The following is a 54,565-nucleotide window of genomic DNA, read 5'->3' as shown; positions in this document are numbered from 1 at the left end:
ACGCCCGCTGCCTGCAGCTGCGGCAATGGCATCGTCAGCTTGCCAATCGGAATCGTTGACGCCACGCTCATCTGCTGTTCGGCCATGCCGGCGATAATCTCATCCAGCGCCTTACCTTCCAGCGTGGCGAGCGCGAAACCGTGGCTCAGCGTCACTTTGCCTTTCAGCTGTGGATTACGGGCGATGGTGGCGATCATGTACTGAATGGCTGCCACGCCGGCGGCGCTGGTCTCATGCAGATGAATGTCCACGCCGCGATCGTAATCGAGCGCGATGCGGAACATCGCATCAAGTGAAGCCTGCATGGCACCATCCACGTTAGTGGGATCCAGCCCACCGACATACTGCACGCCGAGCTGCATCGCCTCGCGCATCAGACCATCGACCTGAGAATGCAGCAAACCATGCTGCGGAAAGGCGACGATCTCACAGCGAAACGCCGGATGGTTGGCCAGCGCCAGCTGCAGATGTTCGAGACTTTTCAGGCCACTGACTGGATCGATGTTGCAGTGGCTGCGCGCTTCGGTGCTGCCTTTACTTTGCAGCAGGCCAATCAGCGCTTCGGCGCGCGCCTGCGAGGTTGGCAGCAGCTGGGGAATCAGCACCTGCTCGCGCGCAATCATATCCATGATGGTCTTGCCCTGCCGCGGGCGCGGTGCCTGCCACGGTCCGCCGTAGAAGGTTTTATCCAGATGGATGTGCATGTCCCGCGTGCGCGGTAACAGCAGCGCACCGCCGGCATCCCACTGCGGCAGGGCAGGCTGGCGCGCCTGGCCGGCGGCGCTAATGGCGCTGAACTTGCCTTCTTTAATGGTGATGTCGTACAGCGCAGTGCGGGTGGCGACTATCTCCGCGCCGTCGCGCTCAAATCCCTCTTCGAGGCGCACATTCAGCAGCTGATAGTGCGCCACGGCAGGCGGCGGGGTGGACGAGACCGGTGGTGTGTCGGGACGGGCGGCGCTGCTCATGCCAGCCATCATCAGGCTGCCTGCGGCAGTAAGGCGCACGCCGTGGCTGAGGAAATCACGGCGGCTGGAAGCGGTCAGAGGCATCGGAAACTCCAGGCAAAAGGAAAAAACCTAATCTGGCAAAACCGACGCCGCCGCGCTGCGATATTTCCCACTGCCAGGCAGTGGAAAAATCACTGCCACTGTAGCTGGCAGAATTGCACCAGCGCAGCGGCCAGCGCCTGTTGCAGCGCATCCTGCGGCTTACGGCAGAACAGCGCCAGCTCAAAATGGCTGATCACCGGTAAACCCTCAGCGCTGCCCAGCACGCGGTGACCGGGCAGGCGGCAGCTGGCGGGCAGCAGCGTCAGGCCGAGACCAGCGGCGCTGGCGCTGGCGAGGGCCACGAGACTGGCGCTGCTGTAGCTGATGCGCCAGCTGCGGCCGAGCGCATCCAGTGTCTGACACATATCTTCGCGATACAGCCCCTGCTGCGGAAACACCACCAGCGGCAGCGGCGTCTGGTCAAAGCAGGGATGTTCAGCACTGTCCAGCCACAGCAGCGGCTCGGGCCGGGCGGCCAGCGGGCGATCGCCGCCCGGCTGCTTGATCAGCATCAGATCCAGCTCTTCGCGCTGCCATGCGCGATGCAGATCGACGTACATGCCGCTCATCACGTCAAGACGCAGCTGTGGATGCTGTCGGCTGAATCCGGCCAGCAGGCTGGCGGTCGGGGCGGCAAAATCCTCCGGCACGCCAATGCGCACAATGCCGTCGCGCCACTTATCGCTCAGCACATCGTGCGCTTCGCCGTTAAGGGCGATGATGCGCCGCGCGTAGCCGAGCAATTTTTCTCCCTCTTCGGTCAGCGCCACCTGATGTGAGGTGCGCTGTAACAGCGCTTTACCCACCATCTCTTCCAGCCGCCGCACCTGCTGACTGACCGTCGACTGCGACAGGTGCACACGCTCGGCAGCGCGGGTAAAGCTGGCGGTCTCGCACACCGCCACAAAGCTTAATAGCTGCTGCGGCGTAAACATTGGCTGACGATTCATTTATCCACTGCCCATCATGGTGTTATTTCATTTCCAAATAGTACTGTCTGCTGCGATGCTGACAACCTTTTCACAGCAGGATGGGTTATGAACCGACATGCCAATACGTTAACGCTGGCTGCGCTGGTGCTGGCCGGGCTGAACATGCGCCCGCTGCTGACCTCGGTCAGTCCGCTGCTGGGCCAGCTGCGCCACAGCCTGCATCTGTCAGGGCTGGCCGCCTCGCTGCTGCCGGCGGTGCCGATGGTGATGATGGGCGCGGTGGCGCTGTTCAGCGCCAGGCTGATGCAGCGCGTGGCCTTAAAGCCCTTACTGCTGGCCGGGTTGACGCTATTGCTGCTGGCACTGGCGGCGCGCGGCGTGATCGACAGCGGCAGCGGGCTGGTGCTCAGCGCGCTGTTTGCCGGCATCGGCGTCGGCGTGGTGCAGATGGCGATGCCGGGACTGATTCGACAGCGTTTTAGCCGGCGCAGCGCGGCGGTCACCGGGCTGTGGGCGGGCGCGCTGATGGGCGGCGGTGGACTGGGCGCGGCGCTGTCGCCGTGGCTCAGCGCGCAGCTTGGCGTACCGCTGGCGCTCAGCGGCTGGGTGCTGCCAGTGCTGCTGGCTATCCTGCTGTGGCTACGGGTGCGCGTGCCTGCCGCGCCGGATGCCGCGCAGGTAACGCTGCCGCCGCTGTGGCGTAAGCCGCGCGCCTGGTCGCTGGCGCTGAGCTTTGGCCTGGTCAACGGCGGCTATGCCACCTGTGTTGCCTGGCTGCCGGATGCGTATCACCGGCTGGGCTGGTCGGCGCAGGCCGGCGGCTCGCTGCTGGGCGTGATGATTCTGAGCCAGGTTGCCGGCGCGCTGCTGATGCCGCTGCTGGCGCGCGGTGCCGATCGCCGTCCGCAGCTGATTGTCAGTCTGCTGTGTCAGCTGGCCGGAATGAGCGGGTTTCTTTTTGCGCCGCTGCTGGCGCCGTGGCTGTGGGCCGCTATCGCCGGCTTCGGTCTCGGTGCCGCGTTCCCGCTGGCGATGGTGCTGGCGCTCGATCATCTGCCGCAGCCGCAGGCAGGCGCGCGGCTGGTGGCCTTCATGCAGGGCGCAGGATTCATCATCGCCGGCTGCATGCCGTTTATTGCCGGTCAGTTGCAGGTGCTCACCCACAGCTTTGCCAGCGTCTGGCTGATGCAGGGCATCGTGACGCTGGGGTTGATCGGACTCAATCTGCGTTTTCATCCGCGCAGCTATGCGCGCGCCTTTGGTGCGGCAGCGCGCTGATTGGTCCTACCAATGTTATATAAATGTAGCCACATGGTCACATAACACGAAAAATCACGCCTGCCGCGTTGCTTTGGGTTAACAATGCATTAACTATCTGGAGCCAGAAAGCCCGTCAGCCGCAATGTGGTCCTACCAATTGTGGTGCGGAACCGGGCAACAATCTGCGGCGCACGCCTGCTTTTGCCGATGCGCCGCATCCCTCTGGTGACCTCTGGAGAAACGGCATGCAGGTGTGGCAACAAAACTACGATCCGCTCAACAATTTGTGGCTATCCAGCCTGGTGGCGGTGATCCCGATTGTTTTTTTCTTCTTCGCGCTGATTAAGCTCAAGCTGAAGGGCTATCAGGCCGGTACGATCACCGTGGTGCTGGCGCTGCTGGTGGCGCTGCTGCTGTACGGCATGCCGGTGCCCCAGGCGCTGGCGTCGGTGGCGTATGGTTTTTTATACGGCCTGTGGCCGATTGCCTGCATCATCGTGGCGGCGGTGTTTGTCTACAAGATCTCGGTGAAAACCGGCCAGTTCGATATCATTCGCGCCTCGATTCTCTCCATCACGCCAGACCAGCGTTTGCAGATGCTGATCGTCGGCTTCTCGTTTGGCGCGTTTTTAGAGGGCGCGGCAGGCTTTGGGGCACCGGTGGCGATCACCGCCGCACTGCTGGTCGGGCTGGGCTTTAATCCGCTCTATGCCGCCGGCCTGTGCCTGATCGTCAATACCGCGCCGGTGGCATTCGGCGCGATGGGGATTCCGATCATCGTCGCCGGTCAGGTCACCGGGCTGGACAGCTTCCAGATTGGCCAGATGGCGGGACGCCAGCTGCCGTTTCTCACCCTCATCGTGCTGTTCTGGATCATGGCGATCATGGATGGCTGGCGCGGCATCAAAGAGACCTGGCCGGCGGTGATGGTGGCCGGCGGCTCGTTTGCCATCGCCCAGTACCTCAGCTCTAACTTCCTTGGCCCGGAGCTGCCGGACATCATTTCGTCGCTGGCTTCGCTGATCTGCCTGACGCTGTTTCTGCGCCGCTGGCAGCCGGTGCGCATCTTCCGCTTTAAAGAGCCCGCGCCAGAGGCTGCGCCCTCAGGGACGCAACGCTACACGCTGGGGCAGATTGTGCGTGCCTGGATGCCGTTCCTGTTCCTTACCGCGACCGTAACGCTGTGGAGTATTCCGCCGTTTAAAGCGCTGTTCGCTAAAGGCGGCGCGCTGTATGACTGGGTGTTTAGCGTGCCAGTGCCGCTGCTGCACGAGCTGGTGGCACGCATGCCGCCGGTAGTGAGCGCAGCAACGCCGTATGCGGCGCTGTTCAAATTTGACGTGGTCTCCGCCACCGGCACTGCGATTCTGCTGGCGGCGGTGATTTCGGTGATTTTCCTGCGTATGAAGCCGGCGGCGGCGCTGCGCACCTTTGGCGAAACCCTGAAGGAACTGGCGCTGCCGATCTATTCCATCGGCATGGTGCTGGCCTTTGCGTTCATCTCAAACTACTCCGGGCTGTCGGCCACGCTGGCCCTGGCGCTGGCGCACACCGGCCAGGCCTTCACCTTCTTCTCGCCGTTCCTCGGCTGGCTGGGCGTCTTTCTGACCGGCTCCGATACCTCTTCCAACGCGCTGTTCGCCGCGCTGCAGGCGACCACCGCACAGCAGATTGGAGTGTCGGATGTGCTGCTGGTGGCCGCCAATACCACCGGTGGCGTCACCGGTAAAATGATTTCGCCGCAGTCGATCGCCATCGCCTGCGCCGCCGTGGGGCTGGTGGGGCGCGAGTCCGATCTGTTCCGGTTTACCGTTAAACACAGCCTGATTTTTACCTGTATGGTCGGCGTGATCACCACGCTGCAGGCGTATGTCTTTACCTGGATGATTCCATGACTGAACCCACACCGCGGCTGGCGGATACGCTGCGCGCGCGTCTTGGCGCCTGGATTGAAGAGCATCAGCTGAAACCCGGCATGCGTTTACCCTCGGAGCGTGCGCTGGCCGCCCGCTTCGGCGCGTCGCGCTCGTCGGTGCGTGAGGCCATCCAGCAGCTGATCAGCAGCGGTGTGCTGATCAGTAAACGCGGCGGCGGCACCTGGCTGTGCGAGCCGCAGGAGCCGTGGTCAGAACAGCGCATCGTCGAGCCGATTCGTCAGTTGCTGGCCGCCGATCCTGACTACCGCTGGGATATTCTTGAGGCGCGCCACGCGATTGAGGCCAGCACCGCCTGGCACGCCGCGCAGCGCGCCACCGAGGCGGATAAAGAGCGGCTGCGCTATGCCTTTGACGCGCTGATACAAATGAACGACTGCGACGATCCCGAACTGGCCGCGCAGGCGGATCTGCGCTTCCACCTCGCCATTGCCGAAGCCTCGCATAATCTGGTGCTGCTGCAGACCATGCGCGGATTTTTCGATCTGCTGCAATCCTCCGTGCTGCACAGCCGCCAGCGTATGTACACCCAGCCGGTGATTTTCAACCAGCTCAACGCCCAGCATCAGGCTATGTTCGACGCGGTGATGGCGGGCGACGCCGACGCGGCGCGCCAGGCGGCGATGGATCACCTCGGCTTTGTTCACACCACCATGAAAACGCTGCATGAAGACGAAGCGCGCCAGGCCCGCATCACGCGGCTACCGGGCGCCACGCAGGCTACCCGTAAGGAAGACAATTGATGATTATTTCTGCTGCCAGTGACTATCGCGCCGCGGCGCAACGTATCCTGCCGCCATTCCTGTTTCACTATCTGGACGGCGGGGCCTACGCAGAACATACCCTGAAGCGCAACGTGGCCGATCTCTCTGACGTGGCGCTGCGTCAGCGCGTGCTGAAAAACATGGCTGAGCTGAGCCTGGAAACGCGGCTGTTCAATGAAACGCTGTCGATGCCGGTGGCGCTGGCGCCGGTCGGCCTGTGCGGCATGTACGCGCGACGCGGTGAAGTGCAGGCGGCGCGCGCAGCAGCGAATCGCGGTATTCCATTTACCCTGTCGACGGTGTCGCTGTGCCCGATAGAAGAGGTGGCACCGGCGATTAACCGTCCGATGTGGTTTCAGCTGTATGTGCTGCGCGATCGCGGCTTTATGCGCAACGCGCTGGAGCGGGCCAAAGCGGCAGGCTGCTCGACGCTGGTGTTCACCGTCGATATGCCGACGCCGGGCGCGCGCTACCGCGATGCGCACTCCGGCATGAGCGGCCCGCATGCCTCGCTGCGCCGTTACTGGCAGGCGGTCACCCATCCGCAGTGGGCATGGGACGTCGGGCTGCACGGGCGTCCGCACGATCTCGGCAATATCTCAACGTACCTCGGTAATCCTACCGGACTGGAAGATTATATCGGCTGGCTGGCCAACAATTTCGACCCGTCGATCTCGTGGCAGGATCTGGAGTGGATTCGCGAATTCTGGGAAGGGCCGATGGTGATCAAAGGCATTCTCGACCCGGAAGATGCGCGCGATGCGGTGCGATTTGGCGCCGATGGCATCGTAGTCTCCAACCACGGCGGACGTCAGCTGGATGGCGTGCTGTCGTCGGCGCGCGCGCTGCCGGCCATCGCCGACGCGGTAAAGGGCGACATCACCATTCTGGCCGACAGCGGTATTCGTAACGGGCTGGATGTGGTGCGCATGATCGCGCTGGGGGCTGACAGCGTGCTGCTGGGACGCGCGTTCATCTATGCGCTGGCGACGCACGGCCAGCGCGGCGTGGAGAATCTGCTGAGTCTGGTTGAGAAAGAGATGAGGGTGGCGATGACGCTGACCGGCGCGAAAACCATTGCGGACATCACCCAGGATTCGCTGGTGCAGGCGAATGCGCTGCTGAGCGAAGCCGGACTCAGCCCGGCGCGCCCGCACGCGGTGCGCTAAGCCAGGCAAAGCGCCGGCTCTTGTCTATACTGAATAGCTGTCTGACTAACAGGAGGAATGACATGACCATTCATAAGAAAGGATCGGCCCATTGGGAAGGCGACATCAAAGGCAAAGGTACGGTTAGCACTGAAAGCGGCGTGCTCAGCAACCAGCCATACGGTTTTAATACCCGTTTTGAAGGCGAGAAGGGCACCAATCCGGAAGAGCTGATTGGCGCGGCACACGCCGCCTGCTTCTCCATGGCGCTGTCGCTGATGCTGGGCCAGGCCGGTCATCCACCGAAAAGCATCGACACCACCGCCGATGTTTCACTGGACAAAAAGGGCGACGGCTTCGCCATCACCAAAATTGCCCTCAACAGCACCATTGCGCTGCCGGGCATCGATGATGCCAAATTTGATGAAATCATTCAGAAAGCCAAAGCCGGCTGCCCGGTGTCTCAGGTGCTGAATGCCGAAATCACCCTCGACTATACGCTGAATAATTAATCGCCCTCACGGGTGACCAGCGGTAGACTATGCGATGCGCCTGCGGGCGCATCGTTGCTTTCTGCTGTCTGGAGGAAACGTGGCAAAAAAACTGGCTGCGACAAAACACTGGAAGATGATTGTGGTGTTGCTGTGCATCTGCGGCGCGCTGATGCTGATTCGCTGGGCGGCGATGATATGGGGCTAAAGGATTGGGTATGCCGCCACAAGCTCGGGGTGCTGGTGATGATTATTCTGGTGCTGGAACTGGTGCACTACCTGCTGACAGCCTCGTGGCTGCCGTGGCAGTTCTGACGCCTCAGGCATATTCGCCGTCATGCTCATGCTGGCGCAGATTGCGCACGCTGCTGCGCGCAATGCGGTAGGCCTTGCGCGGATCGCCCGCGACAAATTCAAAGGTGGGCGAATAGTAAAACGGCAGCCAGCCGCCGAAGCCGCTCTCCCACTCCCAGCGCACCGGACAGGGCCAGAGAATGCCGTCATACAAAATGTAATAAACCCAGCGTCCGTTGGGACGACGGGGGCGAGTTTTTTTCATGGGATTCACAACTGTAATAGTGTAAAGCAGCTTATATTTTGAACGCTGCGGGCCCAGGTTGCAATGCCGTCTGGCTGTTTTTTATGCAATTGATGACGCACTGGCACCGAATTAACGGTGCACTTCCCCACAAAGCAGCACCACGTTCGGCCGGACTTTATGGATGCGATCGGCCATCTGTTCGCAGGCCACTTTCGTGGGGTAAATCCGCTCCGACACCGGCAGGGCATCACAGGCATCGTGGCCGCAGGCGCTCACTAACAAGACAAAACCAATCAACATAACCGCCTCCTTCTGCACCATTCCCGTGGTACGGAATGCGTGGCTGTGTGTTCCTTTTTTTGATCCAGTATAGCTAAACGCCTCAGGCGTCAATGAACAGCCTGAGCGGCTTTTTTGTCCGAACAGAATGATGATAACCAGCGCCGCGCCCATTAGCAGCACAATCTGGGCTAAACTGTGCGGCACTGACAACAATAAGGAGTGATATCTGATGTCTCATGAAATTGCCCATCCGGCCAGCAGCCCAAAACAGGCCGCCCTGCAACTGGTCATCGAACTGGTGCGCGCCGGTAAACTGAGCCCGCTGCACGGCGATGCCTCCAATATGATCTCCATCTACGAACAGTTCAAGGCACACTTCGAAGCCGACAAGCAAAAAGATTCCGCCATCTCCTGACGTTCTGCCCCGGTGGCGCGCTGTGTCTGGCCGCGCCACCGTTCCCCGACTTTCACATAATCTCTTCCGTTTATTATTGCATCCCGATTAAATTTGCAGCGCGCTTTTTGATATTTCTCACAGATCCGTAACGCAAATCTGAAACCGGTTGCAGAAAATCTTTAGCGCGGGTATTCGTTAATTAAACCCCACACTGAGGATTGAATGATGCCAAAGATTCTACTCTGCTGCGCCGCCGGGATGTCCACCAGCATGGTGGTGCAGAAAATGGAGAAGGCCGCCAAAGAGAAGGGCGTCGAGGTTGAGATAAAAGCCGTTGGCATTGAAGAGTTTAACGATCAGATCGCGAACTTTGACTGTTGCCTGCTCGGGCCGCAGATTAAATACAAACTGGCGGACTTCCAGCCGCTGGCGCAGCAGCTAAATAAGCCTATCACTGTGATTAATAGCATGGATTACGGCATGATGAATGGCGCGAAAATATTAGATGATTCGCTAAAGCTGATTCACGCCTGACGATTGTTCCGAAAATAAAATAATTGTTTACGCCTGTGCGCCAATGCACAGGCTTATTCTGTTGTTGCCTGATGCAAGGAGCTCGCCGATGAGCAGCATAAGCGAATCGTTATTTGGTGTGATTGAAAACCGCATCAGCCCGCTGGCCGGACGCCTCTCCAGCCAGCGCCATGTGATCGCCATCCGCGATGGATTTATCGCCTCGATGCCGTTTCTGATTGTGGGCTCATTTATGCTGCTGTTTGCCCATCCGCCGTTCTCAGCTGACAGCTCATGGGCGTTTGCCCAGTGGTGGCTCGGTATGGTGCGCGCGCATGAAGCGCAAATCATGATGCCGTATAACATGACCATGGGCATCATGGCGCTGTATATCGCCAGCGCCATCGCCTATAACCTGGCGAACAGCTACAAAATGAACGGCTTTATGGCGGCCAGCCTGGCGCTGATGGCGTTTCTGGTGGTGGCCGCCCCCCAGAGCAACGGCACGCTGCCGGTTGGCTCACTCGGCGGCGAGGGCATTTTCACCGCGATTCTGGTGGCGCTGTTCGCCACTGAGCTGATGCACTTCCTGCAAAAGCACAACATCGGCTTTAAGCTGCCGGAGCAGGTGCCGCCCAAAATTCGTCAGTCGTTCGATCTGCTGATCCCGATCATCGCCATCTTCATCACGCTGTTTCCGCTCAGCCTGTGGGTGCAGGCGCAGTTTGGCCTGCTGCTGCCGCAGGCGATCATGGCGCTGTTCGCACCGATTATCTCCGCCTCGGATTCGTTACCGGCGGTGCTGGTGGCGGTGCTGCTGTGCCACATGCTGTGGTTCGCTGGCATTCACGGTGCGGTGATTGTCGGCGGCATTCTGCAGGCGTTCTGGCTGACTAACCTTGGCCTCAACCAGCAGGCGCTCAACGCCGGTGAGCCGATCACGCACGTGTTTATCGAGCCGTTCTGGCAGTTTTTCATCGTTATTGGCGGCTCCGGTTCCACCATGGGACTGGTGCTGCTCTACCTGCGCAGCCGCTCGGCGCATCTGCGCTCGATTGGCAAGCTGAGCATTGTGCCCAGCATGTTCAACATCAACGAGCCGGTCATCTTCGGTTCGCCGGTGGTGATGAATCCGATTCTGTTCATTCCGTTTATCTGCGCGCCGTTAGTCAACGCCACGCTCGCCTGGACAGCCACCAAAACCCACCTGATTAACCACGTGGTGTCGCTGGCCCCCTGGACCACGCCGGCACCGATCGGGGCGGCCTGGTCGACCGGCTGGGACTGGCGCGTCATCGTGCTGATTGCCGTGCTGGTAACCATCGCCACGCTGATTTACTACCCGTTTTTCAAAATTTATGAGCGGCAATTGCTGCAGCAGGAGCTTGAGCAGGCCGCCGCAGCGCAACCGGTTAAGGAGGCATGATGGAAATTGATGAGAGCACGGTCATGGAACTGATTATTCAGGCGGGAGAAGCGCGCTCCTGCTCGATGGAGGCGCTGCGCGCTGCGCGGCGCAAAGAGTGGCCACGCGCCGATGCGTTGCTGAGCGAAGCCAGCGAGGCGGCCAGAGCCGCGCACCGTATCCAGACCGAATTGATCGGTGCCGACGAAGGCTGCGGCAAAATTCCGGTCAATCTGATCATGGTGCATGCGCAGGATCATCTGATGAACGCCATGCTGTGCCGTGAACTGGCGGAAGAGATCATCCAGCTGCGGCGCGAGCTGGCTGCGGACTAACAAGGAGGCAGTATGCAACATCCTAACCCCGGTGCGTTTCCGCACGGCTTTCTGTGGGGCGCTTCAACCTCGGCGTATCAGGTTGAGGGCGCCTGGAACGAAGACGGCAAAGGGCCGTCGGTGATCGATAAAGGCCATTTTCCTGAGGGGATGACGGATTTCACCGTCACCAGCGATCACTATCATCGCTTCCGGGAAGATATCGCGCTGCTGGCGGAGCTTGGCCTGAAAACCTATCGCTTCTCCATCGCCTGGAGCCGCATCTATCCGCAGGGTGACGGCGAGCTGAATCCGGCGGGCGTTGCGTTTTATCAGCAGCTGATTGATGAAATTTGCCGCCACGGCATTGAGCCGCTGGTCACGCTCTATCACTTTGACCTGCCATGGGCGCTGCAGCAGGATGGCGGCTGGTCAAACCGGCGCACCGTGGCCGCTTTTGAGCGCTTCGCCATCACCTGTTTCGAGCACTATGGCGACCGGGTGAAATACTGGCTGACCATCAATGAACAGAACATGATGATCCTCAAAGGTGAGGTGATTGGCACGCTGCCGGCCGGCACGGTGGATGCGCAGAAGACGCTGTATCAGCAGAACCACCATATGATGCTGGCGCAGGCCAAAGCGATGATTGCCTGTCACCAGCGCTTGCCGCAGGCCAAAATTGGCCCGGCACCGAACATCTCCTGTATCTATGCCGCCAGCGCCAGACCGGAAGATGTGCTGGCCGCCGATAACTTTTCAGCGATCCGCAACTGGCTCTACCTCGACCTGGCGGTGCACGGCCATTACAACAACGTGGTGTGGGCGTTTCTGCAGCAGCGCGGCTGGCTGCCGCACATTGAGGCGGAGGATATGGCGACCATCGCCGCCGGCCAGCCGGACTTTATCGCCTTCAACTATTATGCATCGGCCACCGTCAGTGCTGACATACCTGAGGTCGCGCGCGGTGAGCTGAACAGCAAGCAGCAGGCCGACCAGCAGATGGCCGGCATCGACAAATCGGTGTACGTCGGCTGCAACAATCCGCATCTGCAGCAGAATCAGTTTGGCTGGTATATCGATCCGGTCGGTTTCCGCATTACCGCGCGCGAGATCTACGCACGCTATCGCCTGCCGCTGATTGTGACAGAAAACGGTCTCGGTGCGTTCGACACGCTGGAGGCGGGCAACAAAGTGTATGACGACTATCGCATCGCCTATCTGCGTGAGCATATCGCCCAGCTGCGGCTGGCAATTGCCGATGGCGTCGAGCTGTTTGGCTACTGTCCGTGGTCGGCCATCGATCTGGTCAGCACCCATCAGGGCATCAGCAAACGTTACGGCTTTATCTACGTTAACCGCGATGAACACGATCTGCGCGATCTGGCGCGCTATCGCAAGAAGAGCTTTTTCTGGTATCAGCAGTTGATCCGCAATAACGGCGCACAGCCTGATGCGGAGGTGGAATACTAACGCGCGGTGCGGCGGCATCCCGGCTGGGTCGCCGCCGCTCCAGCCGCGTGATTAGCGGTGTTGTCCCGCCATCAGCACATATTTTACCTGCACATACTCTTCAATACCGTAATGGCCGCCCTCGCGGCCGTAGCCGGAGTGCTTGATACCGCCAAACGGCACTGACGCCGTACCGACCGAGCCGGAATTGAGGATCACCATGCCGGCTTCCAGTTTTTTCGACAGGCGAAAAGCGCGGCCAACGTCACGCGTCCACGCATAGGCCACCAGACCATATTCGGTGTCGTTAGCGCAGCGAATCACCTGCTCTTCATCACTGAAACGGTACAGGGCAAATACCGGTCCGAAAATCTCGGTGTTGTGCACGGCAAACGAGGCGTCCAGATCGCACAGGATGGTGGGCTCATAGAACAGCCCGCCTTTCGCGTGTGGCTTACCGCCGAGGCGCAGCGTCGCCCCCTGTGCTACCGCATCATCCACCAGCGCGGTGACTTTATCGAGCGCCATGCGGTTAATCAGCGGACCAACCACAAATTCCTGCTGCATACCCTGATCGACGCGGATCTCACTGACTGTTTTCACCAGTTGCTGCACAAAGGCATCGTAAATCGCGTCATGCACAAAGATGCGGTTAGGCGAAATACACACCTGGCCGGAGTTGCGCAGTTTGGCGCTGACCAGCCCGGCCACGCTCTCTTCCAGCGGGCTGTCGGCGAACACGATAAACGGCGCGTTGCCGCCCAGCTCCATGGTCATCTTTTTCAGCGTGGCCCCGCACTGCTGCGCCAGCAGTTTGCCGACGCGGGTTGATCCGGTGAAGGAGATTTTGTGGATGCGCGTATCGCTGGTAAAAGCTTCACCGATGGCTTGCGGATCGCCGGTCACCATCTCAAACACGCCAGCGGGAATACCGGCCTGACGTGCATACTCCAGCAGTTTATACGCAGTAAGCGGCGTTTCTTCTGCCGGTTTGATGATCATGGTGCAGCCCGCGGCCAGCGCGGTAGCAATTTTGCGGGTGATCATCATAAACGGGAAGTTCCACGGCGTGATGGCCGCGGTCGGGCCGACCGGCTCTTTTACCACCAGCACGGAGGCGTTAGCATCGTGCGACGGCAGGGTATCACCGTTGACGCGTTTGGCCTCTTCCGCATACCACTCAATGAAGCCGAGACCGTACTCGATTTCGCCCAGCGCTTCGCTCAGGCATTTGCCGTTCTCCCTGACCATCAGTTCAGCAAACAGGTGCTTATCGGCGCGTACCAGATCGTACCAGCCACGCAGCAGGTCGCTGCGCTGTTTCGCGCTTTTTGCCGCCCATGCCGGAAACGCGGCACAGGTGCGATCGATAGCGGCCGCGACCTCGTCGTGGCGCATGAACGGTGCTTCGCCGACGAGGCTGCCGTCGGCAGGATTGGTGACTTTAATCATTCCAGTGTGCTCCAGTGTCAGAATCAATGTGACAACCTGGCAGTCAGCATTATCGGGCTGGCTGCCGCTGTGCAGAAATGATGCGCGTCTGGCCTTTTCGCCACAATCGATTAAAATTGCTCCATCATTGAGAAAAACTGAACGGTTAACTGATGCGTGATTTGCCACCCCTGAATGCCTTGCTGGCGTTTGAATATGTCGCCCGTAGCGGCAGTGTGCGGGCAGCGGCTGATGGCCTGTCGGTGACGCCAGGCGCGGTGAGTCGTCAGATTCGTCTGCTGGAAGAGTACTTTGGCACGGCGCTGTTTCAGCGTCAGGGGCGCGGGCTGGTACTGACGCTGCCCGGCAATGCCTATTTTCTGCAAATCAGCCAGCACCTCGACGGTATTCGCCAGGCGAGCGCCACGCTGCAGCGCAATGCCGGCCGCACGGTCATCCGGCTGCACTCCTTCACCACGTTCGCCACCCGCTGGCTGATTCCGCGGCTGGCACAGTTTCAGCTGGCGCATCCGGCGATTGACGTGCGCCTGACGACCGCGTCGGAATGGGACGATACGGTGGATTGCGACGCGGCGATTCGGCTTGGTGACGGTACATGGCTGCAGCAGCACGCCACGCCGCTGGTGAAAAACGTGCTGGTGCCGGTGTGCCGTCCGACGGCTGACCGGCGCGCCAGCATGCATCTGGCCGGGCTGGCGCAGCATACCCTGCTGCTGGTGCGCGGACGTCCTGATGACTGGCAGCGCTGGTGCGAAGCATTTGGCGTGGAAATGGACGCGCTGCCGCACCGGCGGCAGATGGAAAGTTCGGCGCTGGCCTATCAGGCCGCCATTGAAGGGCAGGGGATTGCGCTGGCGCAGCGCGTGCTGGTGGAAGCGGAGCTGAAGGCGGGCACGCTGATCGCCATGGAGGATTACCAGCTGGACTGTGGCCGGCACACCTATTACCTGGTGCGCCCGCAGGAGAGTGTTAAGGCTGCTACGCTACAGCAGCTGGAGCAGTGGCTGGTCACGCAGGATGACGGCGATCAGGCGTTATGAGCGGCGAAATGGTCCATCTGCCACGGAGGCGCGCTCAATCAGCCGTCCGCTGAACGGCGGCAGGGGCGCAATCGCTTCGCCCTCGAGCATCGCCACCAGCTGTGCCAGCGTGTGCTGAATCATCTCCGCCACCGGCACGTGAACCGTCGTGAGAGGCGGCAGGAAAAATTCGGCCATGCGAATATCATCAAAGCCCATCAGCGATACATCCTGCGGCAGCCGTTTGCCCGCCGCATTCAGCGCCAGCGCGGCACCAATCGCCATATCGTCATTGCTGGCCATCAGCGCACTGAAGGGTACGCCGGCACTCAGTAGCTGGCGTGCCGCCGCCTGACCACTCTCCGGTGTCCACGCGCCCGGCAGTACGCGCGCCGCTTCATACGGCAACTGATGATCGGCCAGCGCCTGCTGATAGCCAGCCAGACGCGCGTCGGCGGTGGGCGATCCCGCCAGTCCGGTGATAAACGCGATGTCATGGTGACCGCGCGCAATCAGGTAATTCACCGCATCACGGGTATTTTGCTGGTGCGAAGCCCACACGCAGTTCGCCGCGTGCTGCGTCAGACGGCGGTTAACCACCATGATCGGGATATCGTGCTGGTCGATGATCGCTTCCAGCGCGGCGGTGTCGAGAAAACGCGGGTAGATAATGATGGCGTCGCAGCGCAGATCGAGCAGAAACTCAATTGCCGCGCGCTCATCGTCAGCGCTGGTTTTGCCATCGGCGAGGATCAGCTGGCGGCCATAGTTATTGGTCAGCGTGGCCGTCTGGTACAGCAGCTCGCTGAAATAGGGGCCGTTAAACAGCGAATGGGTGACGATCAGGCCGATATTCTGCGATTTTTGCGTCGCCAGACTGCGCGCCAGCAGATTCGGGCGGTAGCCGGTTTCTTCAATCGCCTGAAACACTTTCTGCTGCGTGGATTTGCTGACATAGCGGTTGCCCGCCAGCACGCGCGACACGGTGGCTTTAGAAACGCCCGCTTTGCGGGCCACATCCAGCATAGTAATCATCAGCGCTTCGACCATCATTCCTGCAGGCTAAAAAGCGATAGTACCTGAAAATGCAGGGAAATTAATGGCATCGTTAGCAAACAGTGAGGGGGATCAGGCGTAGAACCAGGCGGGCAGGATGGCGATCAGGTTATTCAGGGTATGCAGAAAAATCGGCAGCGCCAGGCTGTTGCTGCGCAGACGCGCGTAGCACAGCAGCAGCGAGAACAGCGTCAGCGCAACGATGGTTTCCCAGTGCACGTACTGCGTGTGCAACGCGGCGAACAGCAGCGATGTGAGCAACATGCAGGCAAAACGGCTTTTGGGCGCCCACAGCAAAAACGCCTGCAGCAGGAAGCCGCGGAACAGCACCTCTTCAAACACCGGCGCCAGCAGCACGGCGGTGAGCAGCAGAATCAGCATTGAGCTGCGTCCCTGCTGGCTCTGTTCAATCAGCCAGCCTTCCGGCTGCAGGAACTGCGTCTGCGCCACCATCAGCACAAACAGCGCGCCGATGAACAGCAGTGCCTGGCCGGGACGCAGAAAGCCCAGAGGAATGTCGCTGCGGCGCTGGCAGTAAAAACGGTACAGGGGATAGATCACGGCAAATTCAAACAGGCACAGCACTGGCACCAGCAAGCCGTTATTGCGCAGCGTCCCGTAATTGGGAAACAGCGTAATCAGCATGGTCACGAGGTAATAAACCACAAAGCTACCGACGTAAAACAGGGTCAACGTAACTTTGTCGGATTGGGTGTCCATAGGCGACTCAGCGGGCAGAGGAAGACGCATAGTAGCAATGGCGATCGGTGCTGTCGAGGTGCGTTTGCGGAGATTTTCGCCGGTTCAGATACGCCACAATCGCGGCGCTAACCGACCGCCTCATCACAGGCGATACGCGGCATGACGGCTTGCGCTTTCATCACTGAGCAGCAGGCGGAGAAGGAATCGAATGACCTGTCTGGCGCGGAGGATGCCGCTGGCACCGTCTGGTGCACAACGGCAGAGAGAAAATTAACGAGGCTTAACGCACCCGGACGGCCACGAAGGTCATCACGATGGCGAAGCCGATAAAAATAGCCAGTTCCATCATTATCTCCTCAGAAAAGTCTTAGATAATTGTAGCGTCTGCCCGGGTGATTTTTAGACACAGCGTGCGATTAATCCGAAAATGTGAGCAGAAAATCGCGCCTTTTGTCACGCAATGCGACCAGTCTGCTGGAAAAATTTTCGCATCGGCGGCACGCTTTGTTACTCTCAGGAACCCGCTTGTTCATTATCCAGGAGGAGAAAATTGTGAACCATTATGGAAAAGCGCTGCTGCTGACGGCGATGCTCGCCTTAACGGCCTGTCAGTCAGCCAGTAAAACTGACAGCAGTCACGCCGTCAGCCACGATCCGGAAACCGACCAGTGCGGTGCCTCGCAGTATCAGAATTACCTCGGTCAGCCGCTGAGCGCGCTTGATACCCAGCGCTTTGCCGTACCGGTGCGCGCGATTCCGTGGAACGGTGCCGCCACCATGGACTTCAATCTGCGCCGCCTGAATTTCCTCGGCGATCAGAACGGGAAAATTTCCCGGGTTTACTGCGGGTAACACCAAACGGACACGGCATTGTCATCGGGCTGTCACGGCGGCGGGCGAGGATAGCTGCGCATTACGGAGATTTCCTCGTCACTCTCGAATATGCAATGCTCGTCTTGTTTCTTCCCGCTACGGCGGGAATTTTTTTCGCTATAACCTGCCTGCTGCGCCATATTGCCTCCGCCATAGCGCGCGATGAATCGCGGCTCTGCGGCGCCTGGCGTACAGGCAGCAATAACAGACTGACCTTACAGGAGTGACGATGAAATACCTGACCCGAACGCTGTGTTTGACGCTGCTGCTCAGCCCGCTGGCGCAGGCCTCAAGCGAGGCGGCATGGCAGCAACACGATAAAAACCTGCAGCAGGCGTGTGTGCAGGCCAGCGGTCTGAAAGCGGTGAAAGTGGTGGGTAAGCCGATCATGTACGACGACAGCGTTGGCTACGATGCGCTGTTGCTCGAAGGCCGCTATCCGCAAAAGCACATGAAAAATCAGCTGGGGCGGGAACTGTGCCTGTATCAGCGTCAGAGCGGTAAAGCAGTGGTCAGCGAAGCCGACCAGCTGCGGGTGGTGAAATAATCTCCGGGCCGCTATTTTTGCGGCCCTGCTTCTAACAGCTGCGCCAGCAGATTGCGGTAACTCTGCAGGCGCTGTTCATCGCCTTCCACTTCCAGCCGGGTAATCACGCGGGCAATCACCGCTTTATTGGTGGCGGGCTGGCCATCATCCATCAGCTCGCGCATGATGGCGGCCAGCAAATCGCTCTCGTGCGGCGCGTGCCAGGCGGGGCTGTTGAAATAGTCGGTAATCGCCCGACTGGCGCTGTCATGGTGCGTTCTCATAGCCGACCTCCGCAGAGACAACGAAGCCTGCCACCCACGACGGGCAGCAACTGAAAACCTGAATTAAGCATGCGGACTGTCCAGGACGGGCAGCGCCTCGCCAGTGATGACTGGTGATTTTTTAAACATAGATGCGGTGTGGAATATTGTCAGTAACGAATCGTCATATTTTTTCACGTTTGCCGTCTCTCGCGATGCGCTTATCGGGCCTTATGCCAGGTAACCGCACATAAAGACACTACAAAAGTGAGGCATTGCCCTATTTGCTGTGAGCAGAATCACGCCCGGCAGCGAAAAACTGCGTTTTCATCCTCATGCCATGTTTTGCCGTCCGGCAATGTTACGAGGTTGTTAGACTGAACCCTCGTTTCATTTTTTCCGACATCTGCGCTCATGTTACGCTCCATCGAATCCTGGAAGATCAATCTGATATCCGTCTGGTTTGGCTGCTTTTTTACCGGCCTGGCCATCAGTCAGATCATTCCTTTCCTGCCGCTTTACGTGGAAGAGCTGGGTATCCGTGGCGGCAACGCGCTCAGTATCTGGTCAGGCCTGACCTTCAGTGTCACCTTTATTGTTTCTGCCGCCGTGGCGCCGCTATGGGGCAGCCTTGCCGATCGCAAAGGGCGCAAACTGATGCTGCTGCGCGCTTCGTTTGGCATGGGCGCGGTGATTCTGCTGCAGGCGTTTGTCACTCAGGCGTGGCAGCTGTTGCTGCTGCGCGCGCTGATGGGACTGACGTCCGGTTATATTCCCAACGCCATGGCGCTGGTGGCCGCGCAGGTGCCGCGTGAGCGCAGCGGCTGGGCGCTGAGCTGCGTGTCGACCGGACAAATTGGCGGCGTGATCCTCGGCCCGATGATAGGCGGTCTGCTGGCCGACTGGCTGGGCCTGCGCATGGTATTTATCGTTACCGCGGTGCTGCTGATGGTCAGCTTTCTGGTGACGCTGTTTCTGATTAAGGAGACCGGCTACACGCCGGTGAGCAAGCAGGACAAACTGAGCGGGCGTGAGGTGATGCGCAGCCTCGATAATCCACGCCTGATGTTCTGCCTGTTCGTCACCACCATGGTGATTCAGATGTGTAACGGCTCGGTGAATCCTATCCTGACGCTGTTCGTGCGTGAGCTGGCGCCGGATGCGCAGAATATCGCGTTTCTCAGTGGTGTGATTGCCGCGCTGCCCGGCGTGTCGGCACTCATCGCCGCACCGCGTCTCGGCAAACTCGGGGATCGCATCGGTACCCAGCGTATTTTGCTGGCGACCATGATCGCCTCGCTGCTGCTGCTGATTGCCATGTCGTTTGTCACCAGCGCCACGCAGCTGGGCGTCCTGCGCTTTCTGCTCGGCTTTGCCGATGGCGCGATGATGCCGGCAGTGCAAACCCTGCTGGTGCGTCACTCACGCGATAACGTCACTGGCCGTATTTTTGGTTATAACCAGTCGTTCATGTACCTCGGTAACGTCGCCGGACCGCTGCTGGGTGCAGCGGTCTCAGCCGCCACCGGTTACCGCTGGGTATTCTTCGCTACCGCGGTCGTCGTCCTGCTCAACGTGCTGTTGCTGCAGCGCTTCTATCGCCGGCCAAAAACCGAGCTGAAACCCCTTAGCCCGGCGGCCGCCGCTAAACCGGCTGACGCAGCGTCAGCGCATAGTGCCAGCGCCGCTGAGAAAGCAAAAACTCCGGGCTGACGCTCGGGCTCCACGAATCGTCGCCGCCGACGCCCATATGGAAGCCGTCGAGATGCAGCCAGCAGCCGGGTTCGTCCTGCAGCAAATGGCGGTGCGAGGTGGCGCGCAGCTGCTCAAGGCTATGGCGGCTAAGCGAGAAGGCAAAGTCGCCGCTGATCTGCCAGCTGCCGCTATCCAGCTGGCGCGTGCCGCAGCGCAAGCCATTCTCACCCGGAAAGACGTAGCCGGTGCTGAGCGCCGCCAGCGGCAGCTGCCAGCGTGAAAACTGCGCCGCCAGCTGGCGATCCGGATAGTTTTCATGAGGCCCCAGTCCCAGCCAGCTCACCTGGTGCGGGACCTGAGCCAGCTGGCAGCGCAGGCCGATGCGCGCGGGCGGCGGCAGACCAGCGGCCTGTTGTACATCGACGCTGATAGTCAGTTCGCCATCGCCGCTGATGCCATAACGCTTATGGCTGGTAAACAGGTGCTGACCCTCACCCAGTACGCGATGCCAGGTTTCAATCTGCACGCCGTGCTGCAGGCTGTCGACCTGCATCGCCAGCAGCTCTGTTTGCAGCCGATCATAGCCCGCGCGTTTCCAGCGCTCGACCCAGGCGTTAGGGTCGATATTGGCAGCTTCGCTGGTGCCGATATCATTATCGATCGGTGCGCGAATAAAGCACTCCTCCAGCGGTGTCAGCATGGTTTCACGATCGTTCACCCACCACTGCAGCAGCGCGCCGCTGCGGCGACAGAAGTGCCAGCGCTGCGTGGGCAGCACCACCGCCACCAGATTGTGATTGGTTTCCAGCTGGGGCGCGCAGGCGCTGAGCGGCGGCAACGTAACCGGCAGCGCGGCCGGCAGCGCCCACTGATCCCAGGCCACGCGATGATCCGCCTCAGACCAGGGCGTGGCGGCGATCTGATGCACCGCGAGGTTGAGCCACGCTTCACCCTGCAGCGCTTCAGGCGCGGGCACGGTAAAGGTGTGGCTGCCTTCAGCATCGAGATCCAGCACCCATTCACCGCGCGCGAGGGTTACACCGTCCTGCTCAATCCACCAGCGCAGCCGTTCGTTGTCGCTGCGGCGGAATAAATATTCGCTGGTGACGGTTACGCGATACGCATCGCCGGGATCGCGCGTAAACTGGAAAAACTGCTGGGCGCGCTGTGCTTCAAACAGCGCCGGATGCGGCGTGCGATCGGCAAACACCAGCCCGTTCATGCAGAACTGGCGATCGTTGGGCGTGTCACCGAAATCGCCGCCGTACGCCTGCCACGGCTGGCCATGTTCGTCATAGCGCGTCAGGCTTTGATCGACCCAGTCCCAGACGAAGCCACCCTGCAGCCGCGGAAACTGGCGAAATGCCTGCCAGTATTTGGCAAAGCCACCAAAGCTGTTTCCCATCGCATGGGCGTATTCACACAGGATCAGCGGACGCGCTTCATCCGGCAGGCTGATCCATTTTTTCAGTGACCACTTCGGCACCGCCGGGAAGGGCTGGTCCTGATCGACGCGCGCATACATCGGGCACAGAATATCGGTGGCCGCCGTGTTGGCACCGCCGCCCTCATACTGTACCGGGCGCGTGCTATCGCTGCTTTTCACCCAGCGGTACAGCGCATCGTGCGTGCCGCCGTGGCCGGACTCATTGCCCAGCGACCAGATGATGATGCAGGCATGATTACGATCGCGCTGCACCATGCGCGTTACGCGTTCGCTATAGGCGGCAAACCAGCGCGGGTCGTCGGAGAGGCGGTTCATCGGCTGCATGCCGTGCGTTTCGATATTGGCTTCGTCAACCACGTACAGGCCGTACTCATCGCACAGCCGATACCACAGCGGATGATTAGGATAGTGAGCGCAGCGCACCGCGTTAAAGTTGTGGCGCTTCATCAGTTCAATGTCCTGACGCATGCTGGCTTCATCCACTACCTGACCGCGCTCGGGATGGTGCTCATGACGATTAACGCCGCGTATCAGCAGCGGCTTGCCGTTGAGGCACAGCTGGCCGTGCTCAATGCTGATGCGACGGAAACCCACATCATAAGCTTCGGCTTCAATCACCTCGCCGGCATCATCAAGCAGCGTGACGACCGCGCGGTAGAGATGAGGCGTTTCGGCGCTCCACAACAGCGGTTGCAGCACCGGCAACACCAGCAGGGTGCGTTCCGGATAGTGGCCACGTTCATCAATGATGGCGCTGCCCGGCGGCTGTTCGTGCTGCGCAATACAGTCGCCGTTGCGCCATAGCGTGACGCGTACCCGACACTGACTGAGCGGGCGCGTGCCGGCATGGATTTTGACACTCACCCGTAAATCGCCGCGCAGATATTCCGGGCTGAGCGCGGTTTCGATCTGCACATCGCTCAGGCGGGTGTCCGGTTTGTGCAGCAGCGTCACGTCGCGGAAAATGCCGCTCATGCGCCACATATCCTGATCTTCCAGATAGCTGCCGTCGCTCCAGCGCAGCACCATGACCGCCAGACGGTTGTTTCCCGGCTGCAGCGCGTGGCTGAGATCAAATTCGGCGGGTAAGCGGCTATCCTGCGAATAGCCCATCCACTGTCCGTTGCACCACAAATAAAAGGCCGAGCTGACACCATCGAAGATGATGCGCCTCTGCCCCTGGCTTAACCAGCCGTCATCAACTTTAAATGTGAGCGAGTAACAACCGGTGGGGTTCTCGCGTGGCACCAAAGGGGGATTGACCGGAATGGGATACTGCACGTTGGTATAAATGGGCGCGTCGTAGCCGTGCAACTGCCAGTTGGCAGGCACCAGCAGCGTTGCGGCGTCCGGTAAGTCCTGTAGCAGCCAGTTGTGCGGCACCGCTTCCGGCGCGGTAAAATAGCTGAAGGCCCACTGACCACTCAGCCGCTGCTGCGCAGGTGAGGGATGGCCATCGCGCGCGCTGACTTCATCGCGCCAGCTGGCAAACGGTGGATGCGCGTCCAGGCGATGCAGGCTGGTGATAACCGGGTTTTCCCAGTCACGGCGCGCCAGCACTTCACTCAGAGAAACAGCCGCTAAGGTCATAGTGAGATCTCATTAATTGTATTGCGCTCACATTGCGTGAAATAGCGATAGCTGTAAAGACGCAGCGCGCAATTTTGTTACTGCGCGCACAGCGAGCAGCACTGACGTTTGCGGCACAGCGTTCGCTGTAACTTAAGCTGGCGTATTGAGCGGTCTGTGAGGCTTTTTTAGCGGTTTCTTGCCACTAAAACGTTAAGCGTGGTGAGCAGGCATGAATAGCGCCGGGTTGCGGAGCATTCTGTATTGTCGTGTTAACCGCCGCTTTATACACTCAGCGCAATTTCAGCAACCTGAGGTCAATATGATCCGTATCGTTAAGCTCGCTGCCGTTGTGGCGCTGGTGTCCGCGTTAAGCGGTTGTCTTTTTCCGCCGCCGGGCGGCGGCGGAGGTTGGGGTGGTCCTGGCGGTGGCGGTCCCGGCCATGGATATCAGGGACCGCGTTAATTTAGCGCCAGTGCATAATTAATGCAGCGATGCGAAACGTTTTATCTGCGGCGTATTTTGTCAGTGAAACGTTTCGCCGTTATATATTGAATTTCAGCCACTTTTTTTACGCTTCGGCTAACCATTATTTTTCCTCTGGCCGGCAAAAATTCTTGTTGTTTTAATCCTGCCAATGCTAATTTTTGTTTTCCCATTCTGACTGAGTCCATCGCATGAAAAACCTGATTGCGGAACTCCTGCTCAAGCTGGCAGAAAAAGAAGAAGAGTCTAAAGAATTAGTGGTCCAGGTTGAGGCGCTGGAAATCGTGCTCACCGCCATGCTGCGCAGACTGGATGCCGCCCAGGTTAGCGACATCGCGGCGGGTATTGATCGCGCGATGCCGCCCGCCGCTTCCGTGCAGGAAAATCCGGACGCGCTGATGCTGCGCAATTACGTCGAAAAGTTGCTCAACCACCCGCGCGAATAATCCCGCCGTACGCGCATAGATTTTTTTCCGCTTTGCTTATTCCGTGCCATGCTTAACAGGCAATAATCACACGGAGAAACCGGCAATGAAATCGTGTCTTGTGGCAATAATGGCAGCAGGCCTGCTGCTGGCTGGCGGTGCGGGCGCGGCGGAGAAAACCGCGCAGCAGGAAAAAATGACGCTGTGTAATCAGCATGCTGGCGCGCAAAATCTGAAAGGCGATGCGCGTAAAAGCTTTATGAGCGAATGCCTGAAGAAAGACAGCAAAATGGGCAATATGACGCCGCAGCAGATGAAAATGAAAAGCTGTAATAGCGAAGCAGGAGAGAAAAAACTCAGCGGCGATGCGCGTAAAACCTTTATGAGCAGCTGTCTGAAGAAGAGTGCTTAAACCTCTGGCGGCCTGCGGGCCGCTTTTTTGTGTCCGCACTCGCAGGGTTGATGCGCGACGTATTTTTTCTGTCATAAACGGCACGCGTTGCCAAAACTTTACAAAATCCTTACATAAAATTCCATTTCTCCCCATCCAGTCTCTCTGACGCTTAACCGTGGCCAGAGCGGCTTTACGTGCAACATAAGGAACCTGTTGTATGGTCGCTGCGATCATTATTGGTGTATTTATTATTAGTGTGCTTTACGCCCACTCACGCGGCGTGGAAAAGCAAAAGTTTTCCCGTCAGTTATTTGATCACTCCACTTTTATGGCGCCGATCAATATGTTTATGACCGGGCTGTCGCGACTGCCGGCTAAACAGCCCTATTTTCCGGTTGAGGATTTTCCTGAGCTGCGTCAGCTGACCGATAACTGGCAGGTGATTCGCGATGAAGCTATTCGCCTGCAGGATCACATTAAAGCGGCGCAGACGCATAACGATGCCGGATTTAATACCTTCTTCAAGCGTGGCTGGAAGCGTTTCTATTTAAAATGGTATAGCGATGCACATCCGTCAGCGCGCGAACTCTGTCCGGTAACCACCGAACTGGTGAGCAACATTCCCGGCGTTAAAGCGGCCATGTTTGCTGAACTGCCGCCGGGCAGCCATCTGGGCAAACACCGCGATCCTTATGCCGGTTCGGTGCGCTATCACCTCGGGCTGCAAACGCCCAACGACGATCGCTGCTTTATTGAAGTGGATCGTCAGCGCCACAGCTGGCGCGACGGTCAGGCGGTGATCTTCGACGAAACTTACGTGCACTGGGCGCAGAATGAAAGCGAGCAGACGCGTATCATCCTGTTTTGCGATATCGAGCGGCCAATGAAATGGCGCTGGGCGCAGGCGGTCAATCACTGGGTGGGCTCGACGTTAATGTCAGCAGCGGCGTCGCCCAACGACGAAAACGATCGTACCGGCTTCCTCAACCGCATCTTCAAATACGTTTATGCGCTGCGCGATGCCGGTCAGAACCTGAAGAAACGTAATCGCCGGTTGTATTACTGGGTCAAACATGGACTGATTGTGGCGATTTTCGCGCTGATCATCGTGCCCAGCGTGTTCTTCTGATCCTTTCGTGTCGCTTAAAACGGCGGTTTAACAGTCAGTTAACCGCCGTTTCGCTTTGTTTCTCCTGCTAAATCCTCACGCTTTGCCACACTTACTCTTTGTAAGGAATTGTCGTATCAGACGAATAACCCCGAAGGAGGCGAACCGTGAGCTATCAATCTGTCGTGGAACTCAAGGCGCTGGCGCAGCGTAAACCCACTAAAGTGACCGTCGGTGAAACGGATATGGTGCTGATTCGCGACGGCGACCGCGTGCAGGCGCTGCAGGCAAAATGTCCGCACGCGGGCGCCCCGCTGGAGCAGGGCGCAGTGTGCGGCGACAAACTGGTGTGTCCGTGGCATAAGGCGGTGTTTGAGCTGCGCGATGGCAAAATGTGCGAGCCGCTGGCGCTGGCCAATCTCAAACGTTATCCGGTGCGCATTGAACAGGGGCAGGTGCTGATCAATCCGCAGGCGATGTCGCCGGCCAGTGCGCCGGTAGCTCAGGGTGAAGCGCCGGTGTGCGTGATTCTCGGCTCTGGCGCGGCGGGCAGTGCTGCGATCTGGACGCTGCGCGATGAAGGCTTTAGCGGTCGTATTGTGCGTATCGAGCGTGAAAGCGACGCACCTTACGATCGCACCACGCTGAGTAAATTTGTCCCCTCCGGCAAGATGGCCATCGACGAGGTACCAAAGCTGCTGAAACAGGATGTGCTGGGCCCGGTGGTGTGGCTGCAGGGGGAGGTGGTGCAGCTGAAGGCGCAGGAGCAGACGCTGGTGCTGAAAGACGGGCAGCAGGTGAAGTTTGACCAGTTGCTGATCGCGACCGGCGGCGTGCCGCAGCCGCTTGATATCCCGGGCAAGGATCTGGATGGCGTGCACCTGCTGCGTTCACTGCGCCAGGCCGACACGCTGATTTCGCAGGTGGATGAGGCGCAGCAGCTGGTGATTATCGGCAACAGTTTTATCGGTATGGAAGTGGCCGGTGCGCTGCGTAACCGCGACATAGATGTCACGGTGGTGGCGCGTCATCCGCTGCCATTTGCCAGCCAGTTCGGCGAAGAGATTGGCCGTCATTTTTATGAGCTGCACCGCAGCAACGGCGTGAAGTTTGTCGAGGGTGAACCGGAAGCGCTGACCGGTGAAGGTGCAGTGAGTGGCGTGCGGCTCAAAGGTGGCAAAACCGTGCCAGCCAGCCAGGTGCTGTTTGCCACCGGCATTGTGCCGGCCACCCATTTTATTCACGACCTGCCTTTACAGAAGGATGGCAGCCTGCTGGCCGACAGTCAGCTGCGGGTCAGTGAAAACATCTGGGTCGCGGGGGATATTGCCAGCTATCTCACGCCGCGCGGCGTGCAGCGTATTGAGCACTATCGCGTGGCGCATCAGCAGGGGCGCATTGCCGCGCTGAATATGCTGGGCAAACGCATCATGTACGATCGCGTGCCGTTCTTCTGGACTGCGCATTACGGCACCCGCTATGAGTATCTGGGACATGCAGAGGAGTGGGACGATTATCGCCTGCTGGGATCGCTGCAGGACAAACGCTTTATCGCTTTTTACTGCCAGCAGGGCATGATTGCGGCAGTGTGTTCAGCCGGCATGTATACGCTCACCGCCGCGCTGGTGCATGAGATGCAGCAGCCAATGACGCTGGAACAAGGCCTGGCGCTGTTTGAAGCGTATCAGGGTTAAGGTTCAATTCCGCAACCAACAGTTCCCTCTCCCGCAAGCGGGAGAGGGTTAGGGTGAGGGGAAACCCGCACCATCACTGCTTACTCAGCGCCTCGGACTTCGCCATGCACTGCTGCATCGCGCCCATCACCGCAGCGCGGAAGCCTTTCTCTTCCAGCACCTTCACCGCTTCAATGGTGGTGCCGCCCGGTGAGCACACCATATCTTTCAGTTCGCCAGGATGTTTGCCGGTCTCCAGCACCATCTGGGCGGAACCTTTTACCGCCTGCGCCGCAAACTGATAAGCCTGTGCCCGCGGCATGCCGCCCAGCACGGCGGCATCAGCCATCGCCTCGATAAACATAAACACGTAAGCCGGTGCCGAGCCGCTGACGCCCACCACGGCATGAATCAGATACTCGTTCACCACCGCCGCTTTGCCGAAACTCTCAAAAATGGTCACCACCTCGTCCACTTCCTGCGGTTCCACCAGCACGTTCGGCGTAATAGAGGTCATGCCTTCGTTGACCAGCGACGGCGTATTCGGCATCACGCGGATGATTTTACGGTCATGACCGAGTACCGCCGCCAGCGAATCCAGCGTCACACCTGCAGCAATCGACACCACCAGCGCATCTTTCTTCAGCTGGCCGGCCAGATCCTTGAGCACTTTGAGAATCACGTTGGGTTTCACCGCGCCAAACAGAATGTCCACTTCACGTGCCAGACTCTCGACGCTTTCCGCCGCCGTCACGCCATACTGCTGCGCCATCGCCTGGTTGGTGTCGGGTTTTCGATCGTGCACCCAGATATTGGCCGGGGCGATCTGCCCGCTGTTCACCAGGCCGCTGATGATGGCTTTCGCCATATTGCCGCAGCCGACAAACCCGATTTTCTTCTCCAGCATCGCTTTATCCTTTACGTGGTTCGGTTTTCTCAGTGGGTTAGCTTACGTCAGCGGCGGTGAATAACAAGTCGCGCACAAATAACATTTGCCATTCGCGGCCAGCGCGGCAAGATCGCAGGCATTGCCCGTTAATAAGGATTAAACATGTCGATTTGGGTGGATGCCGATGCGTGTCCCAATGTCATCAAAGAGGTGCTGTATCGCGCCGCTGAGCGCACCAAAGTCACCGTGACCTTCGTCGCTAACCAGCCGCTGCGCGTACCGCCGTCGCCGTTTCTGAAAACGCTGCAGGTGGCTGCCGGCTTTGACGTGGCCGATAACGAGATTGTGAAACGCGTGCAGCCGGGCGAGCTGGTGATTACCGGCGATATCCCGCTGGCAGCAGAAGTGCTGGAGAAAGGGGCGGCAGCGCTGAATCCGCGCGGGGAGCGCTACAGCAGCGATACCATTCGTCAGCGCCTGACCATGCGCGATTTTATGGAAACGATGCGCGCCAGCGGCATTCAGAGCGGCGGCCCGTCGGCATTAAGCCCACGTGACCGCCAGCAGTTTGCCAACGAACTGGATAAATGGTTACGTCAGCGTTAATCAGACGAAGCTGTCGTCGTCGTCAAAATCACCGCCGCTGCCGAAATCGTTGAAATCATTGTTATCGGCAAAGCTGTTGTTGTCCCAGCCTGAATTGTCATTCAGGAAGGCATTGTTGCTGTCATTGCCGTTGAAGGTGTCCAGATTATCATCCACCTGCGGCAGCGCCGGTTCGTTGATGATATTGACGATCTCTTCCGGCTGCGAATGGTGGAACAGGCTGGTGAGCATGTCCGCCATCACCACACCGCCGGCCACGCCGACAGCCGTTTGCAGTGCGCCACCCAGGAAACCGGTACCGCGCGCCGGTGCAGCATACTGCTGCTGAGGCGGTGCGGCATATTGTGGCTGTTGCGGTGCGCTGTTCCATGCCGGCTGTTGCGGCTGCGCCGGGCGTGAACCGCCGCCAAACAGGCTCGACAGGAAACCGCCGCTGCTTTGCTGCGGGGCCTGCTGCTGCGCCTGCGCCAGACGACTCTCCAGCTCCGATACCTGCGCGTTGAGCTTTTTCATCGCCGCTTCCTGAATCAGGATCGCCTGCGCCATGTAGTAGGGCGCACCGGGCTGGCTCTGTAAATGCTGATTGATTAACTGTTCGGCACCGGCATCACGCGGGCCGCTCTGGCTTTCTGCCTGTTTCAGACGGCTGAACAGGCTTTCAATAAGTTGTTGTTCCTGGCTCTGCATGGTGAACCTCCGGTTAGGCATAGCGTGTTGTTCTTCAGGCGACCAACAGGACGTCCGTTGCCTGAACTATAAAGCGTATATGCGGGCTGCGTGACAGAAAGTAAATCAGCGGCCTGGTAAGCAAATGTTGCCCCGCGCTTACAAATCGCCTGATGCACGAAATGCGCATCGTTTTCCCTTTAAAAATCAAAATAATGGCATTAGCTATCGCTGAAATACGCGTAATTCGTGCTTCGCGGCTGGCTGATAAAATAAAATCCAGGTATCATGCGACGCATTATTGACCTGATGACGTTGCCCGCGCGGCAGACTACGGCGGAGGATGAGCCCGGATGTCATTACCCATCTATCTGATCGGCGCACGCGGTTGCGGTAAAACCACCATTGGCCAGGCGCTGTCGCAAGCGCTGGGCTATGCCTTTCGTGACACCGACCACCACCTGCAGCTCACCACACAGCGCAGCGTGGCAGAGATTGTGGCGACGGAAGGCTGGGACAGCTTTCGCGCGCGTGAAAGTGAATCGCTGCGAGCGGTTACCGCACCTGCCAGCGTAATCGCCACCGGCGGCGGCATGGTGCTGGCTGATGTCAATCGCCACTTCATGCGCGAGCATGGTCAGGTCATCTGGCTCAACGCGCCCTCTGGCGTGCTGGCCGATCGGCTGGAGCGTCAGCCAGAAGCGGCACAGCGTCCGACCCTGACCGGCCGGCCCATCGCGGAAGAGATGGAAGATATCCTGCGCGAACGCGCGCAGCTCTATCGTCAGGCCGCGCACCATGAAGTCAACGCGATGCAGGCACCGGAGCAGGTGGTGGAACATATTCTGCAATCGCTGTCTCTCGCCCGCGCCAGCTAACTGCCTAAGAATTCTCCCTCTTTTTTACAGCGATCCTCGATTGTCTATACTCAATAGCAGGCAGAGGATCACCGCTGTCTGTGTGGAAACCTGACATAAGAGGGAAAACGATGCCAACCAGACCACCCTATCCGCGAGAAGCGCGCATTGTTGCCGTTGAAAAAGGGCAGGCGGGCAATACCGTCACCTGGTATGAATTACGGGCCGATCATCCACGTCCGGATACCTTAATTAGCGAACATAAATCGGAAGCGGAAGCGCAGGATGCCAAAGACCGCTATGAAGATGTGGAAAAAGAATAATCCCGGCGGGCAGGGATGCCCGCTTTAGCGTAATTACGTCCGGTCGCTAAATAGATTTTTTATTTTCCCTGATGCGCTAATTACGGCGATAAAAGCTGCCGTCTTTTCTGTTTAATCGCTCTCCTGCCTGATAACGTCTTTTTATTTTGCCTTTAGCCCTTATTTTCTGCTGCCTTAAATAGCCTGCGTTTTGTCCGGTGCAAAATTTGCGCTTGACCGATAAACCGTCGCGTTTTACTTTCGGGTTATCGATACAGGAACTCAGTTCCATATAGTGAAACCAGCGCCATGACCACACTCGAAAATGCCGCCGCCGTGCTTAAGCTGTTTCAGCGCTTTGGCGTGGCGCAGGGCCATCCCGGCCTGACCTTTACCGAGGTGGTGGAGGCGCTGGGGCTGCCGAAAAGTACCGTGTCGCGCCTGCTGGCGACCATGGAAAGCGAAGGTTTACTGGAGCGCGATCCCGACAGCCGCTGTTTTCAGATTGGCCGCGTGCTGTTGTCCGTTGCCGGGCACTATCTTTCGACACCGCTGATTGACAGCGCATCGGCGCCGATGGCGCGCCTGGCGGCCAGCAGCGGCTGCATGGGCTATATCTCGGTGCTGGACGGGGACGATGTGCTGGTGATGCGCATGTACCACGGTCGCTTCTTTACCCAGCTGGTGACGCCGCCTGGTACACGGGTATCGGTTACCGGCACGTCGACCGGCCGCGTGCTGTTAGCGCAGCTGAGCGATGACGAGGTGCGCGCGCGCTTCAGCGATAACTGGCAAACCGCGTCGATCAATTCACCGCTGAACATCGATGCACTGTGCAAAGAGCTGGCATTGATTCGTCAGCAGGGCTGGGCACTGGCCCGCAATGAAACGCTGCCTGGCATTAGTTCGCTTGCCGTAGCGGTAACCAATAAACACCGCGGTGAAAGTGCCGCACTTTGTCTCTCATTTCTTTCGCAGGAAGCGGCCCCGGGTTATCCGGAAGCGCTGCTCAGCGAATTGCGCGCAACGGCTGCACTGATGGCCGAAAAATACGGCGCAGCGTCCTGAATAAAACAGGACAACCCTAATTTGATTTCAAGGCGTAATACTTCGCGCCACACCGGGGAAATAGCAGGTCTTCGGACCTGCTTATTTCAATAATCAGGGAACGATGAATAAAACGTTGAGGTTCCGCGTGTCGGGCACAATGTCATTGCGCGTTTTCTACAGGGTGAAAATACGGGGATAATATGCGTCTGGATAATCCAATAAAAAATATTGGCGTGGGCCTGATGCTGGTTCTGCTGTCAGTTGCAGGGGCCATCATTGGGGTACAGCTGATCACAACTATTGGGGTAACGCCCAATACTTCTATTATCGGCGCGCTATTTGCCATGCTGCTGGCGCGCATTCCACTGCAGTGGTTTCGCCGCTACCGTTCGGTTGAAGTGCAAAACCTTGCACAGACCGCCATCTCTTCCGCCACCTTCGGCGCTGCCAACAGCCTGCTGATGCCGATTGCCGTGCCGTGGGCGCTGGGTGAGCCGCAGCTGGTGCTGCCGCTGTTTGTCGGCGTCAGCGCGGCAATGCTGCTGGATGCGTGGCTGCTGTATCGTCTGTTCGACACGCGCGTGTTTCCGGCCAGCAATGCATGGCCACCGGGCGTGGCAGCGGCAGAAGCGATCAAAGCCGGTGATAAGGGCGGTCGCCAGGCGTGGCTGCTGGTGGCTGGAATCGTGGGTGGCGTCGCGGGCTCAATGCTGAAAATCCCGATGTCCGCTTTTGGTACGGCATTCATTGGCAATATCTGGGCGCTGACCATGCTCGGCATCGGCTTCCTGCTGCGTGCCTATGCGCAACCGGTTGCCGGTATCGATATTAACGCGCTGTACATTCCGCACGGCGTAATGGTCGGAGCCGGTCTGGTGGCGCTGATTCAGGTGGTGCAGGTGATTCGCAGCCGCCGTCACGACAACCTCAACGTTAGCCGCAGCGACAGCGAAGTCAAACGCGCGCTCGGCCTGGGGACTGTCGGCTATATCGTGATCTCGGCACTGCTGGCGCTGGGCGGCGGCCTGTGGAGCGAAATGGGCCTGCCGATGCTGCTGCTGTTTATTATCTACGCGGCCTTTGCCGCCTTTGTGCATGAGCTGATTGTCGGCATCGCCGCCATGCACTCGGGCTGGTTCCCGGCCTTCGCGGTAGCGCTGATCACCCTGATCCTCGGCATTCTGCTCGGCTTCCCGCCGCTGGCGTTGTGCCTGCTGTGCGGCTTCACCGCGGCCACCGGTCCGGCCTTCGCTGATATGGGCTATGACCTGAAGGCCGGCTTTATTCTGCGCGGCAACGGGGCCGATGTGCAGCAGGAGCTGTGGGGCCGCCGCATCCAGCTGATCGCCGCGATGATCGCTTTCGTCATCGCAATTCCGGTGGTGTGGTATGCGCATAACCTGTTCTTTGTCGACAATCTGCTGCCGCCGGTGGCGCGCGTTTACGCCAAAACCATTCAGGCCGGCGCGGAGCCGGGCATTGCCGGTAGCCTGCTGATGTGGGCGATTCCGGGGGCGATTATTCAGCTGATCGGCGGGCCTAAGCGCCAGCTCGGCGTGCTGTTAGCCACCGGTCTGTTAATCAACAACGCCGCCGCAGGCTGGGCGGTGCTGGTCGGGATTGCGTTACGTGTCCTGATCCTGCGCGTGTGGGGCGAGCGTGGACGTTCACCGATGGAGGTGATGGCCGCTGGATTCATTGCGGGCGACGCGCTGTACAGCTTCTTCCACTCACTTTTTGCCAGTAGCAGTAAGAAATAATCCAGGGATTTAGCGATGAGTTTACAGCAGACACTACAGGTTTTTGAGTTACTCGACAGCGCCTACGTGGATGGCCAGCAGGTGGTCGATCTGTTCGCCGCCTATCCTGGCGTGCAAGCCAGCTTTAAGCGCGTCAGTGGGCCAAAAGGGCGCACCGATTTTGTGCGCATCGACATTCCTGGCGCCCAGGGCAAAAGCCGGGGCGGCAGCGCGCCGACGCTGGGGATCATTGGCCGTCTCGGCGGCATCGGTGCGCGCCCGACGCGCATCGGCATGGTGTCCGACGCCGACGGTGCGGTTGCTGCGGTGAGCAGCGCGCTGAAGCTGGCACAGATGCAGACCAAAGGCGACGTGCTGGCCGGCGACGTGATCGTAACCACGCATATCTGTCCGGATGCGCCGACCCGGCCGCACGAGCCGGTGGACTTCATGGATTCGCCCTGCGACGACATCACCATGAATGACAACGAAGTGGTTGCGGGCGTCGACGCGATTCTCTCTATCGATACCACTAAAGGAAACCGCATCCTCAACCATAAGGGCTATGCGCTGTCTCCCACAGTGAAAGAGGGCTACATCCTGCGCGTGTCGGAAGATCTGCTACGCATCATGGAGATGACCAGCGGTCAGCCTGCGGTGACGTTCCCGATCACTACGCAGGACATCACCCCTTACGGCAACGGCGTGTATCACCTTAACAGCATTCTGCAACCGTCCACCGCCACCGATGTGCCGGTGGTGGGCGTCGCGATTTGTGCGCAATCCGTGGTGCCTGGCTGCGGCACCGGCGCCAGCCATGAAGTGGACATCGCGGCGACCGTGCGCTTTGCGGTGGAAGTGGCCAAAGAGTTTGGCCGTGAGACCTGCCAGTTTTATGACCCGCAGGAGTACGCGCTGCTGCTATCTTTGTATGGTAGCCTCAGCCACCTGCGCAGCCGGAAAGCCTGATGATGAAACCGTCGCTAGTAACCTTAACCATTGGCCAGTCACCGCGTAGCGATATTTTGCCGCTGCTGCAGGAGCATTTGCCCGCCGACGCCGTCGCGCATGCCGGTCTGCTGGATGGCCTGACGCTGGCCGAAGTGGAGCAGTTATACGCTCCCGCGCCGGGCGATAAAGTGCTGGTTTCGCGCATGAGCAGCGGCGAACAGGTACGGCTGGCGGCGGCCACCGTCGAACAGGGACTGCAGCGTAAAATTACCGCGCTGGAGCAGCAGGGTTACGACACCATTCTGCTGCTGTGTACCGGTGAGTTCGGCACGCTAAAAACCACGTCGGCGCTGCTGCTGGAGCCGGATCGCATCATTCCGCCGCTGGTCAGCGCCATCGTACAGGCGCACAAAATCGGCATCGTGGTGCCGGTTGAGGAGCAGATCGCTGAGCAGGCCAGCAAATGGCGTAACCTGCAAAGCACGCCCTGTTTTGCCGTCGCCAGCCCATACCTGGCGCAGCAGAGCGAACTGATGGAAGCCGGACTGACTCTGCAGGAGCAGGGCGCTGATGTGGTGGTGCTCGACTGTATCGGTTATCACCAGAAACACCGCGATTTCCTGCAGAACATGCTGGGCATTCCGGTGCTGCTGTCGAATGTGCTGGTGGCGAAACTGGCGGCTGAACTGATCGTCTGATCGAGGCCGATCACAACTTGCGACGGGCGGCGCTAATTCGCGTGACAGATCAGCGAGTTCCCTTGTAATCTGCCGGTAACCCTAATGTGCTGTGAGGAAGTAACATGCTCAACGTAAGTGAGTATTTCGACGGAAAAGTGAAATCCATTGGTTTCGACAGCGTGACCATTGGCCGGGCCAGCGTTGGCGTGATGGCGGAAGGCGAATACACCTTTGGTACCGGCCAGCCGGAAGAGATGACGGTAGTGAGCGGCGCGCTGAAAGTGCTGCTGCCGGGCGAAGCCGAGTGGAAATGGTACGAAGCCGGATCGGTATTTAACGTGCCGGGCCACAGCGAATTCCACCTGCAGGTGGCAGAGCCAACTTCTTACCTGTGCCGCTATCTTTAAGCGTTAAAGCAGCCTCCATTATCAACCGGTAAAGCCTGTGCGGCGTTACCGGTTTTTTTATGCGCCAGCATGGGGTGTGGCCTGCGGTCAGCATAAATGCTGACCCTACAGGTATGAATCAGCATATTTGCCGGGGCGCCATTCATGGCGACCGTTAAACACACCCGTACTATCCTTCCAGCCGGCGATGCCCGCTTAACGCTGCGCTTCGCCGCCTAACGCTTCCACCAGATTGCTGATCAATGCCGCCAGCTCGCTGGTCATCAGAATGAAATCGGCATCAAAACGCTGGGCGAAATCATCGCGATCGATATCGTCATTCTGCTCGCGCAGCGTGTCGCTAAACTTCAGACGCTTCACCGACGCATCATCGGCGATCACCAGCTGAATACGCTCCTGCCAGTCGAGCGCCAGTTTGGTGACCACTTTACCGGCTTCGATGTGGGTGGCGATCTCGTCGGAAACCAGATCCTGCTTTTTACAGCGGATCACGCCGCCATCTTCCAGTATCGCCTTCAGCTCAGCCTCGTCCATCAGGGTGAAACCTGCCGGCAATTCACCGGAGCGCACCCATTCGGTCAGCGTCAGCTCGATCGGATTTTCCAGCGTCAGCGGCACTACCGGCAGCGAGCCGAGGCTCTTACGCAGCAGCGCCAGCGTATCTTCCGCTTTCTTCGCGCTGGCGCAGTCGACGATGATCAGATTATTGACCGTGTCGATCCACATAAAGGTCTGACTGAAACGGCTGAAGGCGCGCGGCAGCAGGCTGTGCAGCACTTCATCTTTCAGCGAATCCTTTTCGGTCTTTTTCAGCTTGCGGCTCTGTTCCGCTTCCAGCTTCTCAATTTTGGCTTCCAGCGCCTGCTTCACCACCGGCGACGGCAGAATTTTCTGCTCGGTGCGGGCGCAGATCACTATCTGACCGTTAATCACATGCGTCAGCGCTTCGCTGCGGTTGCCCATCGGCGAGACCCAGCCGGTTTTGGCCATGTCCTGGCTGCCGCACGGCGTGAAGGTGAAGGCGTCGAGCTGTTTTTCCAGATCGTCTGCGGACAGCGGGATGTCCCGATTCAGACGATAAACCATCATATTTTTAAACCACAACATCAGGATTCCTTACCGTGGGTGCGATCGGGCGCACAAGTCTAAAACAGTCAGCGCGCATGATAGCGAAACATCGGAGTGGTTTCATTGCCTTTCCCGATTCAGCCTTCTACTGTATCTGTCACCTGAACGAATAATGAGGAATAAATCGTGCGTATTGGTATTGATTTAGGCGGCACCAAGATTGAAGTGATTGCGCTGTCTGACCAGGGCGAGGAGCTGTTTCGCCACCGCGTGAATACCCCGCGTGACGACTACGCGGCCACGGTGCAGGCGATTGTCGATTTAGTCCTGCTGGCGGAAGCGCAGACCGGGCAGCAGGGAACGGTCGGCATCGGCATTCCCGGCACGATTTCTCCTTATACCCAGCGGGTAAAAAATGCTAACTCGACGTGGCTCAACGGCCAGCCGCTGGACAAAGATTTGGCGCGTGCGCTGAATCGTGACGTGCGCATCGCCAACGACGCGAATTGCCTGGCGGTTTCCGAAGCGGTCGATGGCGCAGGCGCAGGCCAGCCGCTGGTGTTTGCGGTGATCATTGGCACCGGTTCCGGCGCAGGTGTGGCCATCAACGGTGAATCACGCATTGGCGGTAACGGTAACGCAGGCGAGTGGGGGCACAATCCGCTGCCGTGGATGGATGAAGACGAACTGCGTTATCGCGCGGAAGTGCCGTGCTACTGCGGACTGCAGGGCTGTATTGAGACGTTTGTCTCCGGCACCGGCTTCGCCATTGATTATCAGCGTCTCAGCGGACAGGCGCTGAAGGGCGCGGAGATCATCCGGCTGATCGAGCAGCAGGATCCGGTAGCCGAGCTGGCGATGAGCCGTTATGAAACGCGGCTGGCCAAATCGCTGGCGCAGGTGGTTAACCTGCTCGATCCGGATGTGATCGTGCTCGGCGGCGGCATGAGCAACAACGATCGGCTGTACCAGACGGTGCCGACGCTGATGAAACAATGGGTGTTCGGCCGCGAGTGCGAAACGCCGGTGCTGAAAGCGGTGCACGGTGACTCCAGCGGCGTACGCGGCGCCGCCTGGCTGTGGCCGGTGAAAGGGTAGCGTAACGACGCTTTATGCGTGCTTAACCCCTCTTCCAGCGGAAGAGGGGGCCGAAGCGGGTCAGTTTTGGCTTAACTGACCGGCGTGACACACGATATTGTGCGCATGCAGCACGGCTGGCCGGTTTTCATTCAGTCGGATGGCGGCATAAATATCGATATGCAGATTTTGCGCTTCATCGTCAGCCAGTGCGCGATAACACAACCCTTCCTGATGAAAGGTACATTTCGACTGTGGCATCAGGGCAAAGCCTTTTCCTCTGGCAATGTGTGTCAGCATAACCAGTGAATCATCGGGCTCTTTAACTCTTTTAAGCGGGGTGTGGAGCTGTGAAAACAAGCGTTCACATTTATCGTAGAACGACGGATTGGCGCTTCTGGCAAACCAGAACAGCGGTAAATCACCGATCGCTTCCAGCGAGACTTTTTCTTTCAGGCTGGCCGGATGTCTGGCCGGCATTGCTACCAGCAAAGGCTCACGACCGATCCACTGGTACTGAACGGTATCTTCGTGGCCGGTTGCCCTTTCGCCCGTCAGTACCAGGTCCAGGCGGTTTTTTGCCAGACACTGCAGCAACTGCGCAGACGTCAGATCGGGCGTTTCCACATCGTCGGCGGCGTCCAGTTTCAGCAGTTGCTGGTGAATGGGCGCAATCAGTGCAAAATTCAGCGTGCGAGTGAGGCCGATACGCAGGCGCTTTTCTGAAGAAAGCGAGCCAGGCTTGAGTTCATTCAGCGCCTGAAGGATCTTCTCCGCTTTGATTACCAGCGCCCGGCCAGCGTCCGTCAGACTGACGTCATGGGTGCTGCGGCTAAACAACGGCTGCTCCAGCACGGCTTCAAGGCGCTTAATCTGTCGGGTTAGCGGAGGCTGAGTCATTCTGAGCCGTTCGGCGGCCCGGCGAAAGTTCAGCTCGTGCGCAACCGCAAGAAAGCATTGAAGCTGTTTCACGCTGGGGAGATGGTTGCTGATAAGGTGCTCTGCCGTCGCCATAGAGTCCATCCGGGTAATCAAAGACGTTATTCTACCCCGCTAAAGATCAGCAGGATATGGGGGTAATCGGTCTGGCCGGCACTACGTCAGACATCCTGACCCGGCGTTACCCGGCCAGGGCTTCAGGCATTAATGCTTTTCATCCCTTCTTCAGAATAGCGCTCGCCCCTGATCTCAATATGCTGGTGGATAGCGTTCAGTAAGGCGATATCTGCCTGTTCCAGCACGATATCGGCGGCCTGCGCATTTTCCGCCAGATAGCGGGTCTGTTTCGTTCCCGGAATGGGGATCAGCTTGTCGTACTGCGCCAGCAGCCAGGCCAGCGCAATCTGCCCTGGCGTGCAGCTGTACTTTTCAGCAAGCGGGTGCACCGCGTCAAGAAGCTGGGCGTTATGGTCGAGGCTGGATTGACTAAAGCGTGCATTATTTTTACGGAAATCACCCTCCGCAAAATCGCTGTTATGACGATACTTTCCGGTCAGAAACCCTCTGCCCAGCGGAGAGTAGGGAACTAAACCTATACCCAGCTCTTTCACCACCGGCAGAATCTCAGCTTCGATATCGCGCGTCCACAGTGAATATTCGGTTTGCAGGGCGGCGATCGGATAGACGGCATGGGCCCGGCGCAGGGTTGAAGCAGAAACTTCACACAGGCCAATGTGGTTGATCTTACCCGCTTTAACGAGGCGGCTCAGGCATTCCATGCTCTCTTCAATCGGCGTAACCTGGCTCACGCGGTGAAGATAGAACAGATCGATGCGCTCAACGCCAAGCCTTTTAAGCGATTCATTACAGCAGCGGGTGATGTAGTCAGGTTGGTTGTTAATCGTCCGGGCATAAGCCTGGTCCGCAGGGCGATCGATTCCGCACTTGGTGGCAATTTTAAACTGCTCACGCGTGGTGTTATCCAGACCGGCAAGAAAGTGGCCAATCAGCCGCTCATTATGGCCTCGCCCGTACATATCCGCGGTATCGATAAACGTGATATTCAGGTCGATAAGCGTGTGTAACAGCTGCATTGAAGCGTGGTCGTCTGTCTGGCCATAAAATTCGCTCAGTCCCATGGCACCATAGCCGATCGAACTGACAGTCAGGGTTTGCGATAAATGTCGGGTGTGCATAGTGGCTCCTTTTGCGGGTTTTTTTGATTGTTGCACCCCGATTACGCGTAATGAATTGTCATTTTCGTCATGCAAAAAAGGTATCACAGCAGCAAGACCGGAGCGGTGCTGTGGTGGGATGGATTTATCACGTGGGGCAGAAAGAGGCGGGTACACAAAAAGCTCTGTGTACCCGTCTCCGTTGCCTGAAGGGCAGGGGCAATGCGTTGCTTACTCGCCAACCAGCATGGAGTCCTGCGGTGCGCGCTCGCGCTGGGCTTTGGTGGCGAGGAAGTAAAGGTAGCCGAGCACCATGATCGCCACAAACAATCCGCCGATTACCGGGTTAAACCACAGCATCGCCACCAGACACACCAGCGACAGCACCAGTGCGATGCCCGGAACCAGCGGATAGCCCGGCGCACGGAAGCTGCGCTCCAGATCCGGTGCGCTGCGGCGCAGCTTAAACAGGCTCAGCATACTCATCAGGTACATCACGATCGCGCCGAACACTGCCATGGTGATCATCGCCGCCGTCAGCGTCATGCCCTGCAGATTGATCAGTCCGTCGCTGTAAATGGCGGCGATACCGATGACACCGCCGGCGATGATGGCACGGTGCGGCGTCTGGAAGCGCGACAGCTTCGCCAGGCTGGGCGGCAGATAGCCCGCGCGCGCCAGGGCAAAGAACTGACGCGAGTAGCCAAGGATAATGCCGTGGAAACTGGCGACCAGGCCAAACAGGCCGATCCACACCAGCATATGCATCCAGTTAGAGTGCTCCCCGACGATCATCTTCATCGCCTGCGGCAGCGGATCGTTGATGTCCGACAGCTTGCGCCAGTCGCCCGCGCCGCCGGCCAGTAGCATCACGCCAATCGCCAGCACCACCAGGGTAAGAATGCCGCTGATGTAGGCTTTTGGGATGGTGCGCTTCGGATCTTTGGCTTCTTCGGCCGCCATGGCCGCGCCTTCAATGGCGAGGAAAAACCAGATAGCGAACGGGATGGCGGCAAAGATGCCGGACAGCGCTGGCATGCCAAAATGGTCGCTGCCGGCCCAGCCGTTGGCGGCGAAGTTAGCGACGCTGAAACCCGGCGATACCACGCCCATGAACACCAGCAGCTCCAGCACTGCCAGCACCGTCACCACCAGTTCGAACATCGCGGCCAGCTTCACGCCGAGAATATTCAGTGCCATAAACAACAGATAAGCCCCGACCGCCGCCGTTTTGGGGTTGAGATCGGGATACTGCACGTTGAGGTAGGCGCCAATCGCCATGGCGATGGCCGGCGGGGCGAACACGAATTCAATCAGCGTCGCCAGACCGGCAATCAGACCACCGGTTTCGCCAAATGCCCGACGGCTGTAAGCGAACGGCCCGCCAGCGTGCGGAATCGCCGTGGTCAGTTCGGTAAAGCTAAAAATAAAGCAGGTATAAAGCGTGGCGATCAGCGCGGTGGTGATCAGGAATCCCAGCGTCCCGGCCACGCCCCAGCCATAGCTCCAGCCGAAATACTCACCGGAAATCACCAGTCCAACCGCAATACCCCATAAATGCAGGGTGCCCAGCGTGGGTTTTAGTTTGCCTGTCATCTTCATCTCCCCGTCATGCTTGTTGTGCGGCGTTGGCACCGCGCTATTGTGGGTTTGCGCTACAGTGAAGGGATAATGCCGCTGCCCGGGACGGGAAAACTTGACGCCGGCGCAGTGAGTTTTGTCCTCTGCGGTCAACTCGCTGCCAGAAAAAGCGCTGGCTGTACGCTGCGGTCAACTTTTGCTGTTCTGCGGTCAGGCAGTCAGGACGACCTCATCCCATGCTGATAACACTGGTTTAAAGAGACTGATGCTGGAGAGTGATGAATGAGCGCCAAACAAGCCGAATCCCTGACCGATGCCGAGATCACCCTGCTGGCGCAACGTGCGCTGGCCTGCTATCCCGCCGCGCTGCACGGTGAGCTGCAATTACTGTGCCGTTCGGAGAACGCCACCTTTTTGCTGCGTGCCGGCGGCAAACGCTACGCGCTGCGCCTGCACCGGCCGGATTACCACAGCAAAGCGGATATTCTCAGTGAACTGATGTGGCTCGATGCGCTGCGCGAGACCGGCATCATGGTGCCGCAGGCCATCCCGGCGTGCGACGGTGAAAGCGTGCTGACGCTGACGCTGGCGGACGGCAGCACGCGTCATGCGGTGCTGTTCCACTGGATTGACGGCGAGATGCCGACCACCGACGTCGATCCCAAAGCCTTTCAGCAGCTCGGTACCATCACCGCGCGCCTGCATCAGCACAGCCGCAGCTGGCAGAAACCCGAAGGTTTTCAGCGCATTATCTGGGATCATCACACCATGGTCAGCGAGCACAGCCACTGGGGGCGCTGGCAGGATGCGCCGCATCTCGATCCGGCCGATCACGGCATTATCGCAGCGGCGGTAGAGCGCGCCGGGCAGGCGCTGGCGGAATTTGGTAAAGAGCGCGATCGCTACGGCCTGATCCACGCCGATCTGCGTCTGACCAATCTGCTGCTGCACAAAGGCGAGACCCGGGTGATCGACTTCGACGACTGCGGCATGGGCTGGTATCTGCACGATCTGGCGGCCGCGATCAGCTTCGTCGAGCACCATCCGCGTGCGGCGGAGTGGGTGGATAACTGGATCCTCGGCTATGAACGCGTGGCGCACATCAGCGATGCTGAGATGGCGCTGGTGCCGACGCTGCTGATCCAGCGTCGTATCCAGATGACGGCGTGGATGGGCACGCACGCCGATACCGAGATGGCGCTCAGCCTCGGGCCGCACTGGGCCAGCCATTCGGTGCGGCTGTGCCGTCGCTATCTTGAGAGCAGCGAACTGCCGGTAGGCGCGTGACCTGCACCAGCAGAGGGCAGCGGCGCGCGCTGATGGCGTAATCTGGTGCCTGCGCATCAAGCGCGCCGGCCGTCACAGGCGCGCTGACAGGAACGCAGATCGCCGCCGGGAGCGCGCCAGCGGCGGCCAGGCGGTGCACTGCCTTGCACCGCGTGCCGCCGGGTGACGCTGGTATGAAAATTGCTGGATCCCTTCATTCTGTTATCCGCGCGATCCCTGAGAGGTTCCCATGCAATCACTCATCTCTGCTGCTGATGCCTTCAGCGCGTTTGCCACACCCGCCAGCAACCGTGGCGTTCTGGCGGCGGCGGCGACCGGTCTGAGCGCCTTTATTACGGATAAAGGCGGCGATGTCGATCGCATCTTTGGCATCAGCGGTATCGATTCCGAACTGCTGGCCAGCCCGACACTGAGTCTGGGGCTGGTGAACTATTGCCGCGTGATGGAAGAAGCGGCGCGCCACTCCGGCTTTGATAACTTCGGTTTGCATTACGGCAGGCAGTTCAAACCGCAGTCATTAGGGTTAATTGGCTACATCGGACTGTGCTCGCCGACGCTGGAGCAGGCGCTGCACAATGTGGTGAACGCGTTTCCCTGGCACCAGCACGATACGCTGACGCGGCTGGTGGACAAGGGCGACTGCTGGCGGCTCGATTATCAGGTGCGCCACGGGGCGATCCTGGCGCGCCGTCAGGATGCGGAGCTGACGCTCGGCATGTTCCTCAACCTGATTCGCCACGTAGCGGGCAAAAACTGGGCACCGCGCGAGGTGCACTTTGAACATCCGCGTCCGGAGCAGTGGCACGAGCACTGCAAAGTGTTTGATGCGCCGGTCTGGTTCGATCAGCCGTTTAACTCACTGCTGATCGCGAAACGCGACCTGCAGCGCGCCATGCCGGAGCAGGATGCGATGCTGCTGATGGTGATGCAGGATGCCATTCGCCGCCTCAACAGCAGCGCCAGCGTGCAGAGCGTGGTCGAACAGGCGCGTTCGCAGGTCAGCCTGACGCTCATTCAGGGCGAACCGGCACTGGAGGAGATCGCCGGCAAAATGGGGTTGTCGAGCTGGTCGCTACAGCGACGCCTGCGCGAAGAGGGCATCAGCTTTAGCGCGCTGGTGGATAAGGTGCGCTGCGAAATGGCCACGCACTATCTGCAGCAAAGACAGCTGCCCATCTCGGAGATGGCGCTGCTGCTCGGCTATTCCGAGGTCAGCGCGTTTTCCCGCGCCTTCCGCCGCTGGTTCGGCATCAGCCCGCGCCAGTGGCGCCAGGATGGGCTGGTAAGTCAGGCCGGTGTGGCGCAAAGCCAAACCACGCTGGCTGGTCGCGCTGCGGCGGAGGCGGTAAGCCGCGCGACTGACCAATAAGCTGCCACGCGCGCAAACACAGCGCTTCGTCGCCCTGGGTTTGCGTCACCGCGTAGCGCCCACTGTTCTGCCACTCCAGGCGCACCCAGCACTGCTGTCCGGCATAGCGCGCCGCATCGTGAAACTTTTTATTGAGCTGCTGCTGCAGTGCTTCACTCCAGTGGCAGGCGGCGCTGTCAGCATCGCCCTGCGGCTGGCACTGATTGGCCAGGCTGGGGGCTGGCGCGGACACCTGCTGGCAGGCGCTAAGCCCCACCATCATCACTAACCCACCTGATAGTCTCGCTAATCGATTAATTAAATTCATTAATAAGCCTGCATTTTCGCTAAAGATTCCTGGCGCTGCTGCCGACAGTCTACAGACCGCAGCAGGGAATGCTATGGCATTACTCTGACTGTCGGCATAACCAGAATTTGCCGCCTGGTGGCGGTGTTATCCCTTCCTTTATTCATGGACCAGAAATGCAGAAGAAATATGCCTTTGCGGCACTCTCCTTGTTAAGCGCCGCGCTGCTCAGTGGCTGTGCCACCGAGTCGTCACGCGCTATCGACGCGCCTCAGGTTCGCGCCGCAAGCCAGCCGGCTTATCAGGGCGTGCGCAGCCCAATCGCGGTGGGACAGTTTGATAACCGTTCGTCATACATGAATGGGATTTTCTCCGACGGCGTTGATCGTCTGGGCAACCAATCCAAAACCATTCTGATTACGCATCTGCAGCAGACCAATCGCTTCAACGTGCTGGATCGCAGCAACCTGAAAGAGCTGCAGCAGGAAGCCGACTTCAAACACAGCCAGCAGAACATCAAGGGCGCTAACTACATCATCACCGGTGACATCACCGAGTTCGGGCGCAAAGAAGTGGGCGACCAGCAGCTGTGGGGCATCCTCGGCCGCGGTAAAAGCCAGATCGCTTACGCCAAAGTGAACCTGAATGTGGTGGATGTGACCACTTCAGAAGTGGTTTACAGCGTGCAGGGCGCGGGTGAATACCAGCTGTCAGCGCGTGAGGTGATCGGCTTTGGCGGTACCGCCAGCTATGACTCTACCCTGAACGGCAAAGTGATGGATCTGGCGATCCGTGAAGCGGTCGACCACCTGGTGGATGGCATCAATAACGGCGCATGGCGCCCGGTGAAATAAGGATATTGACGATGAAATTACTGCAACTGAGCGCCGCGCTGATCGCGGCAGGCGTGCTGGCCGGCTGTGCGCCAAAAGGACCGGAGCCGATCTACTACTGGGGTGACTACCAGCAGCAGGTCTACAGCTATTACCAGAAAGACAGCGATCCACAGAAGCAGATTGATGCGCTGAATCTGGATATCGAAAAGGCCAAAGCGGTGAACAAGCCGGTAGCACCGGGTCTGCACGCCCAGCTGGGCCTGCTGTACGCCAAAAACGGCAATACGGATAAAGCTTTCAGCCAGTTCGCCCTTGAGAAGCAGCTGTTTCCGGAATCGGCCCCGTACATGGACTTTCTGATGAAGAAAAAAGGAGTGAACCAATGAAAAAACTGATTGCCGTGTGCAGCGTATTCGCGGCGCTGCTGCTGACCGGCTGTGCCCAGAATAAGAAACCGTATGATTACAGCGCCTTCCGTGCCAGTAAGCCGGCGTCAATTCTGGTGCTGCCTGCCGATAACCGTGCGCCGGATATCAACGCGTCGCACAGCTTCACCTCGCTGGTGACCCAGCCGCTGGCGGAAGCGGGTTACTACGTGTTCCCGGTGGCGGTGGTGGAAGAGACCTTCCAGCAAAACGGCCTGAGCAACGGGCATGAAATTCAGGCGGTGAGCACGAAGCGCTTGCATGACATCTTCAACGCAGACAGCGCACTGTACATTTCGATTACCGATTATGGCAGCAGCTATCTGGTGGTTGATTCGGTGACCACGGTCTCGGCCACTGCCCGTCTGGTTGATCTGCGCAGCGGTAAAGAGCTGTGGCAGGGCATGGCCACCGCCAATGATTCTGAGAACAGCAACAACAGCAACGGCGGCATCATTGGCATGCTGGTGTCGGCGGCGATCAAACAGATCGCCAGCAACGCGGGTGACAAAGCGCACACCATTGCTGGTGTCACTAGCGCACGTCTGTTAGCGCAGAACGAGCAGGGTGGTCTGCTGGCCGGTCCGCGCTACAAAGCGCCGGTTACGCGTTAATCTACCTGGCGCGGCGATCAGCTGATCGCCGCGCCACTTCACGCATCACTCGCCCGGCAGCTCCAGTTTACTGTAGCCGAGTCCGTTCATTTTACGCACCCGGATCTGCACCGGGATGCGCTCTTTCATCGCTTCCACATGACTGATCACGCCGATGGTTTTCCCGCTGGCGTTAAGCGCATCGAGCGCATCCAGCGCGGTGTCCAGCGTTTCGGCATCCAGCGTGCCGAAGCCTTCGTCGAGAAACAGTGATTCAATGCGCGTTTTATGGCTGACCAAATCGGACAGCGCCAGCGCCAGCGCAAGGCTGACGAGGAAGCTCTCGCCGCCGGACAGCGTACGCGTGTCGCGCGTGGCATCGGCCTGCCAGGTATCGACCACTTCCAGCTCCAGCTCATCGCTGACGCGGCGCTGCAATAAATAGCGGCCGTGCAGGCGATCGAGCTGGCGGTTTGCCAGCCACACCAGATGATCGAGGGTTAAGCCCTGAGCAAAGCGGCGGAACTTGTCGCCTTTGGCCGACCCGATCAGATCGTTGAGGCGGCTCAGCTGTGCCAGTTCCGCTTCGTCAGCGGCGATCTGCGCCAGCAGCGTTTGCTGCTGCTGACGCTGTTGGGTATCGCTGTACAGCTGCTGCTGCGCTTCGCCCTGCTGGCGTGCGTTGTCACGCAGCGCCACGCGTAGCTGCTCGAGCCGGGCGGCGATGGAGCCAGCATCGGCATCGCTGAGCGCGGCCGGGCGCTGCTGCTGATGATCGCTCAGCCGCTGCGCCAGTCTGGCATGCAGCGCGGTGTGCTGCTGATGCTGCTGCTCCAGCGTTTGCAGCCGCTGGCGCAGCGTCTGCACCTCATCTTCCGCCAGCAGCGCGGCGCGCAGGGCGCTTTCGTCAGCGAAATCACTGAGCAGCAATGCCTGCCGGAAGGCGCTTTCGGCGTCCGCTGCGCGCTGCGCCAGCGTCTGCTGCTGGCTGACAATCTGTTCATACTGACCTTTCAGGCCGTGCAGTTCGCTTTGCGCCTGCTGCCAGCGCTGCAGCTGTTGCGCCAGCGCCTGGTCATGCTGTTGCAGCGTGGCGTGCTGCTGCTGACGCGCGTCCGCCACGCGCCGGTCGCCAAACAGCTGCTGGCGCTGCTGCTGCTGGGCCTGCTGCTGCTGTTGCAGGTTGTTAAGGGCTTGCTGCAGGCTGGCGACCTGCTGCTGTTCACGCGCCAGAGCGTGCTGCAGGCTGCTGCCTTCCGTTTCGCTTTTCGCCAGCTGCGGCTGTAGCTCAGCAAGTAACCGCTCACTTTCCTGCCACTGCTGCCAGCGCTGCTGCAGCGTTTGCAGCCAGCCGGCGCGCTCGGGCGCTGCAGGCAGGCTAAGTTGATGGGCAGCCAGCTGCTGTTCCAGCTGCTGCTGTTGCTGCTGCCATGCCTGCCGTTCACCGCTGACGCGCTGATCGATCTCATCCCGCTGCTGCCGGGCGCTGGCCAGCTGCTGCTGTGCCAGCTGTTGCTGCTGCTGATGTTGCTGCCAGCGCTGCTGCTGGTGCAGATGCGCGTCTTTGGCCTGCTGCAACGTGACGGCCGCCTGTTCACGCGCCTGCAACTGCTGCTGCTGGCGGGCTTCGAGCGCGTCCTGCTGCTGCTGCCAGGCGCTGAATTCTGCGTGCTGTTCAGCGCTGAAGGTAAGCGCCAGCTCACCGCACAGCGCCTGCCAGCGCTCGCGGGTGGCGGCGATCTGCTGGTCGAGATCGGCGATTTCCTGTTGCAGCGCCTGCTGTTGCTGCTGCGACAGTTTAAGCTGCTCGCCCCGCGCGGTGCCGGCTTCCCTGAGCTGCGCCACGTGCGTTTCCAGCGCCGCCTGCCGCTGCTGATTTTCATCTGGCTGCAACTGCTGGTAGCGGTCGATGGCCGGATGCTGGCAGGAGCCGCACAGCGGGCAGGGCTGTTCCGGCTGCAGCCTGGCCCGCTCGTCGGCCAGCTGAATAATGGTGCGCTCCAGCTCGCACAGGCGACGCACATCCAGCAGCGTCTGATGCTCGCGCTTGTACTCCTCGCGCAGCTGCTGCAACGCCAGCGCTTCCTGCTCAGCATGCTGCTGTAACTGCTGCAGTTTAAGCTGACGCTGCTGGCGCTGCGGCTGGATCGTTTGCCACTGTGCCGCCAGCAGGCTGAGCTGCTGACGTACGCCGCGCTGCTGCTGATGCTGCGCCAGCGCCGTCCGCAACGCCGGGCTGGCGATCTCCGCTTCCAGCGAAGTAAGCACCTGCTCCGCCTGCTGGCGCTGCTGCTGTGCCGCGGCTTCTGCCTGTTGCAGCGGCTGTGCCGCCTGTTCGCGCGCCTGCAGCGCCTGCTGCTGTTGTTCGAGCTGGCTTTGCAGTTGTTGCTGCTGCGCGCTGAGCTGCGTCAGCGTTTGCTCACGCTCTTCAAGCCGGGCGAGTTCGGCCTGCCAGCGCGCCAGTTCGCCGCCCCAGCGGGCGACAGCGGCTTCACTCAGGCGAAACGCCTGCTGCTGCGCCAGCTGCTGTTGTAAGCGTTCACTTGCCTGCTGATGCTGATCCAGCGCCTGCTGGCTGAGTAACAGCGTTTTTTGCTGTTCGCTCAGCAGCGCCTGCTGCTCAAGCTGCTGTGCACGGCTGGCGATCTGCTGATCGAGCGGGATCACCTGTTCGCTCAGCAGCGTCTCCAGCTGTTGCTGTTCGGCCAGCGCGCGTTCACGTGCCTGCTGTGCGGCCTGATAGTGGCTTTCACCCTGCTGCAGCGCCGCTTGCGCCTGTTGCTGTTGCTGCTGTAACTGCTGCGCCTGCTGGTTCAGTGTCTGCTGGTCGCGCTGCAGCTGTTCGCGCTGCTGCAGTTTGTCGCGCAGCTTCTCCGCCGGTTCAGCACGCGCCAGCCGCTGGCGATCGCCTTCCGCCTGCTGCCAGGCCGTGGCGGCAGCCTGCAACGCCTGCTGCGCCTGCTGTTGCTCCGCGTTGAGCTGCTGCTGCTGCGTCAGCCACTGCTGCTGCTGCTGGGCCTGCGCCAGCTGCTCGCTCAGATCCTGTTCGGTGCGGGTCAACTGCTCCAGCTGCTGCGCCAGTTCGGCGCGGCGGGCGTCGTCGAGCAACTGCACCGCACCGGCGCGGGCGCGCAGCGTGTCGAGTGCCGCGCGCGCCGTGCGCCAGCGCTCGTAGATCTGCATCGAGATGTGGCCGTAGATTTCGGTGCCGGTCAGCTCCTCCAGCAGCTCGGCGCGCTCGCCGGGTTTGGCATTGAGGAAGGCGGCAAACTGCCCCTGCGACAGCATCATCGAACGGGTGAAGCGGGCAAAATCGAGACCGGACAAGGTTTCGATGGCTTTGAGCTTGTCACCGACTTTATCGGCGACGATCTGGTTGTCCGCCACGCGCGCCAGTTCGACGCGCGGCGCCTGCAGTTTACCTTCCGCCAGCCCGCGCGCGCGGTTCTGGCTCCAGAAGGCTCGCCAGGCTTCACCTTTGATCTCAAACTCCACTTCGGCGAGGCACTCAGCGGTGTCACGCGTCATCAGCTGATTTTCGCTCTGCGACAGGCCACCAAGGCGCGGCGTCTGGTGATAGAGCGCCAGACAGATGGCATCCAGCAGCGTGGTTTTACCCGCGCCGGTGGCGCCGGTGATGGCGAACAGCCCGTTGCTGGCAAACGGCTCGCGGCGGAAATCGATAAACCACTCGCCGCGCAGCGCGTTGAGGTTTTTAAAACGCAGCGTCAGAATTTTCATGCGCCCGGATCCTCCAGCGTTGCCAGCGTGCTGCGAAACAGCTGCGTTAACTGCGCGCGCTGTTCATCCTCCAGCTGTTCCTCCAGCGCCAGCCGGCGGGCAAATACCTCTTCAACTTTCAGTTCGCTCAGGGTTTCATTCTCCAGCCGCGCCAGGCTGCGCTGACGCTGATCGCGACTGCGGCGCACCAGCAGCACCTCAACCGGCAGCGCGTCGGTAAGCTGTTCGATGCGGCGCTGCAGATCGCTCAGGTACTCCTGAGTAGTGATTTCGATATCCAGCCACACCGGCAGATCGCCTTCATAGGTGTGAAACGCGGTCAGTTGCTGTTCGATCTCCGCCATGGCGCCTTTTAACATCTGCATCGGCTGGAATGACGGAATAACCAGCGGTGTGACGGACTCCAGCCGGGTGCTAAATTCCAGCAGGAATACGCTTTTCTCACGCCCCAGCTCATCAAAACTGAGCGCAATCGGCGAACCGCTGTAGCGGATGTGATCGCTGTCGGCGATGCGCTGCGCACGATGGATGTGGCCCAGCGCAATGTAGTCGGCAGGCGGGAAGGCCTGCGCCGGAAAGGCGTCCAGCGTGCCGATGTAGATATCACGCACCGAATCGCTCTTGCTGACGCCCACGGTGGTGAGATGCCCGGTGGCGATGATCGGCAGCGCGCTGTCCATGGCTTCGCGCTGCGCCACGGCGGCGGCATAACAGTGCTGATAGTGCTGCTCAATCGCCTGCAGCAGCGACAGTTGCTTATCGCGACCGGACTGACCCGCCTGGCTGCGCAGGATGTCGCGCGGACGCAGATAGGGAATGGCGCACAGCAGCGCGCCCGGCGTGCCGTCGTGCTGTTGCAGCGTCAGCACCTGCTGCTCGCCGCCGGGCGTGGCGCTGGTAATGACGCGGGTATTGAGGCAGGCCAGCAGCTCGCGCGATTCATTCAGCGTGGCGACCGAATCATGGTTGCCGGCCAGCACAATCAGCTGGCAGCCGCTGGGCTGCAGCGCCACCACGAAACGGTTAAACAGTTCGCGCGCATAGCTGGGCGGCGAACCGGTATCAAACAGGTCGCCAGCGACGATCAGTGCATCCACCTGATGCTGCACAATCGCGGCCAGCAGCCAGTCGAGGAATTGCTGGTGCTCGGCGGCGCGGCTTTTGCTGTAAAAGAACTGACCGAGATGCCAGTCAGCGGTGTGAATAATGCGCATGAATGCTCCGTGCCTGCTATCGCAAAGCGGCAGTATAACCGCTTAACAACGCAATGAAAAAAAAGCGAAACCGGTTGTCAAAATTGCGCTTTTTATCTGATTATCATGAGGTGGGTTTTTCATAAAAGTGTCACAAAACTGACGCATAATGGCGCCGCAAACCCCCGTGACATGCCGTCACAATCGCAGGAGTAATAATGGCTAAGCGCATTTTGGTTGTGGAAGACGAAGCTCCCATCCGTGAAATGTTATGTTTCGTGCTGGAACAAAACGATTACCAGCCGATTGAGGCTGAGGACTATGACAGCGCGATTGGCAAGCTGATCGAACCCTGGCCCGATCTGATTCTGCTGGACTGGATGTTACCCGGCGGCAGCGGCATTCAGTTCATCAAACATTTAAAGCGTGAAGCCATGACGCGTGATATTCCGGTGATGATGCTGACGGCGCGCGGTGAAGAGGAAGATCGCGTGCGCGGGCTGGAAGTGGGCGCCGATGATTACATCACCAAGCCGTTCTCGCCCAAAGAGCTGATGGCGCGCATTAAAGCCGTGATGCGCCGCATCTCACCGATGGCGGTGGAAGAGGTGATTGAGATGCAGGGGCTGAGCCTCGATCCCTCCTCGCATCGCGTGATGTCCGAAACCACGCCGCTGGAAATGGGACCGACCGAATACAAACTGCTGCACTTCTTTATGACGCATCCGGAGCGCGTATACAGCCGCGAACAGCTGCTGAATCACGTGTGGGGCACTAACGTGTATGTGGAAGACCGCACCGTGGATGTGCATATCCGTCGTTTACGTAAAGCACTGGAAGTTTCCGGCCACGATCGCATGGTACAAACCGTTCGCGGAACAGGGTATCGTTTCTCTGCCCGCTACTAAACGGAGTCTTTTACCGTGCTGGAACGACTCTCCTGGAAGAGATTACTGACCGAGCTGGCGCTGGTGTGTCTGCCTGCGCTGGTGCTGGGTCTGCTGGTTGGCTATCTGCCGTGGTGGCTGTTACTGGCCGTGTGCGGCGTGCTGTTCTGGCACTTCAAAAATCTGATGCGGCTGTCGCACTGGCTGTGGATTGATCGTTCAATGACGCCGCCCACCGGGCGCGGCAGCTGGGAACCGCTGTTTTACGGCCTGTATCAAATGCAGTTGCGCAATCGCCGCCGCCGGCGCGAGCTGGGCAATCTGATCAAACGCTTTCGCAGCGGGGCCGAGTCGCTGCCGGACGCGGTGGTACTCACCACCGAAGAGGGCACCATTTTCTGGTGTAACGGTCTGGCTCAGCAGCATCTCGGGCTGCGCTGGCCGGAAGATAACGGCCAGAATATCCTCAACCTGCTGCGCTACCCTGAATTCTCCCGCTATATCCGCCAGCGCGACTTCAACAAGCCGCTGACGCTGGTGCTCAATAATCAGCATCACATGGAGTTCCGCGTCATGCCTTACAGCGAAGGTCAGTGGCTGATGGTGGCGCGTGACGTCACCCAGATGCACCAGCTGGAAGGGGCGCGGCGTAACTTCTTCGCCAACGTCAGCCATGAACTGCGTACCCCGCTGACGGTGCTGCAGGGCTATCTGGAGATGATGGACGATGCCGGGATGAACGAGCGCACCCGCAGCAAGGCGCTCAGTACCATGCAGGAGCAGACGCGACGCATGGACAGCCTGGTGAAGCAGCTGCTGACGCTGTCACGCATCGAAGCGGCCCCCGCCATTGATCTGAAAGAGACGGTGGATGTGCCGACCATGCTGCTGCTGTTACAGCGCGAGGCGGAAACCCTCAGCCAGGGCCGTCACAGCATCCATTTCCACACCGACCCGCATCTGAAGGTGTTCGGCAATGATGAACAGCTGCGCAGCGCGATTTCCAATCTGGTGTATAACGCGGTGAACCACACGCCGGATGGCACGCGCATCGACATCAGCTGGCTGCGCACCAAACAGGGCGCCGAATTTAAAGTGTGCGACAACGGGCCCGGCATCAGCGAGGAGCATCTGCCGCGCCTGACCGAACGCTTCTACCGCGTGGATAAAGCGCGCTCGCGCGCCACCGGCGGCAGCGGGCTGGGGCTGGCCATTGTTAAGCACGCGCTCGGCCACCACACCACGCGGCTGGAGATCAGCAGCGTGCCGCATCAGGAAACCTGCTTCCGCTTCGTGCTGCCACCGCGCTTGATTGTGGCGAACGGAATCCGCGAGAATGTGGCGCAGTAAACGCCACCGGACTCTGTGATGAAATCGCTGCTGCTCTCTCTTTTATTACTGTGCCCGCTGCTGGCGACGGCTCAGCAAAGCATGCTGACCGGCAACCTGAGCAGCGTCGGCTCGGACACGCTGGGCTATCTGATGACGCTATGGGGCGAAGATTTCAGCCGTCAGTCGCCGGGTGTCAACGTGCAGGTGCAGGCGGCGGGATCGTCGACGGCGCCGACCGCGCTGGCCGCCGGGGCCGCTCAGCTTGGCGCCATGAGCCGGCCGATGCAGGTGGATGAGCGTCAGCTGTTTATCTCGCGCTATGGCTATGCACCGCTGGCGGTGCCGGTAGCGATGGATGCGCTGGTGGTGGTGGTCAATCAGGACAATCCGCTGCCGTCCATCAGTCAGCCGCAGCTGGATGCGCTGTTCTCCGTGACCCGGCTATGCGGCGCACGGCAGGTGCCACAGCGCTGGGGCGATGTTGGCCTGCATACGGCGAACTGGGCAACGCGCAGTATTCAGCGCTTTGGCCGTAACTCCGCTTCCGGCACCTGGGGCTTTTTCAAGCAGCAGGCGCTGTGTCGCGGCGATTTCCGCGCTGACGTCGCGGAGTTTCCCGGCTCGGCGGCGGTGGTGCAGGCGGTCGCCAGCACGCCGAACAGCATCGGCTACGCCAGCTTTGGCTTTCACCTGAGCGGCGTGAAAACCCTGCCAATCGTCACCGCCAGCGGCGACAGCGTTATGCCGGATGCCGAATCGATCCGCAGCGGCCGCTATCCGTGGTCGCGCCCGCTGTATATCTACGTTAACAAGGCGCCCGGCAAACCGCTGCCGCCGCTGGTCGCCGCCTTTCTGCAGCAGGTGCTCTCTGCGCAGGGCCAGCGCCGCGTAACGGAGGCTGGCTACCTGCCGCTGTCCGACAGCCAGATCGCGCAGGCGCGCGCGGCGATTGCGCAAAACTAATTCACGCTGACCGATCATGAATTTTTTTCACGTCCCCTGAATTTTCTTCTATTGCCGCCGGCAGGGCGGCATGTCACTCTTATGGACATATAGCCATCCAGATGGCCAAAAATAACCGTACGCAATTATACCCTGACGCAATTATGCGCCAGTGCAGGAGTGAATATGCAACGCAACACCGCCCCGTTCCGCGCCGATACCGTCGGCAGTTTTCTGCGTCCCGCTGCCATTAAGCAGGCACGCGAGCAGTTCGCCAGTGGCACCCTCAGCGCCGACCAGCTGCGTCAGGTAGAAGACGATGCAATTCGCCAGGTGGTGGAGCAGCAGCGCGCCAACGGTCTGCAGGTGGTGACCGACGGTGAATTCCGCCGCGCCTGGTGGCACTTTGATTTCTTTGGCCATCTGCACGGCGTTGAGCTGTTTGAGGCCGATCAGGGCATTCAGTTCAACGGCGTGCAGACCAAAGCGCACGGCGTGAAGGTCACCGGTAAA

The 54,565-nt window shown here is 59.5% G+C and carries 57 protein-coding genes (2 of these 57 only partly in view); 37 read left to right on the top strand and 20 right to left on the bottom strand.

Annotated features, from left to right (window positions below; all coding sequences use genetic code 11):
- Nucleotides 1–1,052, bottom strand: the 5' portion of a protein-coding gene (locus tag C1Y43_RS18100) for an amidohydrolase family protein (RefSeq protein ID WP_104189143.1). It extends 310 nt beyond the left edge of the window; only the first 1,052 of its 1,362 coding nucleotides appear in the window; the start codon lies at nt 1,050–1,052; its stop codon lies off the left edge, out of view.
- A gap of 89 nt (nt 1,053–1,141) precedes the next feature.
- Nucleotides 1,142–2,002, bottom strand: a complete 861-nt coding sequence (locus tag C1Y43_RS18095; RefSeq protein WP_058757998.1) for a LysR family transcriptional regulator — start codon at nt 2,000–2,002, stop codon at nt 1,142–1,144.
- 87 nt (nt 2,003–2,089) lie between these two features.
- Here C1Y43_RS18095 and C1Y43_RS18090 point away from each other — a divergent pair, with 87 nt between their 5' ends.
- From C1Y43_RS18090 to yniD, 6 genes are all read left to right on the top strand, one after another.
- A complete protein-coding gene (locus tag C1Y43_RS18090) occupies nt 2,090–3,262 on the top strand; it encodes a cyanate transporter (RefSeq protein ID WP_104189141.1) in 1,173 nt (390 codons plus the stop codon).
- A 227-nt stretch (nt 3,263–3,489) separates the two neighbouring features.
- On the top strand, nt 3,490–5,139 hold the full coding sequence (gene lldP, locus C1Y43_RS18085; protein ID WP_104189139.1) for an L-lactate permease: 1,650 nt from the start codon (nt 3,490–3,492) through the stop codon (nt 5,137–5,139).
- Nucleotides 5,136–5,921, top strand: a complete 786-nt coding sequence (gene lldR, locus C1Y43_RS18080) for a transcriptional regulator LldR (protein WP_104189137.1) — start codon at nt 5,136–5,138, stop codon at nt 5,919–5,921. The genes lldP and lldR overlap by 4 nt, the downstream gene beginning before the upstream one ends.
- Complete coding sequence (gene lldD, locus C1Y43_RS18075) at nt 5,921–7,111, top strand: FMN-dependent L-lactate dehydrogenase LldD (protein WP_021507252.1); 1,191 nt, start codon at nt 5,921–5,923, stop codon at nt 7,109–7,111. Before lldR ends, lldD begins: the two co-directional genes overlap by 1 nt.
- Before the next feature lie 62 nt (nt 7,112–7,173).
- On the top strand, nt 7,174–7,602 hold the full coding sequence (locus C1Y43_RS18070; RefSeq protein ID WP_021313986.1) for an OsmC family protein: 429 nt from the start codon (nt 7,174–7,176) through the stop codon (nt 7,600–7,602).
- 79 nt (nt 7,603–7,681) lie between these two features.
- Nucleotides 7,682–7,789 carry a small membrane protein YniD gene (gene yniD, locus C1Y43_RS24160; RefSeq protein WP_021507251.1) on the top strand — a complete coding sequence of 36 codons (108 nt, stop codon included), beginning with the start codon at nt 7,682–7,684 and terminating at the stop codon, nt 7,787–7,789.
- Between the two features lie 111 nt (nt 7,790–7,900).
- On the opposite strand, the gene C1Y43_RS18065 is transcribed toward yniD, so the two are convergent.
- Nucleotides 7,901–8,140, bottom strand: a complete 240-nt coding sequence (locus C1Y43_RS18065; RefSeq protein ID WP_021507249.1) for a hypothetical protein — start codon at nt 8,138–8,140, stop codon at nt 7,901–7,903.
- A gap of 111 nt (nt 8,141–8,251) precedes the next feature.
- Nucleotides 8,252–8,575 carry a hypothetical protein gene (locus tag C1Y43_RS18060; protein ID WP_127833729.1) on the bottom strand — a complete coding sequence of 108 codons (324 nt, stop codon included), beginning with the start codon at nt 8,573–8,575 and terminating at the stop codon, nt 8,252–8,254.
- 58 nt (nt 8,576–8,633) lie between these two features.
- On the opposite strand from C1Y43_RS18060, the gene C1Y43_RS18055 reads away from it, so the two are divergent.
- The 5 genes from C1Y43_RS18055 (at nt 8,634) to C1Y43_RS18035 (ending at nt 12,506) form a co-directional block, all read left to right on the top strand.
- Nucleotides 8,634–8,819 (top strand): hypothetical protein, encoded by a 186-nt coding sequence (locus C1Y43_RS18055; RefSeq protein ID WP_021507248.1) that lies wholly within the window; start codon nt 8,634–8,636, stop codon nt 8,817–8,819.
- A 207-nt stretch (nt 8,820–9,026) separates the two neighbouring features.
- Nucleotides 9,027–9,335, top strand: coding sequence for a PTS sugar transporter subunit IIB (locus tag C1Y43_RS18050; protein WP_031279665.1), 309 nt, complete (start codon nt 9,027–9,029; stop codon nt 9,333–9,335).
- An 88-nt stretch (nt 9,336–9,423) separates the two neighbouring features.
- On the top strand, nt 9,424–10,740 hold the full coding sequence (locus tag C1Y43_RS18045; RefSeq protein ID WP_021507246.1) for a PTS sugar transporter subunit IIC: 1,317 nt from the start codon (nt 9,424–9,426) through the stop codon (nt 10,738–10,740).
- A complete protein-coding gene (locus C1Y43_RS18040) occupies nt 10,740–11,054 on the top strand; it encodes a PTS lactose/cellobiose transporter subunit IIA (protein ID WP_010618140.1) in 315 nt (104 codons plus the stop codon). The genes C1Y43_RS18045 and C1Y43_RS18040 overlap by 1 nt, the downstream gene beginning before the upstream one ends.
- A gap of 12 nt (nt 11,055–11,066) precedes the next feature.
- Entirely contained in the window at nt 11,067–12,506 is a 1,440-nt protein-coding gene (locus C1Y43_RS18035) for a glycoside hydrolase family 1 protein (RefSeq protein WP_021507245.1), read from the top strand.
- A gap of 51 nt (nt 12,507–12,557) precedes the next feature.
- Here the strand turns inward: C1Y43_RS18035 and C1Y43_RS18030 are convergent, their stop codons facing one another.
- Nucleotides 12,558–13,937 carry an NAD-dependent succinate-semialdehyde dehydrogenase gene (locus C1Y43_RS18030; protein WP_021507244.1) on the bottom strand — a complete coding sequence of 460 codons (1,380 nt, stop codon included), beginning with the start codon at nt 13,935–13,937 and terminating at the stop codon, nt 12,558–12,560.
- Between the two features lie 152 nt (nt 13,938–14,089).
- Between C1Y43_RS18030 and C1Y43_RS18025 the strand changes: the two genes are divergently transcribed.
- Nucleotides 14,090–14,977: a LysR substrate-binding domain-containing protein gene (locus C1Y43_RS18025; RefSeq protein WP_021507243.1), complete on the top strand. Its 888-nt coding sequence runs from the start codon at nt 14,090–14,092 to the stop codon at nt 14,975–14,977.
- On the opposite strand, the gene C1Y43_RS18020 is transcribed toward C1Y43_RS18025, so the two are convergent.
- Together C1Y43_RS18020 and C1Y43_RS18015 are read right to left on the bottom strand one after the other, a co-directional pair.
- A complete protein-coding gene (locus tag C1Y43_RS18020; RefSeq protein WP_146068673.1) occupies nt 14,972–15,991 on the bottom strand; it encodes a LacI family DNA-binding transcriptional regulator in 1,020 nt (339 codons plus the stop codon). The genes C1Y43_RS18025 and C1Y43_RS18020 overlap by 6 nt on opposite strands.
- 93 nt (nt 15,992–16,084) lie before the next feature.
- Nucleotides 16,085–16,732 (bottom strand): CPBP family intramembrane glutamic endopeptidase, encoded by a 648-nt coding sequence (locus tag C1Y43_RS18015; RefSeq protein ID WP_021507241.1) that lies wholly within the window; start codon nt 16,730–16,732, stop codon nt 16,085–16,087.
- Between the two features lie 534 nt (nt 16,733–17,266).
- Between C1Y43_RS18015 and C1Y43_RS18010 the strand changes: the two genes are divergently transcribed.
- Nucleotides 17,267–17,566: an I78 family peptidase inhibitor gene (locus tag C1Y43_RS18010; protein ID WP_058758053.1), complete on the top strand. Its 300-nt coding sequence runs from the start codon at nt 17,267–17,269 to the stop codon at nt 17,564–17,566.
- Nucleotides 17,567–17,816: 250 nt separating this feature from the next.
- On the top strand, nt 17,817–18,134 hold the full coding sequence (locus C1Y43_RS18005) for a hypothetical protein (RefSeq protein ID WP_021507239.1): 318 nt from the start codon (nt 17,817–17,819) through the stop codon (nt 18,132–18,134).
- Nucleotides 18,135–18,145: 11 nt separating this feature from the next.
- Here the strand turns inward: C1Y43_RS18005 and C1Y43_RS18000 are convergent, their stop codons facing one another.
- Complete coding sequence (locus tag C1Y43_RS18000; RefSeq protein ID WP_021313231.1) at nt 18,146–18,397, bottom strand: biofilm development regulator YmgB/AriR family protein; 252 nt, start codon at nt 18,395–18,397, stop codon at nt 18,146–18,148.
- 393 nt (nt 18,398–18,790) lie between these two features.
- Between C1Y43_RS18000 and C1Y43_RS17995 the strand changes: the two genes are divergently transcribed.
- On the top strand, nt 18,791–20,089 hold the full coding sequence (locus C1Y43_RS17995) for a multidrug efflux MFS transporter (RefSeq protein WP_058757990.1): 1,299 nt from the start codon (nt 18,791–18,793) through the stop codon (nt 20,087–20,089).
- On the opposite strand, the gene C1Y43_RS17990 is transcribed toward C1Y43_RS17995, so the two are convergent.
- Nucleotides 20,022–23,108 (bottom strand): beta-galactosidase, encoded by a 3,087-nt coding sequence (locus tag C1Y43_RS17990; RefSeq protein ID WP_104189131.1) that lies wholly within the window; start codon nt 23,106–23,108, stop codon nt 20,022–20,024. The genes C1Y43_RS17995 and C1Y43_RS17990 overlap by 68 nt on opposite strands.
- A 486-nt stretch (nt 23,109–23,594) precedes the next feature.
- The gene (locus C1Y43_RS23840) at nt 23,595–23,747 is read right to left on the bottom strand and encodes a hypothetical protein (RefSeq protein ID WP_155519908.1); all 153 of its coding nucleotides are present in this window, start codon (nt 23,745–23,747) and stop codon (nt 23,595–23,597) included.
- 18 nt (nt 23,748–23,765) lie between these two features.
- Between C1Y43_RS23840 and iraP the strand changes: the two genes are divergently transcribed.
- From iraP to C1Y43_RS17970, 4 genes are all read left to right on the top strand, one after another.
- On the top strand, nt 23,766–24,020 hold the full coding sequence (gene iraP / locus C1Y43_RS17985) for an anti-adapter protein IraP (RefSeq protein WP_021507236.1): 255 nt from the start codon (nt 23,766–23,768) through the stop codon (nt 24,018–24,020).
- A gap of 85 nt (nt 24,021–24,105) precedes the next feature.
- A complete protein-coding gene (locus C1Y43_RS17980; RefSeq protein WP_058757988.1) occupies nt 24,106–24,411 on the top strand; it encodes a PsiF family protein in 306 nt (101 codons plus the stop codon).
- Between the two features lie 199 nt (nt 24,412–24,610).
- Complete coding sequence (gene lpxO / locus C1Y43_RS17975; RefSeq protein ID WP_021507234.1) at nt 24,611–25,522, top strand: lipid A hydroxylase LpxO; 912 nt, start codon at nt 24,611–24,613, stop codon at nt 25,520–25,522.
- A gap of 146 nt (nt 25,523–25,668) precedes the next feature.
- The gene (locus C1Y43_RS17970; RefSeq protein ID WP_058757987.1) at nt 25,669–27,195 is read left to right on the top strand and encodes an FAD-dependent oxidoreductase; all 1,527 of its coding nucleotides are present in this window, start codon (nt 25,669–25,671) and stop codon (nt 27,193–27,195) included.
- A gap of 73 nt (nt 27,196–27,268) precedes the next feature.
- Here C1Y43_RS17970 and proC read toward each other — a convergent pair whose 3' ends face one another.
- Nucleotides 27,269–28,081 carry a pyrroline-5-carboxylate reductase gene (gene proC / locus C1Y43_RS17965; RefSeq protein ID WP_021507232.1) on the bottom strand — a complete coding sequence of 271 codons (813 nt, stop codon included), beginning with the start codon at nt 28,079–28,081 and terminating at the stop codon, nt 27,269–27,271.
- Nucleotides 28,082–28,225: 144 nt separating this feature from the next.
- Between proC and C1Y43_RS17960 the strand changes: the two genes are divergently transcribed.
- Nucleotides 28,226–28,669: a YaiI/YqxD family protein gene (locus tag C1Y43_RS17960; RefSeq protein ID WP_010616571.1), complete on the top strand. Its 444-nt coding sequence runs from the start codon at nt 28,226–28,228 to the stop codon at nt 28,667–28,669.
- Here C1Y43_RS17960 and C1Y43_RS17955 read toward each other — a convergent pair whose 3' ends face one another.
- Nucleotides 28,670–29,356: a DUF2076 domain-containing protein gene (locus tag C1Y43_RS17955; protein ID WP_058775202.1), complete on the bottom strand. Its 687-nt coding sequence runs from the start codon at nt 29,354–29,356 to the stop codon at nt 28,670–28,672. It abuts the gene before it with no gap.
- Between the two features lie 332 nt (nt 29,357–29,688).
- Between C1Y43_RS17955 and aroL the strand changes: the two genes are divergently transcribed.
- Nucleotides 29,689–30,213 (top strand): shikimate kinase AroL, encoded by a 525-nt coding sequence (gene aroL, locus C1Y43_RS17950; RefSeq protein ID WP_021507230.1) that lies wholly within the window; start codon nt 29,689–29,691, stop codon nt 30,211–30,213.
- A 110-nt stretch (nt 30,214–30,323) separates the two neighbouring features.
- Nucleotides 30,324–30,515, top strand: coding sequence for a YaiA family protein (locus tag C1Y43_RS17945; protein WP_021507229.1), 192 nt, complete (start codon nt 30,324–30,326; stop codon nt 30,513–30,515).
- 76 nt (nt 30,516–30,591) lie between these two features.
- On the opposite strand, the gene C1Y43_RS23680 is transcribed toward C1Y43_RS17945, so the two are convergent.
- Nucleotides 30,592–30,786, bottom strand: coding sequence for a hypothetical protein (locus C1Y43_RS23680; RefSeq protein ID WP_132466392.1), 195 nt, complete (start codon nt 30,784–30,786; stop codon nt 30,592–30,594).
- Between the two features lie 17 nt (nt 30,787–30,803).
- Between C1Y43_RS23680 and C1Y43_RS17940 the strand changes: the two genes are divergently transcribed.
- The 5 genes from C1Y43_RS17940 to ppnP all read left to right on the top strand — a co-directional run bounded on the left by C1Y43_RS17940 (nt 30,804) and on the right by ppnP (nt 35,321).
- Nucleotides 30,804–31,562, top strand: a complete 759-nt coding sequence (locus tag C1Y43_RS17940) for an IclR family transcriptional regulator (RefSeq protein ID WP_058757986.1) — start codon at nt 30,804–30,806, stop codon at nt 31,560–31,562.
- 182 nt (nt 31,563–31,744) lie between these two features.
- Nucleotides 31,745–33,304 carry an OPT/YSL family transporter gene (locus C1Y43_RS17935; protein WP_104092635.1) on the top strand — a complete coding sequence of 520 codons (1,560 nt, stop codon included), beginning with the start codon at nt 31,745–31,747 and terminating at the stop codon, nt 33,302–33,304.
- A 15-nt stretch (nt 33,305–33,319) separates the two neighbouring features.
- Nucleotides 33,320–34,252 carry a DUF1177 domain-containing protein gene (locus C1Y43_RS17930; RefSeq protein WP_021507226.1) on the top strand — a complete coding sequence of 311 codons (933 nt, stop codon included), beginning with the start codon at nt 33,320–33,322 and terminating at the stop codon, nt 34,250–34,252.
- A gap of 2 nt (nt 34,253–34,254) precedes the next feature.
- Nucleotides 34,255–34,932, top strand: coding sequence for an AroM family protein (locus C1Y43_RS17925; protein WP_031279662.1), 678 nt, complete (start codon nt 34,255–34,257; stop codon nt 34,930–34,932).
- Nucleotides 34,933–35,036: 104 nt separating this feature from the next.
- On the top strand, nt 35,037–35,321 hold the full coding sequence (gene ppnP / locus C1Y43_RS17920) for a pyrimidine/purine nucleoside phosphorylase (RefSeq protein ID WP_010616577.1): 285 nt from the start codon (nt 35,037–35,039) through the stop codon (nt 35,319–35,321).
- A 195-nt stretch (nt 35,322–35,516) separates the two neighbouring features.
- Here ppnP and rdgC read toward each other — a convergent pair whose 3' ends face one another.
- Nucleotides 35,517–36,428: a recombination-associated protein RdgC gene (gene rdgC / locus C1Y43_RS17915; RefSeq protein ID WP_021507129.1), complete on the bottom strand. Its 912-nt coding sequence runs from the start codon at nt 36,426–36,428 to the stop codon at nt 35,517–35,519.
- Between the two features lie 147 nt (nt 36,429–36,575).
- On the opposite strand from rdgC, the gene mak reads away from it, so the two are divergent.
- On the top strand, nt 36,576–37,487 hold the full coding sequence (gene mak / locus C1Y43_RS17910) for a fructokinase (protein ID WP_021507130.1): 912 nt from the start codon (nt 36,576–36,578) through the stop codon (nt 37,485–37,487).
- 60 nt (nt 37,488–37,547) lie between these two features.
- Here mak and C1Y43_RS17905 read toward each other — a convergent pair whose 3' ends face one another.
- The 3 genes from C1Y43_RS17905 to eat form a co-directional block, all read right to left on the bottom strand.
- Nucleotides 37,548–38,480: a LysR family transcriptional regulator gene (locus tag C1Y43_RS17905; protein WP_021507131.1), complete on the bottom strand. Its 933-nt coding sequence runs from the start codon at nt 38,478–38,480 to the stop codon at nt 37,548–37,550.
- Between the two features lie 122 nt (nt 38,481–38,602).
- Nucleotides 38,603–39,601: an aldo/keto reductase gene (locus tag C1Y43_RS17900; protein ID WP_104189129.1), complete on the bottom strand. Its 999-nt coding sequence runs from the start codon at nt 39,599–39,601 to the stop codon at nt 38,603–38,605.
- A gap of 210 nt (nt 39,602–39,811) precedes the next feature.
- Nucleotides 39,812–41,176 carry an ethanolamine permease gene (eat, locus tag C1Y43_RS17895; RefSeq protein WP_058758051.1) on the bottom strand — a complete coding sequence of 455 codons (1,365 nt, stop codon included), beginning with the start codon at nt 41,174–41,176 and terminating at the stop codon, nt 39,812–39,814.
- Between the two features lie 267 nt (nt 41,177–41,443).
- Here eat and C1Y43_RS17890 point away from each other — a divergent pair, with 267 nt between their 5' ends.
- Together C1Y43_RS17890 and C1Y43_RS17885 are read left to right on the top strand one after the other, a co-directional pair.
- A complete protein-coding gene (locus C1Y43_RS17890) occupies nt 41,444–42,448 on the top strand; it encodes a phosphotransferase enzyme family protein (protein WP_104189127.1) in 1,005 nt (334 codons plus the stop codon).
- Nucleotides 42,449–42,677: 229 nt separating this feature from the next.
- Nucleotides 42,678–43,817 carry an AraC family transcriptional regulator gene (locus tag C1Y43_RS17885; protein WP_104189126.1) on the top strand — a complete coding sequence of 380 codons (1,140 nt, stop codon included), beginning with the start codon at nt 42,678–42,680 and terminating at the stop codon, nt 43,815–43,817.
- Here the strand turns inward: C1Y43_RS17885 and C1Y43_RS17880 are convergent.
- Nucleotides 43,699–44,079 carry a cell envelope integrity TolA C-terminal domain-containing protein gene (locus tag C1Y43_RS17880; RefSeq protein WP_233209852.1) on the bottom strand — a complete coding sequence of 127 codons (381 nt, stop codon included), beginning with the start codon at nt 44,077–44,079 and terminating at the stop codon, nt 43,699–43,701. The genes C1Y43_RS17885 and C1Y43_RS17880 overlap by 119 nt on opposite strands.
- A 200-nt stretch (nt 44,080–44,279) precedes the next feature.
- Between C1Y43_RS17880 and C1Y43_RS17875 the strand changes: the two genes are divergently transcribed.
- From C1Y43_RS17875 to C1Y43_RS17865, 3 genes are read left to right on the top strand one after another with little or no spacing between them, the layout of a single operon-like run.
- Nucleotides 44,280–44,957, top strand: a complete 678-nt coding sequence (locus C1Y43_RS17875; RefSeq protein ID WP_021507138.1) for a CsgG/HfaB family protein — start codon at nt 44,280–44,282, stop codon at nt 44,955–44,957.
- An 11-nt stretch (nt 44,958–44,968) separates the two neighbouring features.
- A complete protein-coding gene (locus C1Y43_RS17870) occupies nt 44,969–45,325 on the top strand; it encodes a DUF4810 domain-containing protein (protein WP_021507139.1) in 357 nt (118 codons plus the stop codon).
- On the top strand, nt 45,322–45,978 hold the full coding sequence (locus tag C1Y43_RS17865; RefSeq protein WP_104189124.1) for a DUF799 domain-containing protein: 657 nt from the start codon (nt 45,322–45,324) through the stop codon (nt 45,976–45,978). Before C1Y43_RS17870 ends, C1Y43_RS17865 begins: the two co-directional genes overlap by 4 nt.
- Before the next feature lie 45 nt (nt 45,979–46,023).
- Here C1Y43_RS17865 and C1Y43_RS17860 read toward each other — a convergent pair whose 3' ends face one another.
- The gene (locus C1Y43_RS17860) at nt 46,024–49,698 is read right to left on the bottom strand and encodes an AAA family ATPase (RefSeq protein ID WP_104189122.1); all 3,675 of its coding nucleotides are present in this window, start codon (nt 49,696–49,698) and stop codon (nt 46,024–46,026) included.
- On the bottom strand, nt 49,695–50,912 hold the full coding sequence (gene sbcD / locus C1Y43_RS17855) for an exonuclease subunit SbcD (RefSeq protein WP_021507142.1): 1,218 nt from the start codon (nt 50,910–50,912) through the stop codon (nt 49,695–49,697). Before sbcD ends, C1Y43_RS17860 begins: the two co-directional genes overlap by 4 nt.
- A gap of 197 nt (nt 50,913–51,109) precedes the next feature.
- Here sbcD and phoB point away from each other — a divergent pair, with 197 nt between their 5' ends.
- From phoB to C1Y43_RS17835, 4 genes are all read left to right on the top strand, one after another.
- On the top strand, nt 51,110–51,799 hold the full coding sequence (gene phoB / locus C1Y43_RS17850; RefSeq protein ID WP_021507143.1) for a phosphate response regulator transcription factor PhoB: 690 nt from the start codon (nt 51,110–51,112) through the stop codon (nt 51,797–51,799).
- A gap of 15 nt (nt 51,800–51,814) precedes the next feature.
- On the top strand, nt 51,815–53,128 hold the full coding sequence (phoR, locus tag C1Y43_RS17845; RefSeq protein ID WP_021507144.1) for a phosphate regulon sensor histidine kinase PhoR: 1,314 nt from the start codon (nt 51,815–51,817) through the stop codon (nt 53,126–53,128).
- An 18-nt stretch (nt 53,129–53,146) separates the two neighbouring features.
- On the top strand, nt 53,147–54,073 hold the full coding sequence (locus tag C1Y43_RS17840) for a PstS family phosphate ABC transporter substrate-binding protein (RefSeq protein ID WP_021507145.1): 927 nt from the start codon (nt 53,147–53,149) through the stop codon (nt 54,071–54,073).
- Nucleotides 54,074–54,238: 165 nt separating this feature from the next.
- A protein-coding gene (locus C1Y43_RS17835; RefSeq protein WP_104189120.1) for a cobalamin-independent methionine synthase II family protein crosses the window boundary here: on the top strand, nt 54,239–54,565 show its start. It continues 780 nt past the right edge of the window; 327 of the gene's 1,107 nt are visible here — the first part of the coding sequence; it begins with the start codon at nt 54,239–54,241; its stop codon lies beyond the right edge, outside the window.

Origin of the sequence: Pantoea sp. ICBG 828 (assembly GCF_002928355.1) — a bacterium.
In the GTDB taxonomy this organism is placed as follows: Bacteria; Pseudomonadota; Gammaproteobacteria; order Enterobacterales; family Enterobacteriaceae; genus Pantoea; species Pantoea dispersa.
This window is presented reverse-complemented; position numbering and strand designations above follow the sequence as displayed.

What these genes read in the sequence shown, in the direction of transcription:
- C1Y43_RS18065 (WP_021507249.1), bottom strand. Translation starts at nt 8,140, where the DNA reads ATGAAAAAAACTCGCCCCCGTCGTCCCAACGGACGCTGGGTTTATTAC.
- lldP (WP_104189139.1), top strand. Translation starts at nt 3,490, where the DNA reads ATGCAGGTGTGGCAACAAAACTACGATCCGCTCAACAATTTGTGGCTA.
- C1Y43_RS18035 (WP_021507245.1), top strand. Translation starts at nt 11,067, where the DNA reads ATGCAACATCCTAACCCCGGTGCGTTTCCGCACGGCTTTCTGTGGGGC.
- C1Y43_RS17875 (WP_021507138.1), top strand. Translation starts at nt 44,280, where the DNA reads ATGCAGAAGAAATATGCCTTTGCGGCACTCTCCTTGTTAAGCGCCGCG.
- lldR (WP_104189137.1), top strand. Translation starts at nt 5,136, where the DNA reads ATGACTGAACCCACACCGCGGCTGGCGGATACGCTGCGCGCGCGTCTT.
- C1Y43_RS18090 (WP_104189141.1), top strand. Translation starts at nt 2,090, where the DNA reads ATGAACCGACATGCCAATACGTTAACGCTGGCTGCGCTGGTGCTGGCC.
- C1Y43_RS17945 (WP_021507229.1), top strand. Translation starts at nt 30,324, where the DNA reads ATGCCAACCAGACCACCCTATCCGCGAGAAGCGCGCATTGTTGCCGTT.
- C1Y43_RS18060 (WP_127833729.1), bottom strand. Translation starts at nt 8,575, where the DNA reads ATGGGCGCGGCGCTGGTTATCATCATTCTGTTCGGACAAAAAAGCCGC.
- C1Y43_RS17870 (WP_021507139.1), top strand. Translation starts at nt 44,969, where the DNA reads ATGAAATTACTGCAACTGAGCGCCGCGCTGATCGCGGCAGGCGTGCTG.
- C1Y43_RS17935 (WP_104092635.1), top strand. Translation starts at nt 31,745, where the DNA reads ATGCGTCTGGATAATCCAATAAAAAATATTGGCGTGGGCCTGATGCTG.
- C1Y43_RS18040 (WP_010618140.1), top strand. Translation starts at nt 10,740, where the DNA reads ATGGAAATTGATGAGAGCACGGTCATGGAACTGATTATTCAGGCGGGA.
- phoB (WP_021507143.1), top strand. Translation starts at nt 51,110, where the DNA reads ATGGCTAAGCGCATTTTGGTTGTGGAAGACGAAGCTCCCATCCGTGAA.
- C1Y43_RS18015 (WP_021507241.1), bottom strand. Translation starts at nt 16,732, where the DNA reads ATGGACACCCAATCCGACAAAGTTACGTTGACCCTGTTTTACGTCGGT.
- eat (WP_058758051.1), bottom strand. Translation starts at nt 41,176, where the DNA reads ATGACAGGCAAACTAAAACCCACGCTGGGCACCCTGCATTTATGGGGT.
- iraP (WP_021507236.1), top strand. Translation starts at nt 23,766, where the DNA reads ATGAAAAACCTGATTGCGGAACTCCTGCTCAAGCTGGCAGAAAAAGAA.
- C1Y43_RS18025 (WP_021507243.1), top strand. Translation starts at nt 14,090, where the DNA reads ATGCGTGATTTGCCACCCCTGAATGCCTTGCTGGCGTTTGAATATGTC.
- C1Y43_RS17955 (WP_058775202.1), bottom strand. Translation starts at nt 29,356, where the DNA reads ATGCAGAGCCAGGAACAACAACTTATTGAAAGCCTGTTCAGCCGTCTG.
- C1Y43_RS18055 (WP_021507248.1), top strand. Translation starts at nt 8,634, where the DNA reads ATGTCTCATGAAATTGCCCATCCGGCCAGCAGCCCAAAACAGGCCGCC.
- C1Y43_RS17840 (WP_021507145.1), top strand. Translation starts at nt 53,147, where the DNA reads ATGAAATCGCTGCTGCTCTCTCTTTTATTACTGTGCCCGCTGCTGGCG.
- aroL (WP_021507230.1), top strand. Translation starts at nt 29,689, where the DNA reads ATGTCATTACCCATCTATCTGATCGGCGCACGCGGTTGCGGTAAAACC.
- ppnP (WP_010616577.1), top strand. Translation starts at nt 35,037, where the DNA reads ATGCTCAACGTAAGTGAGTATTTCGACGGAAAAGTGAAATCCATTGGT.
- C1Y43_RS17990 (WP_104189131.1), bottom strand. Translation starts at nt 23,108, where the DNA reads ATGACCTTAGCGGCTGTTTCTCTGAGTGAAGTGCTGGCGCGCCGTGAC.
- lldD (WP_021507252.1), top strand. Translation starts at nt 5,921, where the DNA reads ATGATTATTTCTGCTGCCAGTGACTATCGCGCCGCGGCGCAACGTATC.
- rdgC (WP_021507129.1), bottom strand. Translation starts at nt 36,428, where the DNA reads ATGTTGTGGTTTAAAAATATGATGGTTTATCGTCTGAATCGGGACATC.
- C1Y43_RS18045 (WP_021507246.1), top strand. Translation starts at nt 9,424, where the DNA reads ATGAGCAGCATAAGCGAATCGTTATTTGGTGTGATTGAAAACCGCATC.
- C1Y43_RS17860 (WP_104189122.1), bottom strand. Translation starts at nt 49,698, where the DNA reads ATGAAAATTCTGACGCTGCGTTTTAAAAACCTCAACGCGCTGCGCGGC.
- C1Y43_RS17930 (WP_021507226.1), top strand. Translation starts at nt 33,320, where the DNA reads ATGAGTTTACAGCAGACACTACAGGTTTTTGAGTTACTCGACAGCGCC.
- C1Y43_RS17905 (WP_021507131.1), bottom strand. Translation starts at nt 38,480, where the DNA reads ATGGCGACGGCAGAGCACCTTATCAGCAACCATCTCCCCAGCGTGAAA.
- C1Y43_RS18095 (WP_058757998.1), bottom strand. Translation starts at nt 2,002, where the DNA reads ATGAATCGTCAGCCAATGTTTACGCCGCAGCAGCTATTAAGCTTTGTG.
- lpxO (WP_021507234.1), top strand. Translation starts at nt 24,611, where the DNA reads ATGGTCGCTGCGATCATTATTGGTGTATTTATTATTAGTGTGCTTTAC.
- C1Y43_RS17900 (WP_104189129.1), bottom strand. Translation starts at nt 39,601, where the DNA reads ATGCACACCCGACATTTATCGCAAACCCTGACTGTCAGTTCGATCGGC.
- C1Y43_RS17885 (WP_104189126.1), top strand. Translation starts at nt 42,678, where the DNA reads ATGCAATCACTCATCTCTGCTGCTGATGCCTTCAGCGCGTTTGCCACA.
- C1Y43_RS18020 (WP_146068673.1), bottom strand. Translation starts at nt 15,991, where the DNA reads ATGATTACTATGCTGGATGTGGCCCGCAAAGCGGGCGTTTCTAAAGCC.
- C1Y43_RS18070 (WP_021313986.1), top strand. Translation starts at nt 7,174, where the DNA reads ATGACCATTCATAAGAAAGGATCGGCCCATTGGGAAGGCGACATCAAA.
- C1Y43_RS17980 (WP_058757988.1), top strand. Translation starts at nt 24,106, where the DNA reads ATGAAATCGTGTCTTGTGGCAATAATGGCAGCAGGCCTGCTGCTGGCT.
- C1Y43_RS23680 (WP_132466392.1), bottom strand. Translation starts at nt 30,786, where the DNA reads ATGGAACTGAGTTCCTGTATCGATAACCCGAAAGTAAAACGCGACGGT.
- C1Y43_RS23840 (WP_155519908.1), bottom strand. Translation starts at nt 23,747, where the DNA reads ATGGGAAAACAAAAATTAGCATTGGCAGGATTAAAACAACAAGAATTT.
- C1Y43_RS17865 (WP_104189124.1), top strand. Translation starts at nt 45,322, where the DNA reads ATGAAAAAACTGATTGCCGTGTGCAGCGTATTCGCGGCGCTGCTGCTG.
- C1Y43_RS18005 (WP_021507239.1), top strand. Translation starts at nt 17,817, where the DNA reads ATGAAATACCTGACCCGAACGCTGTGTTTGACGCTGCTGCTCAGCCCG.
- C1Y43_RS17890 (WP_104189127.1), top strand. Translation starts at nt 41,444, where the DNA reads ATGAGCGCCAAACAAGCCGAATCCCTGACCGATGCCGAGATCACCCTG.
- C1Y43_RS18000 (WP_021313231.1), bottom strand. Translation starts at nt 18,397, where the DNA reads ATGAGAACGCACCATGACAGCGCCAGTCGGGCGATTACCGACTATTTC.
- C1Y43_RS18030 (WP_021507244.1), bottom strand. Translation starts at nt 13,937, where the DNA reads ATGATTAAAGTCACCAATCCTGCCGACGGCAGCCTCGTCGGCGAAGCA.
- proC (WP_021507232.1), bottom strand. Translation starts at nt 28,081, where the DNA reads ATGCTGGAGAAGAAAATCGGGTTTGTCGGCTGCGGCAATATGGCGAAA.
- sbcD (WP_021507142.1), bottom strand. Translation starts at nt 50,912, where the DNA reads ATGCGCATTATTCACACCGCTGACTGGCATCTCGGTCAGTTCTTTTAC.
- C1Y43_RS18050 (WP_031279665.1), top strand. Translation starts at nt 9,027, where the DNA reads ATGCCAAAGATTCTACTCTGCTGCGCCGCCGGGATGTCCACCAGCATG.
- C1Y43_RS17880 (WP_233209852.1), bottom strand. Translation starts at nt 44,079, where the DNA reads ATGATGGTGGGGCTTAGCGCCTGCCAGCAGGTGTCCGCGCCAGCCCCC.
- C1Y43_RS17995 (WP_058757990.1), top strand. Translation starts at nt 18,791, where the DNA reads ATGTTACGCTCCATCGAATCCTGGAAGATCAATCTGATATCCGTCTGG.
- C1Y43_RS17960 (WP_010616571.1), top strand. Translation starts at nt 28,226, where the DNA reads ATGTCGATTTGGGTGGATGCCGATGCGTGTCCCAATGTCATCAAAGAG.
- C1Y43_RS17940 (WP_058757986.1), top strand. Translation starts at nt 30,804, where the DNA reads ATGACCACACTCGAAAATGCCGCCGCCGTGCTTAAGCTGTTTCAGCGC.
- C1Y43_RS17925 (WP_031279662.1), top strand. Translation starts at nt 34,255, where the DNA reads ATGAAACCGTCGCTAGTAACCTTAACCATTGGCCAGTCACCGCGTAGC.